General features: G+C 38.7%; 42 protein-coding genes and 4 pseudogenes (1 of these 46 running past the window's edge). 30 read left to right on the top strand and 16 right to left on the bottom strand.

Annotated features, from left to right (window positions below):
• The 16 genes from pstC to J7R13_RS05025 all read left to right on the top strand — a co-directional run.
• Positions 1-147: the 3' end of a phosphate ABC transporter permease subunit PstC gene (gene pstC, locus J7R13_RS05100; RefSeq protein ID WP_208437749.1), read on the top strand. It extends 1,314 nt beyond the left edge of the window; the window shows 147 of its 1,461 coding nt (coding positions 1,315-1,461); its start codon lies beyond the left edge, outside the window; the stop codon is at positions 145-147.
• Entirely contained in the window at positions 144-1,436 is a 1,293-nt protein-coding gene (pstA, locus tag J7R13_RS05095) for a phosphate ABC transporter permease PstA (protein WP_208437748.1), read from the top strand. Before pstC ends, pstA begins: the two co-directional genes overlap by 4 nt.
• Before the next feature lie 59 nt (positions 1,437-1,495).
• Positions 1,496-2,254, top strand: coding sequence for a phosphate ABC transporter ATP-binding protein PstB (pstB, locus tag J7R13_RS05090; RefSeq protein WP_004858702.1), 759 nt, complete (start codon positions 1,496-1,498; stop codon positions 2,252-2,254).
• Positions 2,255-2,275: 21 nt separating this feature from the next.
• The gene (gene phoU, locus J7R13_RS05085) at positions 2,276-2,998 is read left to right on the top strand and encodes a phosphate signaling complex protein PhoU (protein WP_004858704.1); all 723 of its coding nucleotides are present in this window, start codon (positions 2,276-2,278) and stop codon (positions 2,996-2,998) included.
• Between the two features lie 610 nt (positions 2,999-3,608).
• A complete protein-coding gene (locus J7R13_RS05080) occupies positions 3,609-4,463 on the top strand; it encodes a cell wall hydrolase (RefSeq protein ID WP_208437747.1) in 855 nt (284 codons plus the stop codon).
• Positions 4,464-4,492: 29 nt separating this feature from the next.
• A complete protein-coding gene (locus J7R13_RS05075) occupies positions 4,493-5,740 on the top strand; it encodes an aminopeptidase (protein WP_004858712.1) in 1,248 nt (415 codons plus the stop codon).
• 58 nt (positions 5,741-5,798) lie between these two features.
• On the top strand, positions 5,799-6,674 hold the full coding sequence (gene mutM, locus J7R13_RS05070) for a bifunctional DNA-formamidopyrimidine glycosylase/DNA-(apurinic or apyrimidinic site) lyase (RefSeq protein ID WP_208437746.1): 876 nt from the start codon (positions 5,799-5,801) through the stop codon (positions 6,672-6,674).
• A 77-nt stretch (positions 6,675-6,751) separates the two neighbouring features.
• Positions 6,752-8,146 carry a dipeptidase gene (locus J7R13_RS05065; protein WP_208437745.1) on the top strand — a complete coding sequence of 465 codons (1,395 nt, stop codon included), beginning with the start codon at positions 6,752-6,754 and terminating at the stop codon, positions 8,144-8,146.
• On the top strand, positions 8,139-8,759 hold the full coding sequence (locus tag J7R13_RS05060) for a ribonuclease D (protein WP_208437744.1): 621 nt from the start codon (positions 8,139-8,141) through the stop codon (positions 8,757-8,759). Before J7R13_RS05065 ends, J7R13_RS05060 begins: the two co-directional genes overlap by 8 nt.
• Before the next feature lie 493 nt (positions 8,760-9,252).
• The gene (locus tag J7R13_RS05055; protein WP_208437743.1) at positions 9,253-9,408 is read left to right on the top strand and encodes a hypothetical protein; all 156 of its coding nucleotides are present in this window, start codon (positions 9,253-9,255) and stop codon (positions 9,406-9,408) included.
• A gap of 488 nt (positions 9,409-9,896) precedes the next feature.
• Positions 9,897-10,730 carry an outer membrane protein gene (locus J7R13_RS05050; RefSeq protein ID WP_208437742.1) on the top strand — a complete coding sequence of 278 codons (834 nt, stop codon included), beginning with the start codon at positions 9,897-9,899 and terminating at the stop codon, positions 10,728-10,730.
• 336 nt (positions 10,731-11,066) lie between these two features.
• Complete coding sequence (locus J7R13_RS05045) at positions 11,067-11,954, top strand: outer membrane protein (RefSeq protein ID WP_208437741.1); 888 nt, start codon at positions 11,067-11,069, stop codon at positions 11,952-11,954.
• Positions 11,955-12,129: 175 nt separating this feature from the next.
• Positions 12,130-12,963 carry a porin gene (locus tag J7R13_RS05040; protein WP_208437740.1) on the top strand — a complete coding sequence of 278 codons (834 nt, stop codon included), beginning with the start codon at positions 12,130-12,132 and terminating at the stop codon, positions 12,961-12,963.
• A gap of 158 nt (positions 12,964-13,121) precedes the next feature.
• Positions 13,122-14,210 carry an outer membrane protein gene (locus tag J7R13_RS05035; protein WP_208437739.1) on the top strand — a complete coding sequence of 363 codons (1,089 nt, stop codon included), beginning with the start codon at positions 13,122-13,124 and terminating at the stop codon, positions 14,208-14,210.
• 250 nt (positions 14,211-14,460) lie between these two features.
• Positions 14,461-17,376, top strand: coding sequence for an isoleucine--tRNA ligase (gene ileS / locus J7R13_RS05030; RefSeq protein ID WP_208437738.1), 2,916 nt, complete (start codon positions 14,461-14,463; stop codon positions 17,374-17,376).
• A 200-nt stretch (positions 17,377-17,576) separates the two neighbouring features.
• Positions 17,577-18,101: a hypothetical protein gene (locus J7R13_RS05025; RefSeq protein ID WP_208437737.1), complete on the top strand. Its 525-nt coding sequence runs from the start codon at positions 17,577-17,579 to the stop codon at positions 18,099-18,101.
• Between the two features lie 143 nt (positions 18,102-18,244).
• On the opposite strand, the gene J7R13_RS05020 is transcribed toward J7R13_RS05025, so the two are convergent.
• Positions 18,245-18,691 (bottom strand): nucleoside deaminase, encoded by a 447-nt coding sequence (locus J7R13_RS05020; RefSeq protein ID WP_208437736.1) that lies wholly within the window; start codon positions 18,689-18,691, stop codon positions 18,245-18,247.
• Positions 18,692-18,955: 264 nt separating this feature from the next.
• Between J7R13_RS05020 and J7R13_RS05015 the strand changes: the two genes are divergently transcribed.
• The 4 genes from J7R13_RS05015 to J7R13_RS05000 all read left to right on the top strand — a co-directional run bounded on the left by J7R13_RS05015 (position 18,956) and on the right by J7R13_RS05000 (position 23,029).
• Positions 18,956-20,362, top strand: a complete 1,407-nt coding sequence (locus tag J7R13_RS05015; RefSeq protein ID WP_208437824.1) for a pseudouridine synthase — start codon at positions 18,956-18,958, stop codon at positions 20,360-20,362.
• Positions 20,343-20,900, top strand: coding sequence for a 16S rRNA (guanine(966)-N(2))-methyltransferase RsmD (gene rsmD / locus J7R13_RS05010; RefSeq protein WP_004858734.1), 558 nt, complete (start codon positions 20,343-20,345; stop codon positions 20,898-20,900). Before J7R13_RS05015 ends, rsmD begins: the two co-directional genes overlap by 20 nt.
• Before the next feature lie 318 nt (positions 20,901-21,218).
• Positions 21,219-22,067, top strand: a complete 849-nt coding sequence (locus J7R13_RS05005) for a transketolase (RefSeq protein WP_208437735.1) — start codon at positions 21,219-21,221, stop codon at positions 22,065-22,067.
• 2 nt (positions 22,068-22,069) lie between these two features.
• Positions 22,070-23,029, top strand: a complete 960-nt coding sequence (locus J7R13_RS05000) for a transketolase family protein (RefSeq protein WP_208437734.1) — start codon at positions 22,070-22,072, stop codon at positions 23,027-23,029.
• A gap of 155 nt (positions 23,030-23,184) precedes the next feature.
• Here J7R13_RS05000 and lldD read toward each other — a convergent pair whose 3' ends face one another.
• A complete protein-coding gene (gene lldD, locus J7R13_RS04995) occupies positions 23,185-24,336 on the bottom strand; it encodes an FMN-dependent L-lactate dehydrogenase LldD (protein WP_208437733.1) in 1,152 nt (383 codons plus the stop codon).
• A 964-nt stretch (positions 24,337-25,300) separates the two neighbouring features.
• Positions 25,301-26,389 carry a 2'-deoxycytidine 5'-triphosphate deaminase gene (locus J7R13_RS04990; RefSeq protein ID WP_208437732.1) on the bottom strand — a complete coding sequence of 363 codons (1,089 nt, stop codon included), beginning with the start codon at positions 26,387-26,389 and terminating at the stop codon, positions 25,301-25,303.
• A 296-nt stretch (positions 26,390-26,685) separates the two neighbouring features.
• On the opposite strand from J7R13_RS04990, the gene mutL reads away from it, so the two are divergent.
• Positions 26,686-28,524 carry a DNA mismatch repair endonuclease MutL gene (mutL, locus tag J7R13_RS04985; RefSeq protein WP_208437823.1) on the top strand — a complete coding sequence of 613 codons (1,839 nt, stop codon included), beginning with the start codon at positions 26,686-26,688 and terminating at the stop codon, positions 28,522-28,524.
• Between the two features lie 120 nt (positions 28,525-28,644).
• Positions 28,645-28,881, top strand: coding sequence for a DUF2093 domain-containing protein (locus J7R13_RS04980; protein WP_004858748.1), 237 nt, complete (start codon positions 28,645-28,647; stop codon positions 28,879-28,881).
• Positions 28,882-28,927: 46 nt separating this feature from the next.
• On the opposite strand, the gene lpxK is transcribed toward J7R13_RS04980, so the two are convergent.
• The 10 genes and pseudogenes from lpxK to J7R13_RS09925 all read right to left on the bottom strand — a co-directional run bounded on the left by lpxK (position 28,928) and on the right by J7R13_RS09925 (position 39,496).
• On the bottom strand, positions 28,928-29,947 hold the full coding sequence (gene lpxK, locus J7R13_RS04975) for a tetraacyldisaccharide 4'-kinase (protein ID WP_208437731.1): 1,020 nt from the start codon (positions 29,945-29,947) through the stop codon (positions 28,928-28,930).
• Positions 29,944-31,260: a lipid IV(A) 3-deoxy-D-manno-octulosonic acid transferase gene (waaA, locus tag J7R13_RS04970; protein WP_208437730.1), complete on the bottom strand. Its 1,317-nt coding sequence runs from the start codon at positions 31,258-31,260 to the stop codon at positions 29,944-29,946. Before waaA ends, lpxK begins: the two co-directional genes overlap by 4 nt.
• An 814-nt stretch (positions 31,261-32,074) precedes the next feature.
• Complete coding sequence (locus tag J7R13_RS04965) at positions 32,075-32,320, bottom strand: DUF4170 domain-containing protein (RefSeq protein ID WP_004858754.1); 246 nt, start codon at positions 32,318-32,320, stop codon at positions 32,075-32,077.
• 46 nt (positions 32,321-32,366) lie between these two features.
• Positions 32,367-33,170 carry a 3'(2'),5'-bisphosphate nucleotidase CysQ gene (locus tag J7R13_RS04960; RefSeq protein WP_208437729.1) on the bottom strand — a complete coding sequence of 268 codons (804 nt, stop codon included), beginning with the start codon at positions 33,168-33,170 and terminating at the stop codon, positions 32,367-32,369.
• Positions 33,157-34,488 (bottom strand): TldD/PmbA family protein, encoded by a 1,332-nt coding sequence (locus tag J7R13_RS04955; protein WP_208437728.1) that lies wholly within the window; start codon positions 34,486-34,488, stop codon positions 33,157-33,159. Before J7R13_RS04955 ends, J7R13_RS04960 begins: the two co-directional genes overlap by 14 nt.
• Before the next feature lie 569 nt (positions 34,489-35,057).
• A complete protein-coding gene (locus tag J7R13_RS04950; RefSeq protein ID WP_208437727.1) occupies positions 35,058-35,507 on the bottom strand; it encodes an SRPBCC family protein in 450 nt (149 codons plus the stop codon).
• Positions 35,508-35,806: 299 nt separating this feature from the next.
• Positions 35,807-36,157, bottom strand: a complete 351-nt coding sequence (locus J7R13_RS04945; RefSeq protein ID WP_246786285.1) for an EVE domain-containing protein — start codon at positions 36,155-36,157, stop codon at positions 35,807-35,809.
• A 1,407-nt stretch (positions 36,158-37,564) separates the two neighbouring features.
• Positions 37,565-37,701: pseudogene (locus J7R13_RS09605) on the bottom strand (XRE family transcriptional regulator); the annotation flags it as partial.
• Positions 37,702-38,293: 592 nt separating this feature from the next.
• The gene (locus tag J7R13_RS04940; RefSeq protein WP_208437726.1) at positions 38,294-38,551 is read right to left on the bottom strand and encodes a hypothetical protein; all 258 of its coding nucleotides are present in this window, start codon (positions 38,549-38,551) and stop codon (positions 38,294-38,296) included.
• Positions 38,552-38,971: 420 nt separating this feature from the next.
• A pseudogene (locus J7R13_RS09925) lies at positions 38,972-39,496 on the bottom strand (hypothetical protein).
• Between the two features lie 325 nt (positions 39,497-39,821).
• Between J7R13_RS09925 and J7R13_RS04930 the strand changes: the two are divergent.
• The 5 genes and pseudogenes from J7R13_RS04930 (at position 39,822) to J7R13_RS04915 (ending at position 44,210) form a co-directional block, all read left to right on the top strand.
• Positions 39,822-40,127 (top strand): BrnA antitoxin family protein, encoded by a 306-nt coding sequence (locus J7R13_RS04930; protein ID WP_208437724.1) that lies wholly within the window; start codon positions 39,822-39,824, stop codon positions 40,125-40,127.
• Positions 40,128-40,254: 127 nt separating this feature from the next.
• Positions 40,255-40,521: a type II toxin-antitoxin system antitoxin, RelB/DinJ family gene (locus J7R13_RS04925; RefSeq protein WP_246786284.1), complete on the top strand. Its 267-nt coding sequence runs from the start codon at positions 40,255-40,257 to the stop codon at positions 40,519-40,521.
• A 1,796-nt stretch (positions 40,522-42,317) separates the two neighbouring features.
• On the top strand, positions 42,318-42,491 hold the full coding sequence (locus J7R13_RS09880) for a hypothetical protein (RefSeq protein WP_343212172.1): 174 nt from the start codon (positions 42,318-42,320) through the stop codon (positions 42,489-42,491).
• Between the two features lie 465 nt (positions 42,492-42,956).
• A complete protein-coding gene (locus tag J7R13_RS09840; protein WP_281432492.1) occupies positions 42,957-43,082 on the top strand; it encodes a hypothetical protein in 126 nt (41 codons plus the stop codon).
• Positions 43,083-44,210, top strand: a pseudogene (locus tag J7R13_RS04915) (tyrosine-type recombinase/integrase).
• A gap of 199 nt (positions 44,211-44,409) precedes the next feature.
• On the opposite strand, the gene J7R13_RS04910 reads toward J7R13_RS04915, so the two are convergent.
• The 3 genes from J7R13_RS04910 to J7R13_RS04905 form a co-directional block, all read right to left on the bottom strand.
• Positions 44,410-45,867, bottom strand: a complete 1,458-nt coding sequence (locus J7R13_RS04910; RefSeq protein WP_246786283.1) for an ATP-binding protein — start codon at positions 45,865-45,867, stop codon at positions 44,410-44,412.
• Positions 45,812-46,450: an ATP-binding protein gene (locus J7R13_RS09600; RefSeq protein WP_246786282.1), complete on the bottom strand. Its 639-nt coding sequence runs from the start codon at positions 46,448-46,450 to the stop codon at positions 45,812-45,814. Before J7R13_RS09600 ends, J7R13_RS04910 begins: the two co-directional genes overlap by 56 nt.
• Positions 46,451-46,657: 207 nt before the next feature.
• Entirely contained in the window at positions 46,658-46,870 is a 213-nt protein-coding gene (locus J7R13_RS04905) for a hypothetical protein (protein WP_208437822.1), read from the bottom strand.
• A 374-nt stretch (positions 46,871-47,244) separates the two neighbouring features.
• Between J7R13_RS04905 and J7R13_RS04900 the strand changes: the two are divergent.
• The 3 genes and pseudogenes from J7R13_RS04900 (at position 47,245) to J7R13_RS04890 (ending at position 57,474) form a co-directional block, all read left to right on the top strand.
• Positions 47,245-48,863 (top strand): annotated as a pseudogene (locus J7R13_RS04900) (ShlB/FhaC/HecB family hemolysin secretion/activation protein).
• A gap of 23 nt (positions 48,864-48,886) precedes the next feature.
• Positions 48,887-57,073 (top strand): hemagglutinin repeat-containing protein, encoded by an 8,187-nt coding sequence (locus J7R13_RS04895; protein WP_208437723.1) that lies wholly within the window; start codon positions 48,887-48,889, stop codon positions 57,071-57,073.
• Positions 57,070-57,474 carry a hypothetical protein gene (locus tag J7R13_RS04890; protein WP_208437722.1) on the top strand — a complete coding sequence of 135 codons (405 nt, stop codon included), beginning with the start codon at positions 57,070-57,072 and terminating at the stop codon, positions 57,472-57,474. The genes J7R13_RS04895 and J7R13_RS04890 overlap by 4 nt, the downstream gene beginning before the upstream one ends.
• Positions 57,475-57,671: the final 197 nt, after the last annotated feature.

Raw genomic sequence — 57,671 nt, 5'->3', positions numbered from 1 at the left:
GTTAATCAATTGACAGGTGATTTTGAGTTTAATTCTCCACAAACTCTTGTTGCGTTTGCTTTAGGGATGACACTCTTTGTTATGACTCTTTTGATGAATATTCTTGCTCTTTATATCGTGCGTAAATATCGGGAACAATATGAATGAATGAAAATTTTCTTTTCCCTCGTCGCAATATTGTTCTCAAACGCCGATATTGGGCTGAGCGTCGTTTCCGCGCGTATGGCCTAATTGCCATTTTTATTGGTTTATTTTTTTTATTTGCACTTTTATGGACTGTCATTAGCCAAGGTTATACAGCTTTTTTTCAAAGTGAAATGATGTTATCAATTTATTTGGATGAAAAGCTTATTGATCCAAATGGGCAGCGTGAAATAAATCCACAAATACTCATAACTGCTAATTATCCACTTCTTGTACGGAATGCTTTAGCAAAAAAGCTTGATATAGATCAAAATGATAGGGCATCTCTGCGGGATGTTAACCGTATGTTTTCAAATAGTGTACGTGTTCAACTACGTGAGATGGTAACAAAGAATCCAAAACTCATTGGAACAACGCAAAAAATCAAAGTCTTGGCGGCAGCGGATATTGATTCTGCTTATAAAGGGCAGATTGATTTGCATGTAGCAGAAAAAAACCGCAAAGTTTCTAATCGTCAAGTGGAATGGATAAGACGCTTGGCGTATGATGGTACGCTTTACAAAACATTTAATTTTGGTTTTTTTACATTTGGTGCTTCAAGTCGTGCTGAGACTGCGGGGTTAGGTGTTGCGATAATCGGCTCTCTTTACATGATAGTTATAGTTTTAGTGATTTCGCTCCCGATAGGGATAGCAACGGCTCTTTATTTGGAAGAATATGCACGCAAAAATAAGTTTACAGATTTTATTGAGGTTAATATCAATAATCTTGCAGCTGTACCTTCGATTGTTTTTGGTCTTTTAGGACTTTCTGTTTTTGTTAATTTTTTTGGATTACCACGTTCTGCTTCTTTCGTTGGTGGGCTTGTTTTGGCTCTTATGACGCTTCCTACAATCATTATTGCGACACGCTCTGCTTTGCGTGCAGTTCCTCTTTCTATTCGCGCAGCAGCTTTAGGATTGGGAGCATCAAAAACACAAATGGTTTTTCATCATGTTGTTCCTTTAGCAGCGCCTGGTATTTTAACTGGCACGATTATTGGTGTAGCTCAGGCTCTGGGTGAAACGGCACCTTTGCTTTTGATTGGAATGGTTGCTTTTGTTGTGAATATTCCTGCTACACCAATGGATCCAGCAACAGCTTTGCCTGTTCAAATTTTCATGTGGGCAGGTGAAGCAGAGCGCGCTTTTGTTGAGAAGACATCAGGTGCTATTATCGTGTTAATGATTTTTCTTGCGATCATGAATATTTCTGCAGTTTTTTTACGTCGACGATTTGAGCGGCGTCAGTAACTTCGATAAAGCAGTAATTTTGATAAGGTTTGTGTTTTAAAATAAAGTGAGTTTTTGTAATGAAAATTAAAATGCGTGGTCAAGATGTAAAGGTTTCTTATGGAAGCAAGGAAGCACTTCATGGTATTACGCTTGATATTCCTGAACATCAGGTCACGGCTTTGATAGGCCCTTCCGGTTGCGGAAAATCGACTTTTTTGCGTTGTTTTAATCGTATGAATGATACGATTGAAGGCGCTAAAATAACGGGTCTTATTACCTTAGATGGGGAGAATATTTATGACCAGAGGATTGATGTTGTAGAGTTGCGCGCCCGTGTAGGGATGGTTTTTCAAAAGCCCAGTCCTTTTCCAAAATCTATTTTTGAGAATGTTGCCTATGGACCACGTATTCACGGTTTAGTCAAATCGCGTGCTGAATTGCATGATGTGGTTGAAAAAAGTTTGAGGCAGGCAGGTTTATTTGAAGAAGTAAAAGATCGTCTTCATGAGGCAGGAACAAGTTTATCAGGAGGGCAGCAACAGCGCTTGTGTATTGCGCGTGCCATTGCAGTTAGTCCTGAAGTTATTTTGATGGATGAACCCTGTTCAGCTCTTGATCCAATTGCTACAGCACGTATTGAAGAGCTTATCGATGCATTACGACAAAATTATACAATTGTTATTGTAACACACTCCATGCAACAGGCGGCGCGTGTTTCTCAATATACGGCCATGTTTCATTTGGGGCATTTGGTAGAAGTTGGTGCGACTGAAATGATCTTCACCTCGCCAAAAGAACAACGCACGCAAGATTATATTACGGGGCGTTTTGGATAGGTGAATTGAGGAGTATAAGCTATGTCTATGAACCATACTGTTCGTTCTTATGATGCAGAACTAAAATATTTGAAAGCAAGGATTACAGAAATGGGGAGTCATGCGGAAAGGATGATTGAACGTTCTGTTGCATCGATTGTGTGTAATGATCTTCAACTTGCGACGACAGTGATTGCTGATGATTTGTTTTTAGATAAAGCAGAACGTGATATTGATGAAAAAGCGATTACCATCATTTGCAAACGCCAACCGATGGCTGTTGATCTGCGTGAAATTATTGGTGCTATTCGTATCTCTTCTGATCTTGAGCGGATTGGGGATATGGCCAAAAACATTGCAAAGCGGACGGTAGCACTTTCAGAAACACGTCAACCCACTGCTTTTTACTATGGGCTTGAAACGATTACAGCTTTAGCGCTCAATCAATTAAAGGAAGTATTGAGTGCTTACACGAGCCGTTTATTGGAGCGTGTTGATGCAGTACGCGAACGCGATGGTAAAATTGATGCTCTATATACTTCTCTTTTTCGTGAGCTTTTGACGTACATGATGGAAGATATGCGCAATATTACGGTTTGTACGCACTTACTGTTTTGTTTAAAAAATATTGAACGCATTGGTGATCATGTCACCAATATTGCGGAAATGCTGCATTATATCATAACAGGCCATCATATGTCTTCTGACCGTCCTCGCGATGATCTTACTTATAAAGTTGGGGTAGGTGAGAAGAAAACAGATTAATTTTTTCTCATATTATAAAATAAGATTGTTTTCAAAATAAAAAGCATTGGACATTTTCTTTCCGTATGGTTGTAGGAAGAATATGAAAAATATTATAGGCAAGTGTTAAAGAAGTAACGAAGAGGCTTTTTAAGGTAATATTGTAGATTTTTAATTCTTAATTTGACACATTTGGATATTGGATGATATCATCACTTATGTTTTGGTCGGAGGGAGAGCTTCTTTCTGGTTATTTTATTCAAATTTGTATCGAAGCGTATTCGTGTTGGTTGCCATCAATATTGATGGAGACAGTCTCAGTGCTCCAATCTTTATTCGTATATAGAGTGGTTGGAGAGTTTTCGTACAGGCATATTATTTTTTTGGCGATTGAAGCATAAGGGTTGAATAGAGATTGATATTGTTTGGCTACATTTCTCCATTAAGGAAAACGATATTGATCTATAAATTAGGAATTTTTTATTTTTTATTTCGTATAAATGCCTCTTAATTACAACTTGTATTAAAACTTTACTAAGTAGTAACAATTAATCATATACTTTCTTTGAATATACATTTAAAACTCATTCGAATTTTGAATACTTCAAAGATATGAGAATGTGTTGTAAAGATGAAAAAAAATTATTGGACTGTTTTTGTTACTTGTTTTCTAGCGCCGTTAGTTATTGTGGGATGTGCTTCAGATCATTTTGGTGTTGGAAAAGTAAATGATAATAAGAAGACAAAAACAGTGATGTATCCATTGACTGAGCGTCAATGCCTTATGCGTGCAATGTATTTTGAATCAAATCGTACAAGTCGTGAGGGAATGATAGCTGTTGGAACCGTTGTTATGAATCGTGTTAATTCAACCGCCTATCCAAAGACAATTTGTGGTGTTGTTGGTCAGTACAAACAGTTTGCTCCCGGTGTTTTAACGCGTCCTATGACGGAGCCTGCATCCGTTGCTCGTGTTAGAGAGGCAGCTGATGCTGTTTTGCGCGGCGAACGGGATCAGAAACTTAAAAACGCTAAGTTTTTTCATACCGCAGGTTTATCTTTTCCTTATAAAAACATGCATTATGTTCGTGTTGCAGGGGGAAATGCCTTTTATGAAAAGCGTTCACGTGATGGATCGCTTCAAGTTCCTACGAATGATCGTCCTTATGATGTTGCTTATGCTTTTGCCCAAGAACGTTCTGGCAATGCACCGAGTTTCATGGACGCAAGTATAGAAAGTAAAGAGATAAAAGCAGAGGAAAAGAAAAACGCCTCCCTTCCGATAAAAATAACGCAGGCAAATAAGGTGCGTACCACGTCTTTTGTTGCAGTACAGCTTGATAAGGTTCCTATTCCTACATCTGCACCTCATCGTATAGATAAGGGAGGGGAAAGCAAATCAATTGTGGCCGCCTATGTTATGCCTTCATCAGATCAGTTAAATGCAATTGTTGCAGTATTAGAGAAACGGTACAGAAGCCGGTAACTTTTTCACAACAAAAGAAGGAATTGGTAATGTACTTTGATACTCATGAAACCATTTCACCTGAAATGCTTAATCGTCTTGCAGAAATTACAGTAAAAGTCGGGTTGAATTTACAAGAGGGGCAAGATCTTGTTTTGACGGCTCCAGTTTCAGCATTACCTTTTGTTAGGCGTATTGCATATCACGCCTATAAGGTTGGTGCCGGTGTGATTACGCCACTTTTTAGTGATGATATGTTATCACTAACACGTTTTGAAAACGCACATACTGCTAGTTTCGATTGTGCGCCTTCTTGGCTATATGAGGGAATGGCGAAGGCTTTTGAAAATGGGGCTGCGCGTTTAGCTATTGTTGGTGATAATCCTTTGCTACTTTTCAATCAAGATTTTGATAAGGTTGCACGTTTAAATAAAGCTACTTCAATTGCTTACCAGCCGGCTCTCAAAAAAATATCGAATTTTGCCATGAATTGGTCGATTGTTGCTTATCCAACAGCAGGGTGGGCTGAGACAATGTTCCCTTCTTTGCCGCTTGATGAGGCGATCAAGAAGTTAGCTACTGCAATTTTTTCTGCTTCACGTGTTACAGAAGAGGATCCAGTGCACGCATGGGTTGTTCATAACGCAAGTTTGAAACAACGGTCATCTTGGCTTAATGAGCAGCGTTTTTCAGCTTTGCACTTTAAAGGACCAGGGACTGATTTAACAGTTGGTTTGGCAGATGATCATGAATGGCATGGTGGTGCAGCGGCTGCTCAAAACGGTGTGGTATGCAATCCTAATATTCCGACAGAAGAAGTATTCACCACGCCTCATGCATATAAGGTGGAGGGTTTTGTGCGTTCGACGAAGCCTCTTTCCTATCAAGGAGCACTTATTGATAATATTGAGGTGCGGTTTGAGGCGGGGCGTATTGTTGATGCGCGTGCTTCGACCGGGCAGGAAGTTTTGCAACAGGTTTTGCAAAGTGATGAGGGAGCAAGTCGATTGGGTGAAGTTGCTCTTGTTCCACATTCTTCACCAATTTCTAAGAGTAACCTTCTTTTTTATAACACATTATTTGATGAAAATGCTGCATGTCATATTGCTTTAGGGCAGTGTTATTCCAAATGCTTTTTAGATGGAGCGTCGTTGACAGTAGAAGAAATTGCAGCGCGTGGTGGTAATAAAAGTGTGATTCATATTGACTGGATGATTGGCTCAGGTGAAATTGATATAGATGGCATTACGCAAGATGATAGGAGAGTTCCTGTATTTCGTAAGGGTGAATGGGCTTAATATTATTATTTTTTTCCAATGGTATTGTTGGAATGCGTGTAATTATTGAAGATAATAGATGCCTGAGCTTCCTGAAGTAGAAACAGTTCGTCGTGGACTTGAGCCGTTTGTGACTGGTGCAAAGATTATTTCTGTTACACTTAATCGCAGGGATTTGCGGTTTCCTTTCCCTGAGGCATTTTCTGAGAGGCTTATAGGCAGGAAGATCATAGAACTTGGTCGGAGAGCGAAATATTTGTTGTTTCATCTTTCACGCGATGAAACGATTTTGAGCCATTTAGGAATGTCAGGATCATGGCGCGTAGAAGATGATCTTTTAAAAAAAAATTCTTCTGTTACCGAGAAATTTGTTAGGCATGACCATTTTGTCATGGATATTCAGGCGCAGGATGGCAAAGTTTATCATCTTACTTATAATGATGTTCGTCGTTTTGGGTTTATGCTTTTAGTAGATACAAACAGGCTTTATGAACATCCGCTTTTAAAGAAGCTAGGGCTCGAGCCTATGGGTAATGCGTTTTCTGGTAATTATTTACAAGAGGTTTTTGTTAATAAAAAAATATCTCTTAAGGGAGTTTTGCTTGATCAGACTATTGTTGCGGGTCTTGGGAATATTTATGTGTGCGAAGCGCTTTGGCGTAGTCGTTTGTCACCACAGCGTAGAGCATTTACGTTGGCATTGAAAACTGTACGTGCACGTGAAATTGCGGATTCCTTAGCACAGAATATACGCAATGTGATTGCTGAAGCAATTTTGTCTGGTGGATCTTCTTTACGTGATTATATGCATGTAGATGGCTCTCTCGGTTATTTTCAACATGCTTTTTCAGTGTATGGACGAGAAGGCAAAGAATGTTTGCAATGTGGAACGCCTATTGTTCGTATTCTACAGTATGGGCGTTCAAGTTTTTACTGTTCACAATGTCAAAAATGAATAAGATCTCTTGCAAAATTCTACAAGAGGCTTAAAGTCATATTGACAATTACATAAGGCTTGGGAGGCTTTTTTTTATGTTAAATAAAGTACTAACACATCTTGATGAAAATATAGAAAAGAGCCTTGAACGCCTTTTTTCTCTTTTACGTTTTCGATCGATTTCAACAGACTCGGCTTATAAGGATGAATGTCGCAAAGCAGCTGATTGGTTAGTAGAGGATTTGAAGACTATAGGTTTTGAGGCTTCACGGCGTGATACGCCAGGTCATCCAATGGTTGTTGGGCATCATCCAGGTCCTTCGGATGATTGTCTACATGTGTTGTTTTATGGACATTATGATGTTCAACCTGTTGATCCGCTGAGTTTATGGGAAGATGATCCGTTTACACCTTCTTTAAAAGAGAGAGATGGAGAGAAAGTTATTTGTGCTCGTGGAGCTTCCGATGACAAAGGTCAGCTTATGACCTTTATTGAGGCATGCCGTGCATTTAAGAAAGAAACAGGGCGGCTTCCTGTTAAGGTTACTGTTTTATGTGAAGGTGAAGAAGAATGTGCTTCTCCTTCACTTATACCTTTTTTGAAAGCAAATAAGGAGGAACTTAAAGCAGATTGTGCACTGGTTTGTGACACATCTATGTGGGATGCTGATACACCATCCGTTTCTGTTGCTCTTCGGGGGATTATGGCGGAAGAGATTATTATTACAGCGGCTAATCGTGATTTACATTCTGGCTATTTTGGGGGAGCTGCAGCCAATCCCATTCGTATTTTAGCTAAAGTTTTAGCAGGACTTCACGACGAAAATAATAGAGTGACACTTCCTGGTTTTTATGATGGAGTAGAAGAAACACCTCCGCATATTTTGCAGTCATGGAATGAACTTAATTGTACTGCTGAAAATTTACTTGGCCCTATAGGCCTTTCTGTTCCATCTGGTGAAAAAGGGCGGAGCATTTTAGAGCTCGTATGGGCACGTCCTACCATGGAAATTAATGGTATTAGTGGAGGCTATGAAGGAGAAGGAATTAAAACGGTTATTACTTCTCAAGCAAGCGCAAAAATATCGTGTCGTTTAGTCCATAAGCAAGATCCAGAGAAAATACGTCAAGCTTTTCGTGATTATGTACGTAGCTCTATTCCTGCTGACTGTACAGTGACCTTTAAGAATCACGGTTCTTCTCCGGCAATGCAGCTTTCCTATGATTCATCTTTTATCAAAGCGGCAAAGGATGCTTTATCACAAGAGTGGGAGGTTCCTGCTGTGTTGACATGTATGGGTGGTTCGATTCCAATTGTAGCAGATTTTCAGTCAATTCTTGGTATGGAAACTGTTTTGGTTGGTTTTGCGCTAGCGGATGACCGTATTCATTCACCTAATGAAAAGTATAATTTAAAATCATTTCATAAGGGGCAGCGGTCTTGGGCACGTATTCTTACCGCTTTAGCAAATAGGAGGGTAAATGGCTGAGATTCGCGTTCATCAAGGTGATTTACCAAACTTAGACAATTATCAAATTGATGCTGTTGCGATTGATACCGAGACTTTAGGATTACAACCACACCGTGATCGTTTATGTGTTGTTCAACTTTCTTCTGGAGATGGTACTGCTGACATTATACAGATTGCTAAAGGGCAAAAAAGTGCTCCCAATTTAGTCAGGTTGCTTGAAGATAAGGCAATCACCAAAATATTTCATTTTGGGCGTTTTGATCTTTCTATTTTAGCGCATACATTTGGCGTTATGCCAGATGTGGTTTTTTGTACAAAAATTGCTTCAAAGCTCACACGTACCTACACGGATCGTCATGGATTAAAAGAAATTTGTAGTGAATTGCTGAGTGTGAGTATTTCTAAACAGCAGCAATCTTCAGATTGGGCTGCAGAAACTTTATCACGCGCGCAAATTGAGTACGCTGCATCGGATGTTTTATATCTGCATCGTTTAAAAGATATATTTGAAGAGCGCTTAAGACGTGAAGAGCGAGAAAGTGTTGCAAAGGCATGTTTTCAATTTTTACCTATGAGGGCAAGACTCGATCTTTTGGGATGGTCAGAGGTTGATATTTTTGCACATAGCTGAATTAAAAATGAACCTTTAAAACCGGAGCTGGAAGAATGATAATGTAATAGAACAAGATGCCTATAATATATGGGCATCTTGTCCTTTCATCTCTTTTGGTGAGAGTGTTTTATAATATAATTCTTAGTTTAGTGGGTGTTGTTAAATTGAAAGATCGCACAATAAAAATAAATTTATGAAGATGTGCTTTTTTGTGTTCATAACAACCGTTATTTTAAAAAGGCGACAGTTTGATGGGGAACTGCTGGTAAAATATGGGCAATACGTTGATTGAAAACTTGACACGTGAACACTACCACGATTGCATTTAGCAATATAGGGTGAGAAAAATCTCTGCTAAAGAAGTGCGTTAATGATGATCCGTGTAGTTGGTATCTGACGTTACGTTATGTCCTTATTTATTTTAAACCGAGAGAGATTTATGAATCTGGGATGTTTCATCGCAGCTGTTGCTGTTTTCACTTAAGTTTCTGTCGCTCATGGGGCTAATTCTATGGTTGCTCCGAAGAAGGTACAAGGAGTGACTTCTGCTATTTCTTCTGAAAATTCTCTGTTGAATGAACGGGTTAACGGTGCCTTATCTAAAGTTTTTCAAAAGGAGTTTTTTGTATTGATAACAGCAAATGCGAAGCAGCTGTTAATTTGGTAGCTGTATCATACTCGCTTAAAAAAGAGGTTCAGGATCCAGGAAAAACCAAAGAGGCCAAAACGATCATGGGAGCCGGTGAGTCTCGATAAGCAAAACAGTGATGTTAAGAGATGTTATTTTATGTAACCAGTAGATTTTGGAGAAGCGAGGTGTTTTCGCTGGCTTAAAAGTGAGGGATTTACGTTTCTTGTTAGAGTTTTGGGGTGTATTGCGTTTTGCAAGGACCGGTCGTGTATGTTTTTCATGGAGACGTTGTTGTTCAGAATTTGGAGAGAACGCATAAGGCAATATTAAATTTCATTGAGAAAATAATAAGTTCTACATAGGCATAGTTTACAAATTCACGTTATTACAGATCAAACAACTAAAAGGGAGATCTGTTGTAAGTTTTTCGTTTTTTCATAAGTGTATCATTTTTACTACAGATATCTGTAAGGTGGGCTCTATATGGAATTACGTGTTCAAATATTCAGCTATGGAGAGAAATTATGAATATGAAATGGTTAATAACGGCTTCTGCTTTTGCGTTTGTTTCAGCTTCAACAGCGCATGCGGCAGATGTTATTGTTCCCCCGCAGCCTACACCAGTTTCACCGGTTATTGTTGCTCCCACTTTTTCTTGGACAGGTTTTTATCTTGGTGGCCAGGTTGGTAGTTTTTCAAGTAAAACGAAGATGGATATTCTCAGTAATGGAAAAACCATTCCGGTGAATAATGAATTTTTGCCTAAATTATCAGGTTTTATGGGGGGGCTTTATGCAGGTTCCAATGTTGATCTTGGGAATGGCCTGATTTTAGGTGTTGATACAGATTTCATGTGGTCTGATAAAGATGACACGAAAACGGGTCCAGTATATGTAATTGCTAAAAATCATATAGCATATATTGACAAGATGCTGAAAGATGCTGGAATTAAGATTGGTAACAATGTACTCCAAGAGGGTGATAAACGGACGCACAGTTTTACTTTTAAAGAAAAGTGGGCTGGCGCGACGCGGGTACGGATTGGTTTTGCTGCTGAGCGTATTATGCCTTATGTTGCTGGTGGTATTGCCTATACACAACTTCAAGATATTGCGTCTGTATCAATAACAGAAAAAGATAAAGGTAGAGTAATCGCTTCTGGTAATCTGTCTGATGAAACAAAGACATTTGTTGGTTACACTCTCGGTGCTGGTGTTGATTTAGCAATGACCAATAATATTATTGTTCGTGCAGAATATCGTTACTCGGATTTTGGTAAAAAGAAATTCTCAAACGATAAATATGAAACTTCTCACAAAACCAATGATTTTCGCGTTGGTGTAGCGTACAAATTTTAACGTATGGTAAGCTAAATTACCATAAGGTTGGTTTTTGACGACGTTTTTGGTATTTTTTTGTGACTATATTGTTACAAAACACAGATTATTACATATGCGGAAAGTTGCTATGCATTGATTTTGATAAAAAGAAATGCGCAAAGGATAAACAGTAATTTATCTTTTATTTCAACAAGTTATGCATGTGTATAACTGATAGGCTTTCGTATAGAAAAAATTATTAAGAGGTCCCATCTCTGAATGGGACCTCTATTTTATATAGCTGTGTTATTTTTACTACAGATTTTTTTTCATAGATGTATAGTATTGCACCATAATGAATTAGGAGCAAAATTTATGAATATAAAATCTTTAATAACAACTTCTGTTGTCGCTTTAGTTTCAGCTTCTGCAGTACAAGCTGCTGATGTTGTCATTCCACATGAAGTAGCACCAGTTATCACTGCCCCTGCTTTTTCTTGGACAGGTTTTTATCTTGGTGGTCAGATTGGTGGTTTTTCAAGTAAAATTGCCTTGAAAGATAAAGATAAAGATACTTCAATTTTTAAAGACTTATCGCCTAAACTTTCAGGTTTGATTGGTGGTTTTTATGCAGGGTCTAACTTTGATCTTGGAAGTGGCATTATTTTGGGTGTTGAAACAGATATGATCTGGTCTGGCAAAAAAGACTTAAAAGTAGCCACTGGAAAAGAACCTGGAAAAGAACCTGGAAAAGAACCTGGAAAAGAACCTGGAAAAGAACCTGGAAAAGAACCTGGAACAGAAACTGGAACTCCTGGAACTTCTGGAACTCCTGGAACTTCTGGAACTGCAACTCTTGGAGCTGGAACGAGAGTGGTAGATGCAGGTGCTGTGGATGTATCAGAAGCTATTGCTTTTAAACAGAAATGGGCTGGCGCTACGCGAGTACGTATTGGTTTTTCTGCTGCTGACCACATTATGCCTTATGTCGCTGGGGGTGTTGCCTATACACAGCTGGAGGCAGCTTATGGAAAAGCGAAGATAAATGGTGCATCTTTTGCTACAACTTCATCTGATGAAACGGCAACAATGGTTGGTTTCACGATTGGTGGTGGTATTGATTTCGCAATGACTGATAATGTTCTGTTGCGTGCAGAATACCGCTATTCAGATTATGGTAAAAAGAAATTTTTTGGGACAGCACAAAAAGAGTATAATTTCAAAACCAATGATTTCCGTGTTGGTGTAGCTTACAAATTCTAATTTTATAAAAACGAAATTGTTCGTATAAAATTAAGTTACATTGCTAGGAGGCCCCGTTTTAACGGGGCCTCTATTTTTATCGCTCCCTAATTTTTGTAAATGTATCATTTTTGCTACAGATTTTCTTTGCATAAGTGCCTAGCATTGCGTTATGAATAAATGAGGAGCAGAATTTATGAATATAAAATCTTTAATAACGGCATCTGTTTTTGCTTTTATTTCAGCTTCGGCGGTACAGGCTGCGGATGTTGTCATTCATCAGGAAACCGCACCAGTTATTACAGCCTCTGCTTTTTCTTGGACAGGTTTCTATATTGGTGGCCAGATTGGTGGTTTTTCGAGTAATGTTGAGATAATTAATTCGGATACAAAAGATACAATTAGCGAAGATATGACACCTAAGCCTTCAGGTTTCGTGGCTGGCATCTATGCAGGTTCTAATATAGATCTTGGCCATGGTCTTATTCTAGGCGTTGAGACTGATGCAGTTTGGGCTGGACGAGAAGACAAAAAAAGCTCTACTTCAGAGATTCTTGGTAATTTTGGCGCTGTGGAACTTAATCAGGATTTTAAAGATGCCGGCATTCAGTTAGAGGAAGCGGAAAAATTTGTAGCGGGTGATACGGGAGTGTATAGAACTATTTTAAAAGAAAAATGGTCCGGGGCTACACGAGTGCGTATTGGTTTTGCAACCGCTGACCGCATTATGCCGTATATTTCTGGTGGTGTTTCTTATGCACAGATGCAGGGTATTGATTGGGTTTCTGCAACAAAAAAATCAGTAAATAATAAACCAGGTAAAACAATCTCTGGTAATACGATTGATAAAACAAAGATGTTTATTGGTTTTACTCTTGGTGGTGGTATTGACTTTGCGATGACTGATAATGTTCTGTTGCGTGCAGAATATCGTTACTCTGATTTTGGTAAAAAGAAATTCGTGAAGGATGGGAACGAATTTAGCTATAAAACTAATGATTTCCGTGTTGGTGTAGCATATAAATTCTAATTTTATAAAAAACAAAATTATTTAGGCCGAAAATAAATTGCTAAGAGGTTCCGTCTTTAACGGCGCCTCTATTTTTTTGTGGATGTGATATTTTTGCTACAGATATTTCAAAATAGATACACTATATACAATACGTTTTGGATATTTGGAGATATTTTATGAATACGAAACGTTTAATAACGGCATCTATTTTTGCTTTAATTTCAGCTTCTACAGTACAAGCAGCGGATGTGATGATTCCTCATCAACAGGCACCGGTTGTTTCGTCAGGTTCTTCATCAGCTTTTGTCGCTCCTGCTTTTACTTGGGCCGGTTTTTACTTGGGTGGCCAAATTGGTGGGTTTTCAAGTAAAACTGATATGAATATTATTGATACTGATACAGATATTGTTGATAAAGATAGAAGTGCGCCACTTCCTAAAAATTTATCACCTAAGCTTTCAGGTTTTGAAGGTGTTGGCGTTTACATCGGTTCTAATATTGAACTTGGCGATAACTTCATTTTTGGTGTTGATACGGATTTAATGTGGTCTGGAAATAAACAGACAAAGACTATTACCGTAGATTTTTCTGATGGTTCTACAGTAGACAGTGTAGTAGCAAGGTCTGGCAGACCAGTACATTCAGCATCAATCCAACAGGCTTCAGAGAGCTCAGTTCCAGCACAACCAGCAGCAGTGGGAGGAGATGCTGGCAATAGAGGGGGTGCGGGTCACAGTCATTATGGTGCTAATCCCCATGGGTCTGCTGCTCACGGTGCACAGATGATGGCTGGACACGGTGTGCAAGCTGCAGGTCAGAATAGTGCAAATCTATATAATTTAGCGCAGATAAAGAGGGAAATCGCTGAATTTAGTCGTGAGCAAGGCGGGGAAATTGAAGCTTTAAATCATACTTTAAAGCAAAATTGGACTGGTGCTACGCGGTTGCGTATTGGTTTTGCTGCTGATCGTTTTATGCCTTATGTTTCTGGTGGTGTTGCTTATGCGCAGCTTCACGACATTGTGTCCATATCTTTTAAGAAAGAGAGTGGAAAAGTTTTAAAATCTCAGAACTTAACCGATGAAACAAAGATGATGGTTGGTTATACTCTTGGTGGTGGTTTTGATTTTGCAGTGCTGGACAATGTTATTTTGCGTGCAGAATATCGTTACTCCGATTTTGGCAAGAAAAAATTTGCGAAGGAAAAATTTGAAATTAACTATAAAACCAATGATTTCCGTGTTGGTGTAGCTTATAAATTCTAGTTTTTAAGAGTAAGTTGCTAAGAGGCTCCGCTTATAGTGGAGCCTTTATTTTTTTGAGGAGATTATTTTTGTGTTTCCTTTCTTGATAGTTTCATGATAAAGCCCATGAAACGTGATGATATATCTTCTTGATCGCTGCTTAATACGAATGATAAGCTCGGCTTTCCCTATAGATTAAAAAACCAGAGTTGCAGGGTTCAGGGAAGTTATGCAAAAATGAAATCGTAAAAGTGGACAGGAATATTTCACAATGACTGTGAAAAATGAAACAATAGATTACTCGAAAACTCTTTATCTACCACAAACAAATTTTCCTATGCGTGCGGGGTTACCGCAAAAAGAGCTTGAATTGATGGCACGGTGGGAAGATATGGGGCTTTATACGCAATTACGCCAACAAGCAAAAGATCGCCCACTTTACATTCTTCATGATGGACCACCTTACGCAAATGGACATATCCATATTGGGCATGCTTTAAACAAAGTTTTAAAGGATGTGATTGTTCGTTCATTCCAAATGCGTGGTTTTAACGCAAACTATGTACCTGGTTGGGATTGCCATGGGCTTCCAATTGAATGGAAGATTGAAGAAAAATATCGTGCGCAAGGGAAAAATAAAGATGATGTACCCCTTAACGAATTTCGTCAAGAATGCCGTGAATTTGCACAACATTGGATAACTGTTCAAAGTGAAGAATTTAAACGCCTTGGCGTTGTTGGAGATTTTAACACGCCCTATACCACAATGGCTTTTCATGCAGAAGCACGCATTGCTAGTGAATTGATGAAATTTGCTATGTCAGATCAGATTTATCGTGGTTCAAAGCCTGTGATGTGGTCTGTTGTGGAGCGTACGGCTTTGGCAGAGGCGGAGATTGAATATCATGATCATGAATCAGAGGTCATATGGGTTAAGTTTCCTGTTTTTGAAACAGATTCTAGCGATTTGTATGGCGCTTATGTTGTGATTTGGACAACGACTCCGTGGACAATTCCTGGTAACCGTGCGGTTAGTTATTCTTCACAGATTTCTTACGGTGTTTACGAAGTTGAAAGCGCAGAAAATGATTTTGGTCCTCAAGCTGGAGAAAAACTTCTCTTTGCTGATGCATTGGCCATGAGTTGTGCAGAAAAAGCAAAACTTGTTTTGAAGCGTTTACGTGTTGTTTCTAATGATGAACTTAAAAGGCTTTTTCTTTCTCATCCACTCAAAGGTTTGGCTGGAGGTTACAATTATAAGATTGCACTACTTGATGGTTCGCACGTAACAGAGAGTGCTGGTACCGGTTTTGTTCATACAGCACCTAGCCATGGTCGTGAGGATTTTGAAATTTGGAATGCTTATAAGCCTCTATTGGAGCAGGCTGGTATTGATTCGTCTATACCTTTTCCTGTTGATGATGCTGGTTTTTATACGAAGGATGTCCCTGGTTTTGGACCGGACCGTAAAGAGGGGCCCGTACGTGTTATTGATGATCATGGAAAAATGGGTGATGCCAATAAAGAAGTGATTAACGCTTTAATTAAAGCGGATCGATTGTTTGCACGCGGTCGTTTAAAACATTCCTATCCTCACAGTTGGCGTTCAAAAAAGCCAGTTATTTTCCGTAATACGCCGCAATGGTTTATTTCAATGGATAAAGATCTTGGAGATGGTTCAACTTTACGTAGTCGTGCTTTGGAGGCTATTTCGATGACGCGTTTTGTTCCTTCTTCTGGCCAAAACCGTTTGGCTTCTATGGTAGCAGATCGTCCTGATTGGGTTCTTTCTCGTCAGCGCGCTTGGGGTGTTCCAATTTGTATTTTTGCCAATGAGGATGGTGTTATTCTGAAAGATGAGCGAGTGAATGAGCGTATTTTGCAAGCTTTTGAAAAAGAAGGGGCAGATGCGTGGTTTACTGAGGGAGCACGTGAACGTTTTTTAGGTGAGCGTGCACATGAGTCTTGGAAACAGGTCCATGATATTCTTGATGTTTGGTTTGATTCTGGAGCGAGCCATAGTTTTGTACTAGAGGATCGAGCTGATTTGAAGTGGCCTGCCGATGTTTATTTTGAAGGATCTGATCAACATCGTGGGTGGTTCCAGTCTTCTCTTTTGGAAAGTTGTGGTACGCGCGCTTGTTCTCCTTATAAAGCGGTGATCACGCACGGTTTTACTTTGGATGAGAATGGCAAGAAAATGTCTAAGTCCTTAGGAAACACGGTTGTTCCGCAAGAAATTATTAAAACATCTGGTGCTGATATTTTTCGTCTCTGGGTGATGACAACGGATTATTGGGAAGATCAGCGTCTAGGTAAAAAAATTCTTCAAACAAATGTGGATTCATATCGTAAATTGCGTAATGCAATTCGTTGGATGCTTGGAACTTTAGCGCATGATGAAGGAGAAGAAATCTCTTATTGTGCATTGCCAGATCTTGAAAAATTTATATTACATAGGCTTTTTGAACTCGATCATTTGGTTAATCGCGCCTATGACGAGTTTGATTTTAAAAAGATTATGCGTGCATTATTGGATTTTTCGATTATTGAGTTATCAGCATTTTATTTTGATATCCGCAAAGATTCTCTTTATTGCGATGCACCTTCATCAAAAAAACGTAAAGCTTCTTTGCAGGTTGTCCGTGAGGTTTTTGAGCACATGGTGACATGGCTTGCTCCAATGTTGCCTTTTACGATGGAAGAAGCTTGGTTAGAGCGTTATCCAAAAAGTCAATCGGTGCATTTGGAACAGTTTCGCTCTACGCGAGAAGAGTGGCAGAACGAATCTTTGGCTGAACGTTGGAAAAAAGTTCGTCAGGTCCGCAAAGTTGTGACGGGTGCTTTAGAGCTTGAACGAGCGGACAAGCGTATTGGATCATCTTTAGAAGCAGCACCCATTGTTTTTATTTCTAATCCAACTTTACTGGAAGTATTAGAGAATCTAGATATGGCGGAAATTTGTATCACCAGTGCTCTAACAATTAAACAAGATACACCGCCTAAGGATGCTTTTACTCTGAGTGATGTTGAAGGCGTTGGTGTGTATCCGGGGAAGGCGTTAGGGAAAAAATGTGCGAGGTCATGGCGTTATACACAAGATGTTGGCAGTGATCCAGCTTATCCTGATGTATCTGCTCGCGATGCAGCTGCTTTGCGTGAATTACAGACGCTCGGCAGGATTTAAAGTTTAGATCAAGAGGAAAGGGTGAAATGCTGGGTTGTAAAGAGCATTTTACGGTTTGAATTCTGTCATTGATGCGTGTAACCTTTTATGGTAATGATAGTTCCGTTGTTTTTCCGTAGGGGGAGTTTGTGTGTGGATCAGATCTCCAGTAAATCGCGGGAGAATCAATTAACCATATACTTAGGAAAATGGGATAAGCAGTGAAAAGACGTGAAGTAAGAATATTGCCAACAAGCATTTTGGGTATGTGCTTTGTTTTAACAGGGTGCGGTTTATCCGCTCCTACTTATGGTACAGATAAGGCGGTTTCGTTACAGTTTTTTGAAGATGTTGCTAACCTTGCTTCGCTAACATCGACAAATGACAATAGTCAGCTTGTTATGGAAAACCATCCAAAACTTGTGATACCAAAGTCAAGCTCGCGCACAGTGTTACCACTACCGCAGCAAGATGTAGCACAGGGTGGTTCATTTGGTAGAACAGGAAGACTAAAGCAACACCCTAGTGGTAACAAAGTTTCTGTTTTTCCCAAAAAAGGATCATCAGTTAATGAGCATGCTAGTACCGCTGGTTCAGAAAGTATCTCACGGTTGAGTGCGAAGCAACGACAGGAATATTTACGTCGTCAGAGAGCGCAAGTTGGAAGCCCGAAGTATCGTCGGTATCTCACGGAGCCACCTTTAAGTTATCGTCAACCGGCAAAAACTGCACCTGTTGGTAAATAAGAATAAGGACGAAGCGTTAAACAGAGTGTGAGAGAGAAAAAGTGCTCTAGAAATGGTTTCTTGTAGAAAAGAAGAGCTATGAACCTTCTTTAATAATTTTTGGTTGTTCAAAGATAGGTATTGTAGGTAAGAAGAAGATTTTTTTAATACCGCTTTTGTGCAAAAAAATCTTTAAGCAGTTGAGCTGCTTCTTTTTCCTTAAAACCAGAATAGATCTCAGGTCGGTGATGGCAAGTTGGCTGCTGGTAAAAGCGTGGACCGTGTTCAATAGCGCCTCCTTTTGGGTCGCTGGTTGCATAGTAGAGACGCCGTATGCGTGCAAATGAAATTGCTGCTGCACACATAGCACAAGGTTCAAGGGTTACATATAGGTCACAATCAAGAAGTCTTTCGCTTTGGAATATTTCGCAGGCCATACGGATTACGCGCATTTCTGCATGTCCTGTAGGATCATATCCGGCTTTTGTGTAGTTACCAGCGCGTGCAACGATTGTTTTTCCGTGTGTGATAACGGCCCCTACGGGGATTTCATCTTTTTTTCTTGCCCATTGCGCTTCTAAAAGGGCTATTTCCATGGGAGTCAAAGTCATAGTGTTCTTTCTATTGAAGTGTAGGGGGATGAAAAATTCTCCATCGGGAGGATTACTGTAAAATGGGTGAGTTATGACTCTCTTATAACGAAGGGACATTATTTTTAAATGTTTAAAACTAACTTACAAGTAATCTAATACATTATTGCTGCTAAAGGATAGAAAATGACAAATGATTATGTTACTTCCTCTTTTCAAGGTAAGCAGTATGATGCAGGATGGCGATTTGCTGAATGTACAGGAAGAGATTGGTGTAAAGAGCAAATGAATGAAAACAATGAAAGTGAGCGGATTGCTAAAAGGTTAGCACGTGCTGGTGTTGCTTCGCGTCGTGATGCAGAAATGATGATTTTTGCAGGTCGTATTGTTGTTAATGGTGAAGTTGTGACGACGCCTGCTTTTAATGTTACCCGCTCTGATGTTATTAAAGTTGATGGCAAGCCTTTGTCTCCTACGGAACGAACGCGATTATGGCTTTACCATAAGCCAGCGGGACTTGTCACCACTAACCGTGATCCTGAAGGTAGACCAACAGTGTTTAGCAATTTGCCGAAAGAAATGCCTCGTGTTCTTTCTGTGGGCAGGCTTGATATTAACACGGAAGGGCTTTTGCTGTTAACCAATGACGGTGGTTTAGCCCGTGTCTTAGAACTTCCTGTAACAGGATGGGTGCGAAAATATCGGGTTCGTGCTCATGGAAGAGTCAAACAGAGTGCACTTGATAGTCTTAAAAATGGCATCGCGATTGATGGTATTTTCTATGGTTCAATTGAAGCATCGATTGAACGTGAACAGGGGTCAAATGTATGGCTTTCTGTAGCTTTGCGTGAAGGAAAAAATCGTGAAATAAAGAAGGTTCTTGGTGCATTAGGATTATCGGTGAATCGTTTAATTCGTGTATCTTATGGTCCATTTCAGCTTTCTGATTTAGAAGAAGGAGCCGTTCGTGAGATAAAAGGTCGGACGTTACGTGAGCAATTGGGTGAGCGTTTAATTATGCAAGCGAATGCAGATTTTGATGCTCCTATTCTTAAGTCATTTCCAAATTCTGCGGTTGTTGTAGTAAAACCAAGAGATAAAGATCTTGCTACTACCAATGATGGTTGGGTTTTTTCGAGTGGGAAAAATGTACAGCGCAGGAGCAGCAACTCTGTTAAGCACTCTCAATCACGATTGGGCACAAAATCTGATGAGAAATTTATGCCTAAGGATGAGAGCAATGAAGGAAAAGCAGAGCAGCGTTTTTTGCCTCGTTCGCGTCGCTCTAATGTTTGGATGGCTCCTGGTGCACGTCCACAGAGTGCACGTAAGAAGTCTTTCTATAGTGAGGAATCCTCTCATAATCATAAAAGCAATTTAGTCGGCAAGGAATTTTTTCATAAAGGTAAGGAAAAGCTACCAGAAGTTCAGTTGCACAAAGAGAAGGATATTCGTTTTGATCAAAAACGTGGTAAAAAATCTTATGGTGAAGCGCGTGTTGTTGGCAAAAAAGAGCATCTATTAAAGAAAGAAGAAAAGGTTGTAAAAGGCAATTACGATGAGCGTTCTTTTGAGAGTAAGCGAAAAGCTAAATCATTTGATGGTGCTGCTATAAAAAAATCTAAAGCGTATAGCGGTGATGCAAAAACAACGAAGCGATTTAGAGGACCACGTGCGGATCGTTGGCGGTAAATTTGCTGGGCGTGTTTTGTTTGCACCTGTGGGGCAGTCGATTCGTCCAACCAGTGATCGTACGCGCGAAAGCCTTTTCAATATTCTTGCGAGCCGAGAAGAACAATTTTGGACCAACAAACGTATTCTTGATCTTTTTGCAGGTACTGGTGCTTTAGGCATAGAGGCTTTATCGCGTGGTGCAAAAGCGGCTGTTTTTGTTGAAAATTCAGTTGAGGGGCGTGGACTGCTTCAAAAAAATATTGAAGCTTTTGAATTGCAGTCAATTGGGCGGATCTTGCGTCGTGATGCGACAAAACTAGGCAATATTGGGACAATGCTTCCATTTGATATTATTTGCGCAGATCCTCCTTATGGCTATTGTTTAGGTGAGCGTGCTTTTGTTGCGGCTGTGAGAGGAGGGTGGGCAAAAGCTGATACACTCTTTGTACTTGAAGAAAAGAAGGAAGCAATGATTCATTTACCTGATATATTTTATCTAGATGATGAGCGTTTTTATGGTGAGACAGCAATACGTTTTTATAAACTGCGATCATAGTTTTAAACTTCTGAAAATTTTCGTTTTTATCCGATAGGATGAGAAAAATTATTCTGTACATCTTTTTACATTGCACTTTTCTTATGGGGCGGTTGTTTGGCATGAAGAAGCGGTTGTTTTTTAACCAATGAAAGATGTGGAAAGCTTTTATACTACTATTTTTGCATAACTACTGTACAATTACTTGCTGGTATGCATGCTTTTTTCTGTACACAATACATCTAAAGATATATGGAATGGTTTAAATGATCTTCTAGTCAGTAGCCATAAAATTGCGATTTAAAGGGATTATTTTATAAATTTTCTGAGGGGGAGAGTATGGCTTATGCAAGTAATAAAGCAGATATTTACGATGCGATTTGTTCTCTCCGTTTACGACTTAAAATACTTGATCTCATTAAAAGAGCGAAATCTGGTCACACAGCTAGTAGTCTTTCCTGCATTGATTTCATTTATATCTTATACAAATATATTCTTCAAATAAATCCAACGCGTATCCATGATATTAATCGCGATCGTTATGTTCAAAGTAAAGGACATGCGGTTGAAGCATTGTATATTGTATTATCAGAAATGGGATATTTTGATCCTAAACTTCTCGATACTTATTTAAAATTTGGTTCAAATTTTATAGGCCATGTAACCAAAAAAGTCTCTGGCATCGAGCAAAGCACAGGCTCTCTTGGTCATGGCTTATCTCTTGGTGCAGGAATGGCTCTTTCTGGACAGCTTAATTCTCAATCTTACCGTGTTTTTGTGCTTCTTGGCGATGGTGAAATGACAGAGGGATCCGTCTGGGAGGCTGTACTATTTTCAGCGCATTATAAACTCAGTAATCTTATCGCAATTGTCGATAGAAATCGGCTACAAATTACTGATACGACTGATATCTTAATGAAAACAGAGCCCTTAGCAGATAAATTTACAAGTTTTGGCTGGCATGTTGTAGAAATTGATGGTCACGATATAACACAACTGAAGACATCGTTAGGATTACCTCCATTTCATAAGAACAAACCAACAGCAATAATTATGAACACGATAAAGGGCTCTGGAATTTCCTACATGGAAAATGACATAACTTGGCACCATAAAGTTCCAACAGATGAAGAATATAATCTTGCTGTCAATGAAATTAAGACAAAAATTCAATTAATGGGAGCATGAACATGGATAATTATCATCAAGAAACACAAACTGCCGTGAAGTTTTCAAACCTCGAAATTTTGAATAAAACTCTTATAGAAATAGCGCAATTTGATAAAGATATTGTTGTTTTAACAGCCGATTCACGAATATCTGGGAAGATTGACCAATTCGCAAAGCACTATCCAAAGCGTATTGTAGAAGTTGGAATTGCCGAACAAAATTTGGTAGGCGTTGCGGCTGGTCTTGCTTCGTGTGGAAAAAAGCCATTTGTGGTTTCTCAGGCTTGTTTTTTGACAACGCGTGCACTTGAACAAATAAAGGTAGATGTAGCTTATTGTGAAAATCCTGTTAGACTGATTGGCATTAGTGCTGGTATTAGCTATGGAGCGCTGGGGGCAACACATCATGCCATTTCCGATTTTGCTTCGCTTCGTGCTATTCCTAACATGCGCATCATTGCTCCTGCCGATAATAAAGAAACGGAGGCTGCAATTCTTTCGACGCTAAGCAATTCTACGCCTGTTTATATACGTTTAGGTAAGCATGCAGTTAAAAATATTCATAGAGATTCTTCAAAAATAGATATCAATAAAGCTTCTGTTATACAAAAGGGAAAAGATATTCTCTTACTTGCCACTGGTGAGACCGTTCAGATTTGTCTCGATGCTGCTGAAGAACTCCAAAAATATGAAGCTATACCAACAGTTCTAAGTATACCAACAATTCGACCTTTAGATGATGTATCTGTGCTAGAATTATGCAAATCCCACAAATCTGTTGTTGTCTGTGAAGAACATAGCATAAACGGAGGGCTTGGGGATACAATTGCCAGATTACTTATAGAACATAGCATTGTATGTAAATTTACATCGCTAGGAATACCGGATGAGCCGATTTGTAATGGAAGCCAATTAGACATTTTAGCAAATTATGGAATCAGCCGGTATGGTATAGCGAAAACTGCGTTAGCAATGAAATAATATATAAAAATGTTAAATATACTCGCCAGTTAAAAAATAATATCAATCACTGAGGATGTGAAAAGAAAACAAGACAGATAGGTATACGAAACTGCGCTTTTCCTATTTTTAATGAAAAAACTCTCTTTTTCCAAAGATAGTACAGTGCACTTTCCTCATGATTGCAAAGCATCTGTATTCACTAAACTCTCACGCGTAATCTCTTTAACTGTTTGTACACCGGTCAACGTCATAGCTACGCGCATTTCATTCGCAAAAAGATCAAGGAGATGAGCAACACCTTTCTCACCCGCTGCTGCAAGCGCGTAAACAAAAGCACGACCGATCATAACGGCATCCGCACCTTGAGCTATCATGCGCACAACATCAAGGCCAGAACGAACACCAGAATCCACTAAAATAGCCAAATCACCCTTTACCATCTTGGCAATTGCGGGCAATGCTTGTGCAGTTGATAATACACCATCAAGTTGACGTCCACCATGATTAGAAACAACGAGACCATCCGCACCAAACCGCACTGCTTCACGTGCATCTTCTGGATCAAGTATACCTTTCAAAATCATTTTTCCTTTCCAAAAATCCCGAATCCATTGCAGGTCAGACCAACCAATTGATGGATCAAAATTTGCACCAAGCCAACCAACATAATCGTCCAATGCAATTTTCTTTTTGAGATAAGTGGAAACATTGCCAAGATCATGCGGCCGCCCCATAATACCAACATTCCAAGCCCAATATGGATGGGTAAAAGCTTGTAAAATCCGGCGTAATCCCGCATAAGGTCCTGACATTCCTGAATGCGCATCACGATAACGCGCACCAGGAACCGGCATATCAACTGTAAAAACTAATGCGCGCACACCAGATGCCCAAGCTCGCTCTAATGCATCACGCATAAATCCACGATCTTTGAGCACATAAAGTTGAAACCAAAATGCACTTCCAACTGCCTTCTGGACTTCTGCAATGGGGCAAACTGAAACTGAGGATAAGGTAAAAGGAATACCTTTTGCAACGGCTGCACGTGCAGCTTGTACCTCACCACGGCGTGCATACATGCCTGTTAACCCAACGGGTGCAAGTATAATCGGTAAATTCAGTGTTTGATCAAAAAGCTTGGTTGAAAGATCAACTTCACCAACCTCTCTCAAAATTCTTTGACGCAGTGCAAGTGCTTGAAGATCTGTACAATTACGTCGCAACGTTTCTTCAGCATAAGCTCCACCATCGATATAGTGAAAAAGAAAAGGGGGAAGACGACGTTTTGCTGCTTTGCGATAATCAAACGTTGAGGAAATAATCATGAGTAGCACCAATATTCCTGAATGAAAAGTAAATACATTCTAAAATTAATAAGGATTAATCCGCACGCCTTCTATTAGGCGTCCTCCCAAAACACTCCATTCAGTAGATGCAGGCAATTAAGATTGCAACTCAAAAATTACATAAGTGAAAACAAAATCTTTATTGTTCTCCTTGAGATTAAGAATCTGTAGGTGCTAAATCATTAATCAATGACTTACAAACGCAAACGTTATTAACATGTACCCAAAAATCAAGAATTAAGACGTGATAATCGTCTTCTTATCAATGTCCTCCAAGAGACATTGTTTAAGTTATTGATTCTAATTTTAAAGCAAATTCTTTTTATAAACTATAATGATATTTCACATTACAGTAAAAAAAAACTATAGAGCCAACTATTGAGCGTAGACTACGAAATCTTCCTGTAAAGATGAAAAAGATTGTTAATAGAACAAATTCAACTTTTCCCATGTACTCAGCTGTTTTTTTTGTAGACTTCCTGCTAATCAGAATTTATCAAAATACGCATTTCTTGACGTACTTGGAGTGTTTAAAGAATTTTAAAGATGTATAAACAGAAAAATCTCTTTTTTCAGACATTTATTGTTCATAATAGATTGATTATACACAGAGAGTATGCTTTCTATAAAATTATAAAAAATATTATTTAAATTAGAGACAAGATACATTAAAAAATTATGTACAATGCAACGTTAGAATTTTTTAACTTTTCTATCACGGAAAACTTACTTTTTTATCATTTAAAGATATTTGATATGAAACAAAATACAGGATATCTTTATTTCGATTTTTTAAAATAGAGCGAGTACTAACAACTGATTTCGTATATTAAGTTTGAGAAATGAACAAACTGGTAGTGTATCATATTCATGAAAATAAAGTTCTCCTTTATTCAAATACGCGCTTCTTGCAAATATCTTATCGAAATCCATATTTTCAAACTCATTTAAAATGCTTAGATAACTTTAATCCCTGCGCTTGGTAATGTGATCCAGAATCATGTCCATAAAGTGCTAACGGTCGGTTAAGCATGTGTTCATAGATTAAACGGCCAATAATTTGGCCATGCTCCAAAATAAATGGGACTTCATGGCTACGCACTTCCAAAACCGCTTTTGCCCCTTTCCCACCTGCTTCCATATGCCCAAATCCTGGGTCAAAAAAACCTGCATAATGCACTCTAAACTCACCAACCAAGGGATCAAAGGGGGTCATTTCAGCGGCATAAAGCGGAGGAACATGGACAGCTTCTCGCGAGACTAAAATATAAAACTCATTAGGATCAAGAATCAGTTCCCTTTGACCACGGTCAAAAAGAGGTTCCCAAAAATCTAGAACTTGAGCAACAGCGCGTTTATCAATATCAATAACACTTGTATGGTGTTTAGCACGATAGCCCACCAGCCCGTTTTCGTCTCCCTTCAAATTAATGGAAAGTCCAATACCATCCTCGTTAATATTAGGCATATCATCCGATAACAGTGTTTCATCTCTATGCAAAGCATGCAGCTCAATTGCATTTAAATAACTGTATCCCTTGCGAAACCGGAGCTGAGATAAACGTGAACCAGTACGTACCAAAATTGGAAATGTTCGTGGACTAATTTCAAGATAAAGTGGACCATGATAACCCGCACAAATTTTATCAAATTCCTGAGCATTATCTGTAATTACACGCGTAAAAATATCTAATCGCCCCGTAGAACTTTTAGGATTGGCAACTGCTGATAAGATTTCTGGTAAAGCTAAATTTTCTAAAAGAGGAACAATATAAACACAACCTGTTTCCAAGACGGCTCCGTGTCGCAAATCAAATTCGTGCAACTTTAACCGTTCGAGCTTATCTAAAACTTTTACATCAAGCCCGGGCATAAAGGAAGCCCGTATACGATAAGCTTTTTCCCCTAAACGAAGATCAAGGCTTGCGGGTTGTATTTGGGTTGCATCAAATGGCCAAAGAGCTTTGAGAATGTCATTATCAATCAAAGCTTGTATATCATTATCTGCAAGGATACCGCTTACACGCGCCATATGTTTTGCTTTCCATTTTTACTTCATTTCTTTTTGGCTCAGATGATTGATTGGCGCAAGCTGTTTTAAGGTGATAAAACTATTCCTCTCTGATTTTGCCAATCAATTTTCTACTATAGTTAATCATAATGTCACAAACAATGAAACAGCACTTGGTACAACATTTTTTGAAAGTAAATAAGAGTTATTTTAAGGATAATATCTTACACACACTCCCATTCTTGAATGTTACACAAATAATGTTATCATAATTTAAAACTCCTATAGAATTTGCAGGAATCTTGTTATAATTTATGATGATCATACGCCATCTTAGCGAAAATATTATTAATCAAATTGCCGCCGGCGAAGTTATTGAACGGCCAGCAAATGTTGTCAAAGAACTTGTTGAAAATGCCATTGACGCTGGAGCAACTCGAATTGAAATTGTCACAGCAAACGGCGGAAAAAATTTTATAAAGGTGAGTGATAATGGCTGTGGTATTCCAGCAGATCAGTTAACTTTAGCAGTTTCTCGCCATTGTACCTCAAAAATTACCGATGACGTGCACAATATCTGCTTCTTAGGATTTAGAGGAGAAGCCTTACCCTCTATTGGTTCTGTTGCTAAACTTAAATTAACTTCACGAACGCAAGATGCTGATAATGCTGCTGAAATTATTGTCACAGCAGGAAAAATTGTTGGACCGAAACCGGCGGCCGCAAATCTTGGAACGATCGTTGAAGTTCGTGACCTCTTCTTTGTTACTCCAGCACGGCTAAAATTTATGAAAACTGATCGGGCTGAAACGAATGCCATTACCGATATGATTAAACGAATTGCTATTGCATTTCCGCATATCCGCTTTTCTCTTTCAGGATCAGACAGAACTTCTATGGAATTACCTGCTACGCAAAATAATACCCAAGGACAATTACAACGTATTACACAAATTATGGGTAAAGAATTTGCTCCAAACAGTATCACACTTAATGCTGAACGCGAATCAGTCCGTTTGACAGGGTTTGCTTGTTTGCCATCCTTCAACCGTAGTAATAGCCTTCATCAATTTGCTTATGTTAATGGGCGTCCAGTGCGCGATAAATTCCTCTGGGGGGCTATTCGAGGAGCTTATGCTGATGTCATGACCCGGGATCGCTATCCTGTCTCCATTCTTTTTATTGATCTACCACCCGCCGATGTAGATGTTAACGTGCATCCAACCAAAGCTGATGTACGATTCCGTGATTCAGGGCTCATTCGCGGTTTAATCGTTGGAGCAATTCGTGAAGCGTTACATAAAACGGGCGTTCGTCCTACTTCAACGCGTTCTGAAGCAATGTTGGCTGCATTTCAAATACAACAGCCATTGGCAAATTCAAAGAGCACTCAGCCGGCTTCTTCTTACAGCTCACAGCCCTATCATTTTGCATCCGCATCAATGATTCATCAACCATTGGATACTAATAGCTCTTTTGGTTTAAAGGAAGATGCGACTCCTATTATGGAGGGCTTAGATACGCCAAGTGGTGATGCCTACATTCCAAACACTATAGCTTCACAAGAAGAATTATCTTATCCACTAGGAGCTGCCAGAGCACAAATCCATAGAAACTATATTATTGCTCAAACCCAAGATAGTTTGGTTATTGTCGATCAGCATGCTGCTCACGAACGATTAGTTTATGAAGAGCTCAAGAATGCACTTTATTCCAAACCGCTTCCTTCACAATTGCTACTTATTCCTGAAATTGTAGAACTCTCTGAAGAAGACGCAACATGCCTTTTAACGCATAAAGATGCTTTGCAGAAATTTGGTTTAGGCATAGAACCATTTGGACCTGGTGCAATCGTTGTGCGTGAAACACCCTCCATGTTAGGAGAAATCAACGTACAAGCCCTCATTAAGGATCTCGCAGACGAGGCCGCGGAATATGATACGACAGATAATTTAAAAGCAATGCTTGATTATGTTGCAGCAACAATGGCTTGTCATGGTTCAATACGGTCAGGGCGCCTTTTACGTCCCGAAGAAATGAATGCACTGTTACGACAAATAGAAGCAACACCAAATACAGGTACGTGTAATCACGGTCGTCCTACTTATATTGAACTCAAATTGGCTGATATAGAGAGACTTTTTGGTAGAAAATAGTTACCACGCATTGTTTTGGCAAGAAAGAAATATTTTTTTAATTCACTCTCGACTTTATAAGGCATTTTATGACACTTTACTTGGATTATCTCTCATACAAACAAGAAAGGATTATGAAGAATGTTTTCTAGTAATGAACGCGAAGCAAAAATTCATTATTCTAATAATGGATATAAAATTATAGAATATGGAACTTATACCCTCTGTGCTGTTAGCGGGCAAAAAATCCCGATAGACGATTTAAAATATTGGAACCATCACCGCCAAGAAGCATATGCTAGTTGTGAGATTTCTTATCATCGCGAACTTGAATGCAATCCATATCTCAATCAATTGTTAAAAGCACAAAAAAAATAATTGGTTAGAAACAATAAAGCCCAAGGGTTGTTTTCAAAACTGCCTCTTAAAGGAAATGTTTTCGTTCTTTAAAACGTGCTATGACTTTTTCAAGTAGCATACGGCAGAAATCTTCTTGAGAAAAATTAACTGTAACATCAAAAACAACAAGATTTTTTAAATCTTTTTGTGCACTCCTTGACTGTATGCGTGCATAATCCTTAGCCGTTGTAGCTAGCCATAAATTATGCATTTTAGCCTTTTGTGCGAGATTTTTTAAATCTGTATCGGTAAAAAAATAGTGGTCCGGATAAGAGTAAGCTTGCACAACATGACCGCATAGCTCTTTAATTGATTGGAAAAATTTATCTGGATTGCCAATACCTGCAAATGCCAAAAATGATTTTCCTGCAACTTTATCAGATGCTAATGATTTAAGATGAGCGTAATGTACAGGTTTTCCAGTAGAGGTGACAAGAGAAGAAATTTTATCACGTGCATCTAAATGACCAATCAATAAAACACTGTCCATCAAAGAAAACTGTGTTTTTAATGGTACACGCAAAGGTCCTGCTGGGAAAACAGCTCCATTCCCAAAACCACGCATCGTATCTACAACAAGCAATGAATAATCCATATAAAGACGGCGGCTTTGAAACCCGTCATCCATTAAAATAAAATCACATCCTTCTTGCTTGAGTCGTTGTGCTGCCGCATAACGATCGGGTGATATAGCAACAAAAGTATGCCGTGCAAGTAAAAGTGCTTCATCTCCAACATCATGTGCATTGTCATGCTTCTCATTGACAAGATGCACCCCCTTAACTGTCCCACCATAACCACGTGAGACAATACCAGGTACGAAACCAAGCTCTTTAGCCACTTGGGTAAAAGCAATGACAACAGGCGTTTTACCTGCACCACCACATGTAAAGTTGCCAATACACAAAACTGGAAGATTGATAATAGGAGACTGTCTTGTCATACGACAGCGTGAAAAATAACCATATCCCCAAGAAATTGGTGCTAATAAAAAGCGCAAAAAGCTTTTATCTTTCCACCAAAAATGAGGTGCGTTAAACCTCATGTTCCCCTCTGACGCTGACTTAAACCTGTTTGTATTACAAGAGGTTGCAAAAATGGATCAAGGACCTTTAATGTGCGCTCGAGTGCACCCGCCATCCCCGTTGCTACTTCATAGGCTTTATCAACCATTTCTTGTCGCAATGCCTCATTTGTTAAAAGCTTATACACCTGAATAGCAAGCTGTTTTGTATCTTGAATCATATATGCTGCATCACGTGTTAAAAATTGTTCAAACATCTCTTGAAAATTTGAGACATGAGGTCCTGTCAAAATAGCTGAACCAAGCAAAGCCAATTCCAATGGATTGTGTCCACCGTCACCGCATAATGACTTTCCAATAAAAGAAACTTTCGATAAGCGAAGAAAAAGTCCCATTTCTCCAATCGTATCGCCCCACAAAATGTCCGTATTTGCATCTGGAACAGCATTGTTGCTTCTACGGATAAAACGCAAACTCTTATTGTCACATTTTTTGATAAGGTCTCCTAAACGTTCAGGATGACGGGGTACAATGATTGTCAATAAATCTGGCAAATAATTTTTAAGAATCCTATGTACCTCAAAAGCAATTTCCTCTTCCCCTTCATGGGTTGAAACAGCTGCCCAAACTGGGCGATTGCCAATAGCACTCCGATAATGCTCAAGTAATGCTCGGTCTTCAACTGGCAAAACATCAGCCTTGAGATTACCAGAAAGCGCAACAGATTTTACTCCAAGTGCATGGTAATAAGCTACATCTCGTTCGTTTTGACCAATAGCTAAGTCAATATGCTTAAAAATATGTCTGGCAAGAGCATGCCGTTTTTGCCAAGCTTTAAAAGAACGTTCAGACATATGGGCATTAATCAAAATTTGTGGAATGCGCATTTTGGCAAGTTCTTTAATACGTAGAGGCCAAATCTCCGATTCACAAATCAATGCTAAATCAGGCTTCCAATGACTGATAAAACGATGCACTGCCAAATCTAAATCCAACGGAGCATATTGGTGGATTAACCGATTACCAAACTGCTTTTTTACAAGAGAAGAAGATGTTACAGTGCAGGTTGTCAATAATATATTTATTTTCCATGATAAAATATAATTAATAAGCGGGACAAGAGCAAGTGTTTCTCCAACACTAGCAGCATGCAACCAAATTAATGGGCTTTGAGGACGTATTTCATAGCTTTTACCCAAACGCTCTTTTTGGCGGTTCCACTCTTCTTTTCCACGTACAGCACGAAGAAACAAATAAAAAGGTACAACAGGACGTAAGCAAAAGCCAACCACCCGATAAATTAAAAGAGCTGCACGTGCCTTTAGTTCCATCATTAAAACCACCTCATTCACTTATTTTGAGACGTCTGCGAGCTTTTTTATTAAACGATTTATCACTCCTGTTCATGAGATCCGATTTTTCTTTTAGCGAATAGCGAAACACCCCTCGTATTTTAGGCAACAAAACGCACTTTATTCATGAGAATGATTTAAAAAGCAGAATCGTAATTTTATGTCATGTTTTTTCAAGAATCTTTTCTCATGAAAACGCATGTATACAAAGTAAATAGAACAGGTAAATAATTTGGCTAATAAAATAATCTCTTTTCTAATTTTAGGTGTTTTATATTCACAATTATAGTATCTTTTATTAAGTTTAAGAACATTTTTGGCGTTAAGAGTTCTCGTATCCAGACTTGTAAATATAAGGCGTTTTATTTTGTCTTCTCAAGTCATAAACAAATTTAAGCCTTCATTTTTGCAAATGGTGCATTTATTTCTGAATGAACAAAGCCAAAAAATATAGCAAAAACTTTTTTACTTTAAGCATAAAGAAAGGATTCCATAATATACCGTGCATGCAAAAAAGTGATTAAGAAATAAATTATAAACGCTTTGTATTTTCACAATATTATCTAAGCTTTTCAATTGCAGATTTGTCCAATAAACAAAATGCACACGGTCCCTTCTATATAAAAAATTATACAAGCTATGTCTTTATCAGTGAATATTGGTTTTTTTTGCCAAAAGTATTTTAAAATACACTGCTCCTTTTTCTGCTTTTTTCACTCATCTTAAGTATAATCTAAAAAATTCAATCTTTTTTCGTTCGCATCATTCAAGAAAATAATGATCAGATATTTAAATTTTATTGTGTATCGCTCGTTTCAGTTTCAAGAAGGCGATGCAAGTCTACGATGTAATAACGTTGTAATGCATTATCTACACTTTTTTGTGCTTTCGCTTGCCATGCTTCTTGAGCTGATTGATAATCTGGAAAAATACCAACCACATCTAAATCATTAATATTCTTAAATTGATTGCTATCAAGATTTTTTAATTCCCCACCGAATACAAGATGCAAATACTGCTTTTTTTCGTTTGCTTCAGTCATATGTGCCTCCATATCATTAAGAAATTTTAGCCTGTTCTTTATGTGATTAAACTAACTTTGCTTTACGAACAACATCTATCATATCTTGACAGCAATTATTTTTACCAGCAATTAAAAGCCCATATTGATAAGGTTCAATTCCGTAAGATATAACAGGTGCATCAAACGATAGAAAACGCCCTCCGCATTCTTGTAAAATAAGATCAGCAGCGGCAATATCCCATGCATGGCAATCGGGGCGAACCAACACAATATCAATTTCGTCTTGAGCAACAAGAACAATACGATATGCAAGAGAGGGAATGTAGTGATAAAAACTGATTTGATTACGAAAATCCTCCGGCAATTTTTGAACTAGCGATTTATCAAGTGAAACTCTATATTTTCTATTGATCTGAGAGACCAAAAGAGGAAGCGCTATACTATTTAATGTCGCTCCTCGACCGGTAACAGCTGCATAAACGTCTCCTTGAGCTGGACATTGCACGACACCTACGATAGGACGCCCATTTTCAATAATCGCAACTGAAACACACCAATAGGTGCTGCCAGAAAGAAAACCACGCGTTCCATCAATAGGATCAACCACAAAGTAACGCTCATAAACTCTTTGTTCTCGATCATCTTTTGTTTCTTCTGAAATCCATCCATAATTCGGGCGCTCTCTAAGAAGCTTTTCCTTTAAAAAATGATCAACCGCAAAATCTGCTTCACTGACTGGTGAACTGCCTTCTTTAATCCAAACGTCCAACGCACACCCAAAATATTTCATTGCTAAATCTCCTGCTTCTCGACAAACATCAAGCAAAAGATTTAAATCAGAAGAATGATGCATTTTATTTTCCTGCAAGTGTCATCCCTTCAATTAATAAAGTTGGAGCTGCTGTACTATAACGCCGATCAATATCGTTCGCAGGTATTAAATGCGCCAACATATGGAGCAGATCAGAACCTAGCGTTACTTCGCTTACAGGGTAAGAGATTTCACCATTTTTAATCCAAAAACCAGAAGCACCGCGGCTGTACTGTCCCGTCACAAAATCAATGCCATGTCCGAATAATTCTGTCACATAAAACCCACTTTGCAAATCTTTTATCATATCGTGAGGTGATACTAAACCTGGTTCAATAGCAAAATTGGTACTCGCTGGCTGGACCAATGATGCCGAACGTACGCCATGACCATTGGTTTCAAGCCCTAATTCACGCGCTGAAGACGATGAAAGAAGCCAGTTTTTTAAAATACCATTTTCAATAATATTCAATGTTTTCCCCTCTACTCCCTCACCATCGAAGGGACGAGAAGCATTCCCACGCAATCGTAAAGGCTGGTCTGTCACATTAACATCTGGTTTCATCACTGCTTTTCCCAAGAGATTTTGTAAAAGACTTGTTTTGCGAGCCACAGATGCTCCATTCACCATAGATGCGATATGCCCAGCAATTCCACGAGCTGTACGCGGATTAAAAATAACATCTACAACCCCCGTAGCAGCCCGAACTGCTCCCAAACGTCGAACTGCTCCAACCCCTGCATTTCTTCCTACAGTTTCTGCTGCTTCCAAATCAGAAAAATGTAAGGCAGTTGTATAATCATAATCACGTTCCATTTCTGTCCCTTTACCAGCAAGTGCACTGCAAGAACGTGAAAAACCACTGGAATGATAAGCTCCACAAAAACCATCACTGGTCACCAGAACAAATCCGCTATGGCCATAAGATGTAGCGGCTCCACCAGAATTGCTCACTCCTTTAATATCAAGAGCTGCGGCTTCCATTTTCAAAGCATCTTCTGTTAGAAAATGACTGTTTGGAACAAAATCATCAAAAAGGTCAAGATCTCTAGGATGTTTAACCAGATACTCTTTATCTGCCAAACCTTCGAATAAATTATCAGGAGAAGCTTTTGCCATAGCAACAACACGTTCTGCTAGTTCGTGCGGACAAGCTGCTAAATTAGCAGAAACACTTGCTACTTTTTTTCCAACAAAAACTCTTAATGTAAAATCATTGCTCTCTGAAGCTTCTGTTGCTTCGACTTTTCCAAAACGAACCGATACACTGGTAGAATGTGCACGAACGACAACAGCATCAGCAGCATCTGCCCCAGAACGCTTTGCCGCTTCAACTAACGAAGTGGCTTTATCAATCTGGTTTTTGTCAGTCATCATAGGCTCCCTTAAATATTCATTATTTACATGGATAAGCAATTTGGCAAATTTATAAAAAATATAACTCTTATATACTTATATCTAAAAATTACGCATCATCCATGCACTTTTTTCTTTCAGCAAATCAAATAGTTTTTTTCGAAAAGACACAATATGTTGTAAATTTTCTTTAATTTCAACTTTCCAAATTTGCTTCTTTCATTTTGTAAAGCAAACACAATTTACAATCGCACCAATAACAGATTAGGAATATACTTAACTTTAACCTTAAATCCTCGAGTGTTCAAATAATCGTAACATAACTTAAACCACACGTTTTTTATTCATGAGGATGCAAAAATTTTTTATGGCTTCTTCTATAGCATTCTTTAATCCCGTTTTATGAAATCAGTGCAGTATTGATTCCGTACGATGATTTCATCAGATTTAAACGAATAACTGAAAAATGTTCCGTGGATAATTGAATTGTCAAATACCAACTGCTCAACTACCTCATTCTAATGTAAGCGATAACTCCTACATTATCTCTTCTGAAAAAACATCAAATTTTTTTTGAATGAGTATAGCTAGGGGATAGTTTTATTTTCAGTAAGAGCACGACGGCTCATTTCAATCATCGCATCACGAAGATGTAGCCTTATTTTTGATCCAATAATCATTCTAAATAAAGGAGAAAGTATGCCAGACATAGTTACTGTATGACGAATTTTATTGTTTGAAGAACCAGATTTTGTTGAACTAATATATTCATGATCAAAAGTCATTCGCGTAAAAGGAAGTTTAGCATAATTAGAAAAACAAACGTCTTTTATAACTTTATCAAGTGTAAAGATTACTTTTGGTCCTTTTTTAGGTTTCATTTGTCCTACAGTTCCTGTTTTGAAAGCACCAAGAAGTTCTACCCACTCAAGTTTGTGATCCCAACAAGGCCAAGTTGCCGCGTCTTCCCACATAGCCCAAATTTGCTCAGCACTTGCCTCTGTATTAATTTCTTCACTATGTGTCCATTTAAACATGAGGACTCCCTTTTTTACAAATCATTATGTTTAAATGCACAAAAGGATAATGTCAAAACTGTCATTAAAGATACAGTAACGGTAAATAAAATAAAGTATATACATAAGTTATTTTTTCATTTATTTTAGACCGTTCTTTAATCAAAAAGGGATATTCAAGTTTCTTAAAGAAATCTTTTAGACATTTTATCAGAAATAAAAAATAACAAAAAAGTTGAATAATTAGCCATTATGAATTCCCATTGCTTCGCAAATTCGGGCTGCATCGTAAGCTGTAATTTCAAAAAAAACTCATCGTGCTAACATCCCCAATGGGGGTTAGTTAAAAAATCAAGACCTTGAATCTCTTTTAAAATAATAGATTGTGCTTGTTTATTAAAAATAACATCTTTTCGAAAAGGTACAAAATTAGGCGCTTGCTCCATTTGATAAATGTGATCATCTTTAAATATACACTGAAACTCTATTGTTTGAAGAACCTGCCCAGTGCCTATTTCGTTCCGTGGACAGTAAATGAAGGCTTCATCTCCCTTAGATGTTTTTCGAAGTGGACCAGCTTTACCATGACAGACTTGAAGGAGCCAAATTCTGCTGCAAAGCGTGCGTGGGCTCGAGAAATTACAGCTATCCAATGTTTCATTTTTATTCACTATTCACTAAGTAATATTTCTACACTAAGTGAAATACCTCTTTTAAAGTGATCCAACAATAAAGATGGGCTTTCTGCATTGCTGAAGCTACAGGAGAGAACTGGGTATTAAATCTGTTATAGCTGATAAGCTGTTAATAACACTGTATGGGGAAGAAAGAAACTGAACAACAAAAAATCATAACATTTTTACTAAAATATAATCTCTCAAGAAGGTTTCATGAAGAGTCATTGAATTGAAAAAGATTTTAGGATTAATAAAATCTCCCGTATACACTGCTCTCTAGTACATCCATTTTTAAAGGAGATATATTCTATTTCTGCTAACCCATCTAGCTCACATTATAATTGCCATATCTTTAAAGCATAAAACGTAGGAGGTTCGATGTAAAAATCAAAAATACACGAGAGTATAAATTCTATTTTGTATATTCTTGAGTATTTGATAAAAACAAAAAACTAATGATTTTTATAGTTTTTGTTAACAACAAATAAGTGTATATACACAGATAATCTGACGGCATCACGTGTTAAAAATCATATAATAGTGTTAATGATAGTTTTTAAATTCCTGTTAAAATAGTTTTGAGGAATTACATAACAGTCAAAATGAGATTTTTTGATTTTTCCATTTATAATAAAGTAAATTGGCTAAAAATTTTTATGGTATACAAAGAGATCTCGTTATGTATCAAAAGGTAGATGAGTAGATGGGTTAAAAATAACTAGAGGTGGCAACCTATTATTTGTGTTGATTTTTAAATACACAAAACGGTGTCGTGTGCCGGCAGAACAAAATTTAGCAACGAGATTCAAGTTATATAAAGATGCGCACGGATGTATTGGTGTCTATGGCTTTTGATAATTCAATAAAAAAATTAAGTATCAAAGAAAATCTCAAATCAAAAATTAAAGGATGATCTGTCTTCAAATTTAGCACTGAAGTTACTGATTTCGACTGAAGCACGGTTGTATCCATTGCGCTATTTGCGTCTTGAACAAATTGACAAAAATATATGGATGACACCAAAAGAAAATATGAAAGGGATTATAAGGAAAGTTTCAGACTTTCGCATGCTACTAAATGGTGAAGCCTTAAAAGTTATTGAAAAATCTTTCTCTTTTAAGAAGGATGATTTTCTGTTGTCTGATCTTAAAAGCACACAATTTTTGATGCAAGTATGGAAAATATATGACAATTTGCGGCTTAATCTATCGTTCTCATGATTTGAAATCGCTAAAACTGTTCTTGCTCATTCAGAGTTCAGTGACAAAAGTTTACATGCGAACAGATTTTTTTAAAACAACGGCGTATTCCGTTAGAGCAATAGGCTGTCTTTCAGCTCAGAATAACGCAAGGAATAGGATTTATGTACTTTACAGAGTGCATTCTTTTTTGCTATTTTTCTGGAACAGACTTTTTGCCAATTTCTACAGAAGATAAAAACGCTACAGATACATCTAATTTTTTAGCCATATTAAAAAAAAACATTCAGAGTGATCAATGTGAAGTTTGCTTAAGATTTTACCAAAAGGTGTAAGTATCTAGAGACAGCGTGTTAGAGGGATAAATATTCCTTATGATTTTAGCACAAATTTTTAGTCTTTTATTTACCACTCATTTTAAATACGCAAAATATTGTTTAACACTTCTAAAAAATTAAACCTGTAATGTGGAAATAAATACTTTATTCCTTAATTTAGCATCCGCCAATAAATCATGCCACTCTATTATTTGAACAAGCTCCAGAAAATCACCTTGTAGATCTTGTATGCTTTCTTTTAAATTTCACCAACATCAATCTGCCAAGATCTGCAACAAGACGCTCTTCAAGCCTTAGAGCATAGAATTGATCATAACATACTAAATCAGGACGGTTTTCTTCTGTACTGTTCTCTATGATTTTTTTGATAGAAAAAAGACCTGAAGTAAAATATCTTGTAAATGTGAATTACTGATCAATAATTCATAAATCAAACGTTTTGAAGGATACTGATCATTCTCCTTAAGAAGCATAAGATAAATAAGTTCATGCAATTTTCTCTCTAGATGCGTTACTTCTTAACCATTATAACATTCTTTTTCAATTCTCTTATTTTGTTTTTCTCTCTCCTGAGCTTATGCATAGCCAATATCTTAACTATGAAGGCTATAAAAAGGATAAATTCTACAAAATTCTTTTAATTTATCTAAATGCGCTTTTTCAGATTCCGCATTTTGTGGAGTAGGAACGCGATTTACAAGACTTTCAACAACAGCACGTAAAGTATTTTTCAACGTGCTATTTTTAAAAGAAAAATGAATTCTTTCTTGATTAACTCTATCATCTAAATAATAACTACTTATACAACCATGATATACCAAACCTTCGGTCTGCAATTTTTTTAAAACCAATAAAATTATCTATGCTTTCGGTAATAACAATGAAATTATATGTAAAAAGTTGCAGATGATGGTTTTCTTTAAAGTTATGGTTGGCAATCACCATACGAATTTCCAATAAAGAAAACTCTACAACTTCAAGCGCAGTCTCTTCGCTTTTGCTATTAATGTTTTAATCTTCTTCGCTAAATCAATAGACATCTGATTATTATTTTCTCAACAAAACTTAAAGCTTCTCTGGTAAGTTAATCGTTTTCAAGAAATACACTGTTAACTCGTATTTTCTTAAAGAAATCCAACCACAGTAGCTGCCCCACTTTTCTCCTTTTTTAATTTAAAATCGTATCTATAATGTAAAAGGCTTGAAGGTACTCATCATCAACTTCTATATCATTAACTATAATTTCAAGCGATTTACGGTTATGCATATTTCTAATCGGGAGATTGAGGATCATGAAAAAGGATTGGAGTACGAGCTTCCTCAAGAAAGAGCTTTTCCTATGATATGATCAATGGTGCTCATAAGGCTAGTAATACCACTCCCAACTTGGGCAGTAATGTCCGCGCCAAAGCGATGGGAGAAATTAACATGGCATTACGGTATACTCTCCCAAATTCGCGCGGTGCTTTTTTATTTCTTCTCAATTAACAGCCGTTTCCCACAATCCTTCAAGTGCAACTTGTATTCTTTCCAATTTGATCTTGCATTCATTGGTTCCATCTGTGGAGTTTGTTTTATCTTCGTCTGTGGTTGTTCATCTAGTATTAAAAGTGCGTAGTGGTACTTCATTGGATTCTCATTCCAAATGGCTGTTGCAAGAGTTTCATTGATGGAACTATCTTCAAAAAGACCAGCAAATTTCCGATTTTAAATCGAAAAACAACAGCATTAGAAGAAAAACGCATCTTTTGCGCAAATCTATGAAGCGAGAGACTCTGCCGATCTTCCCTATTCATATCTTTCTATTCTGAATAGTTTATGAAAATTATCGCACACTTTATTTATTGATATTGTCATATTTAAAGTATGCATAAAATATATGAAGATAGTTTCGGATAAACTCAAAAGAGCTTTCAACATTCTTAAACATAAACTTTATTTTGCCGATATTATTTATTTTGATTGGAAGCATGATCTTATTGATTCAGCACATTCAAAATGCGCGAAAACTATCGGATATTTTATGATGGTACGACAGCTATTGTTTTTGTTAAGTGTGCTATTAAAGCGGTGTCCGTTATCAGTTTTCGTCAAGCTAATAAAAAGAAAGGGAGATTTGCAATGACTATAAAAAAAACTTTTGAAATAGGATGTGTCTATACAAAAGAAGATTCAAGCACCGTGGATTCTCCACCACTAACAGATGAAGAACTTGCGAGCCTAAAACCAGCTAAAGGCGTTTTATCTACCTCCCTTTTTAAGTATGTAACAGAAGAACGCCGTAAACGTGGGCGTCCACCGGTTGAATATCCTAAACAAGCGGTTACTCTACGTCTTGATCCGAATGTTATTGCTTCTTTTAAAAAACAAGGCAAAGATTGGCGAGCACGTATGGGTGAAGTCTTAAAAAAAGCAAGCGGTTGCTAAATCAAACTACTTCTCCATTCTAAAAAATGATGCTTTATGATATAAAGTCATAAGCTAGTCAGCTTATGGTTGAGATTAGAATCTACTTGTATGACTTTAAAATACAAGTAAGAGAGGGGGCGTCGTTATGGCTGTTAGTTGCAGGGTTGGGGCGCGTATACCGGAAGAATATAAAAAATGTTACAAGTCAGGTTGTAAAAGCCTCTGGCTTATAAGTAAGGGATGTTGTGAGAGAGTTGATGATATGCGTATTGTGCAAGATGAAGCTATTCCGTCTGTCTTGTTTCAACCCAATGCGAAAACTATAGCAGTTTTTGCACAACCAGATGAAGGCAATTTAAAGAAGCTTAATTTTATAAACAGACTATTTGATGATTTGTATGTGGATGATTAAACATACTATTCTCTTCAGGCGTGAAATAAAAGAACCTGTCGGTATCTTTTAGATACTGGTTCACACTAAATCATTGGAGTCTTAGTAGCATGATTAGCATGTAGAACCTCGGCATTGTGGTTATGCATTAACTGGAAATGTGAGTAATTATCGAGACTACCATATTTGTTCTGATTTATTATTTGATTGGTCAAGACTAATTAATTTTTCTGCGTCTTAGTTTTCATGTAAAGCTTGACTACACAGTATTAAACAACGGATTTCCGATTTCATATTCATTTTAAGCGGCATTCTAACAGCGCCTATAAGTTGAAATTGAGATTAATAACTAGTCCATAAGGAAGCAAAATGAAGCACTATACAACATTCACCATGTTAGCCTGTAGTGTTAAAAACTATATCGTACTTTATCAAATGCTTATATTCAACAATCCTTTTCATGTGTGCTGAAGCAAATGCAGGTCTGTTATCTGCTAAAACTAAAGTCTTCTTGAACTGTTTAAAAATACCATCGCCTTTTTGTTAACAGGTCCACATAAAATATTCAGATGTTTACGTACATTTTCTGCAACTTACGCAATCCGAGATAAAGTTTTTTGGCTAAGGCTAAACGAACATTCCAGTCTCAAAAGAGTTTTGTTGAATACTCATTTTTGCCATGGAAAATAACAATAAAGGAATTTACAATCTCAATAGCTGTTTTGTTTATTATCGTTAGTATTTTGCATTTTATGCAAGCTATAAATATAGAAGGTTGGATCCACCATCAATTGCTTTTTTACTGGTTCGACGAAGCTTTCAGAGATTATAGAGAGTTGAATATTTGCTTCTGGATATTTCTTATTTATCTGCTCAATTAGGGCAGGTCTTATTGTGAGATCTATATGCTCACGATCGACACTGGTAAAACCACCATTGTATTTTCATCTCTAGTCACTAATAATACTTTTTAATGATCTATTACTGAATAAGATAACTAGTCTTTGCTCGAGGGTGTTATCCTCTAAATGTGCAAGAAGATTTTCTAATGGTTCATCTTTTATATCCTCTTCTTTATAATAGGCCAATTGTTTGGTGAGTTTAATCTTTTGAGTTTGGTGTAATGAGACTCTATGTTAACAATTAGCATAAGATAATAATCCTTTATTTTTTACTGTAAAAAAATGTTTTGCATTAATTCTCCTTCTCACTTATGAAGGTGAGAAGGGGAGTTATATTTTTCAAATTTAAGCAACCATTTTTAATGAAACTATCTTAATCTGGATTGTAAACGTTCAACAAAATATTTTAAATATTGGAAAATTCTGAAGCTCCAAAATCTGTGAAAATTACCGATTTTTTTTTGTAATATTTGGCACTTCATTGTGAAGTTTTAATACTAAAGCTTCTACTCCCCATCTATGAGCAAAATGATAGCATTACAGTTATTTTTTCCAATATCTTTATGATGAGAAAATTTAAACAACGCTATCCACAAATAACATAAAAGACGACACTACTATTCATAACGCATCTCTATGGATTTGTTTTTTTAAACCAATGTTACCCTATCAGAATAAAAATCAAAAAAGGTTTCATGGATTATCCTGTTATTATCATCCCAAAACACGATGGAATAGAAAAGATTCTGCCTTTAACTTATCACATCTAGAGGATTGGATGTTTGAGAACGTGAATGCGTGGAGGTATATAATGAAGGTAGATACCAACTTTTGTACTATTTGTGGATAGCGTTGTTTCAGTTTGTCAATTGTGAATACCTAAATCACAAAGACTATAGTGTTCCGGTTGATATTATGAGCATAGTAGAAAAAGTTTTGATTTTAAAATTTCACAATGAAGTGCCAAATATTACAAAAATATCGGTAATTTTCACAGATTTTGGAGCTCCAGAACTGCCTCATGGTATGGACTCTTTATTACGAGTTTATGATATGGGTTTAGAAAAGTCTGTCATGAAAGCAGTTTAACTTTAAAAAGATTGTTTCCTCTCCTCGTTCTTTAGGACGGGGAAGGTGTTAAAGAACGCAAAAAGGAGAAGGGCAATGAGATAATATTTGATGATGGTGATAGGTATTGTAACAACACATGAATGCACAGCTTCTTAGCGTATGTAGTTTGACACTAATCTTTGTGCTAAGTAGAGCAGTTAGGAATACATCATAATTTATTACTCTCATGTGTAATTCTTACCATTAAGTGCGTTGTTTACCAAATTGGATTTTGACACCTAAAAAACGAAAAAAGTGAGAGAAGGATTTGAAAGGTCTTTAAGACCCTTAGAGAACCCCTTTAAGAGCTTTTGAAAAAATAATTTAGTATAAAACTTGATGGCAAGCTACACTTAAAAACAGAAAATGGTGCCGCATGCCGGCAAGCAAGCAGGAGCTTAGCAACAAGATTCAAATTATATAAGTATGCGCAAGGATGTATTGATGTCTATAGCTTTTTATGATTCAATAAAAAAATTAAGTATTAAAAAAAATCTCAAATCAGAAATTAAAGGTGGTCTAAAAGGTGGACGAGCAATGCCTGAAAAGGTAGACGAGAGGGGACGTTAAGTGAGGGCGATTCATCGGTTATCAGCATCATTCGTAAAGTCGTTTCCGCAGGGTAAATATTGTGACGGGGCAGGGCTATGGTTGAATGTTCGAAAAGACAATACACGCTCTTGGTTTTTTCGCTATACGCACCACAATAAGCGTCGTGAAATGGGACTTGGTCCTGTTACAAAACTCTCTTTAAAAGAGGCGCGCGAACTTGCTAGACATTATAGTGATATTCTCAAAGAAGGCAATGATCCTATTGTCTTTCGAGAACAGACTATTTTAAAACAGCAAAGCAATATCTTCCAAGAAATTGCAAAAGCGGCTTTTGAAAGCAAAAAAGCAGAGTTGAAAAATGAAGGCAAAAACGGCCGCTGGTTTTCTCCACTAGAGTTGCACGTTATTCCACACATAGGTAATTTACCTATAGAAAAATTAACAGCCAATATCATTCGCAATGTTCTCGCACTCCTTTGGCATGAAAAAGCAGATACAGCGCGAAAAGCACTTAACCGTATCAATATTTGCTTGAAATATGCTGCGGCTCTTGGTTTAGATGTTGATTTATAGGCTTGTATGAAAGCACGCGCTCTTTTAGGAAAACCACGTGCAACATCAACAAATATTCCTGCTATGCCATGGCAAGAAGTGCCGGTTTTTTATCAAAACTTAAAGGATGATATCCTTTCAAATTTAGCACTGAAGTTACTCATTTTGACGGGAGCACGGTCATATCCATTGCGCTATTTGCGCCTTGAACAAATTGACAAAAATATATGGACGATACCAAAAGAAAACATGAAAGGTATTGTAGGGAAAGTTTCAGACTTTCGCGTGCCACTAAGTGATGAATCTTTGAGAGTTATTGAAAAAACTCTCCCCTTTGAAAAGGATGGTTTTCTCTTTTCAGGTCTTAAAGGCAAACCGATTTCGGATGCTACCATGGCAAAATATATGACACTTTGCGGTTTGACTTATCGTCCACATGGTTTTCGTTCAAGCTTACGGGATTGGATAGCAGAGACAACGTCAACACCATTTGAGATTGCCGAAACTGTTCTTGCACATACAGTTGGTAGTTCAGTGACGAAAGCTTATATGCGAACGGATTTTTTAGAGCAACGCCGTATCCTCTTAGAATAATGGGCGTTTTTTATATCAGGAGAGGCTTGATAATATGTCTATTGTCGAGTCAGGTATCTAAGAAATACTTAAGCGATTAGCGGATAGATTACGATATAATCTCTCTTTCCCCGCTTTGAAAGCGGAGGGGATAAAGCTTTCAGTTTTTGGTTAGCCACTATTTTAAATGTACAAAGACATTGTCTATCGCATCAAAAAATTAAACCTTTAATCTAGAAATAAATGCTTCATTCCTTAATTTTGCATCCTCCAATAAATCACACCACTCTATTATTTCAACGTTTCCTCGAAAATCACCTTGTAGAGGATTAGTTCTCCCTCGCCCATTAGCTGTTTTTTGCCATGTAGACGTTTGCGTTTTAAGTTCACCTTCTATATCAGCAATAATATAACAATAAAAAACACACTGCTCTGAAATCTTTATTTTCTTATTATCAAATGTCTTTATACGCTGTCCTTTAAGTTTATTGAGGTATTTGTTTATTTGATTCATGGGGGAGTAACCCGTTTTATATTTTTTCTGACCTGGTCTTTTAAACTCCACTAACATTAGCCTGTCCAAATCTGTATCAAGACGACCTTCAAGTCCTAGGGCATATAATTGATCATAACATACTAAATCAGCACGATCTTCTTCTGTACTATTATTCACGATTTTTTTGATAGGCACGTCCGAAGCGAAGTATTTTGTAAATGTTAATCGCTCATCAATAATCCATAAATCATGCGTTAAATTTTCCTGAAATTCAGGATCATCTCCCCGAACACGCATTGGACAAATAAGCTTATGCAATGTTTTCTCTAGATGCGGTACTTCTTTACCATCAACATTTTTCTTAAATTCTATTATTAATTCTTCTAAAATATCAAGTATAACTTTACGACGTATAACATACTCTGCTAACTGTCTTGTTTCTTCATCTTTAACTTCTTTTGCAAGTTTAGAAACTTTTTGGGAAAAACTATTTGTATTGGCATTTCCCTCAGTAATTTCACGGTATATTTCTTCAATTCTCTTATTTTGCTTCTTTTCGTTCCTAAGCTTATGAATAGCCAGTGTCTTAACAAAGTCTTCTGTATCCTTTGCAGATTTAGGAAGTTTTTTTAATAAGCTTTCATAACTGTCAAAGTGATAGGAAGGATGGGTTTTACAAAACTTTTTTAATTCGTCTAAACGTGCTCTTTCATATTCCTCATTTTCTGGAGCAAGAACGTTACCTACAATACGGTCAACAACAAAACGTAAAATATTTTCCAATGTGCTATTTTTAAAAGAAAAATTCGTTCTTTCTTGATTAACTCTATCATCTAAGTACTGGCCACTTATGCAACCATGATATACTCGTCCTTGATCTCCAAATTTTCCAAAACCAATAAGGTTATCGATGCTTTTAGTAATAACAGTGCGACCATGCGCGAAAAGATGCAGTTGGTGGTTCCCTTTAAAGTTGCGGCTAGCATCTGCCTTACAAATAAAATTACGAATTTTTAATAAACCAAACTCTGTGGTTTCAAGCGTGATCTCTCCTCTATTGTCTACTAAATAATTTTTAATTTTCTGCGCTAAATCAACAGATATCTGATCATAACAAAAATTTATTTTAGGAATTTCTCCTAAAATTAAATCTGAAAAAAAAATGTGCTCCGAGATGATCAATCATTGTGTCAGTTTTGCGTGGAAAATATTTTTGGTACGCTACATCTCTTAAACCGGTAAAAATAATTTCTGTTCCGGTTACTTCTTGATTAATAAGAGGTATTTTTGAATGATCAAGAATCTGATTTTCCTCTTCCAAACAAAATGTAAAGCTTCTCTGGTAAAGCTGATCTTCTTCAAGGAATATACTTTTAACTCGTATTTTCTTAAAGGCATCCAACCATAGCAGCCGCCCAACTCCTTTTCCTCCTTTTTCTAATTTAAAATTAGTATCTACAGTGCGAAAAGCTTGAAAGTGCTCATCATCCAATCCTACACCATTGTCTTCAACTATAATTTCAAGTGATTCATTATCATCTATATCTTTGATTTTTATATCTATGTTTCCCGCGCTTTTGTAATCTTCTTGCTTAGAATCTTCAAGCGCGTGAATAGCGTTGCTTACTGCTTCAAAAACAGGCTGCAAAGCTTCCATTTCAGTGGACGGTTTAGGAAAACGACGAACTCTTCCAGCAAGATTCTCTTTCATAGAAAACTTTTCAGTTTTATTCTTTTCTTGTTTTTGAACTGCGACGTTTTCCATAATTATTCCCACCTTTTTAGCCGATAATATTACAAAATATACCTATTAAATACACGTATATTAACAATTTGTTATTATTATAGAACAAATTTTTAATTCTTTGAAATCCACTGTTTTAAATGTGTAAAGCTATTATTGATAGCCTCCATGAGACGAGCAAAATTAAGAAACCATTTTCTAAAGGATTTTGCTCGTCTCAGAGTATGTTTAGAGTCGGATATTTGGTTTTTGTATAAAAATACTTACAAACGCATCCATAATACGTGAAAAATCAAGCGCTAATAAGAGTATAATGAGTACAATCCATTTCGTATAACGTGACATCACTTTTACACTTTTATAGGTCATGATGATTTCTTGAAGGATTTCTTTTTCTGCTTCCGTAAGATCTATGTGTTTTTCCATTTTTCTTCTACCCATATTTCCTCCACACAAGTACTCACCTTGTTTGTTATGCTTTAAGATCTCTCTTGCTAAGTTTGAACTGATGGTGTTCAGATCTTGCTGTTTTAAATAAATGGGCAGCCAATCAACACAAGAAGAGCTATATTTATTTGTCGCGCAACCAGTCAGAGAGAGCAGCACGCACATCAGCATCACTTTTTTAATTTCATTTTCTACCTCAAACCCTTGAGTGAGAACAAGATGTTGTGCATTTTGCAACTGTGTTTTGATGTGAAATTATGCTTGTTTTTTAAAAGAGATCGATATAGAAGTGCCCATTCTTATTTTAGTGATCAGTTTATCACTATTCAAATGTTCATGAAGCGTTTTTAAATAATGCTTTTTGAATGATGCAAAGTGGGGGGCAATCTGTATTGTTTTCTGTATTTTTACGCCAAAGTTCTCTTTTAAGAATTTTTCTAGCCATTTTAGTGTTGTTTGGCATGTTTTCTGGCGTCACTGTTTATGCGCGCTCTTCGGCATTTTTATACCCACAAATACCAACAGATAATTTTGCCCGTGAGCACACTGAGCAGCAAAGATTAAAAAGGATTGAGCATTTACGCGCTTTAACGCCCAAAGGAATGTACACTTCTCCTGAAAGAGATCGAGGAGCGCATCTTGGTGGTGGACGTTGCTTCAACATTAACCATATCATTGTTGATGGGGTTTATCATATCAACAAGCGGACTATAGCAAAAGTTACGGATGCTTATGTTGGGAGATGTATAGGTCTTTCTGAGATACAAATATTGATCAAGCAGTTAACCAAAGTTTATCTGGATCAAGGCTATGTGACGGCGCGTTTTTATATTCCAGACCAAGATATCAAAAGCAATAAAGAGCTGAAGTTAGTTGTTGTTGAGGGGAAGCTTTCAGATATTTACTATAATGGTTCTCCAGCATCTCGTTATAATCAGATTGTGTGGAGTGCTTTTCCAGGGCTGAAAGGTCATGTTCTTAATATGCGCGTTATAGTGCGGGTTTAAAGGTAGAAAATATTTTAAGGCTCAATGATTTATGGGACTTTGGCTATCAACGCAGTGGACGAGATTATTGGGGTGGAAGTAAGCAAGAAGGGCATAGCAATAATATTTCAGCGAGTGTGAGTATTCCTTACGGTTATTGGACATTTTCGTTGAATGGCTATCTTTATGATTATCAGAGCATTATTAAGGGCAACTTTACAGATATAGAAACGACAGGCAATTCCAGTGAATTGCATGTCAGCACCAGCAGGGTTCTCCACCGCGATAGTGTTTCACTTACCACACTGAATTTAGGTCTTTCCTATAAAAAGACCAACAATTACCTTCTTGGCAATAAGATTGAAGTTGGCAGTCGTCAATATAGCGTTGCCAATTTTGGGATTTCGCATTCCCGCCAGATGCTGGGTGGAACATGGACATTTGATATCAGTTATTTGCAAGGTCTTCCCTTGTTTCATTCTGTCAGGAAGCACGATCCAGGAGCAGGGGATGCAGAGCCGCAATTTGCCAAATTTACCGGTACGATCAGTGCCATGACGCCTTTTAAGGTAGGGGGCTTGGACTTTATACTGAGCAATCTTTTGAGTGGGCAATATTCTCCGCATAATTTATTGGGTGCTGAGCAGATTTCGTTGGGCGGCGCTTCTAATGTGCGTGGAACGCGCGAGAGTTTGCTTTTTGGCAATAACGGTTTTTTTATTCGTAATGATTTGTCTTTGCGCACACTACCGTGGAGCAACAACGCTTCTCTGAAAAAAGTTTTGGGTGAATTGCGTCCCTTTATTGGTTTAGACTATGGGCGTGTTTTTTCGCAACCCCTGTACGGATTTACGCATGAACAGCTTGCCGGTTGGACAGCAGGGTTCAAGCTTGCGGGGGGGATGGTTTCCCTTGATGCAAGCTATTCCAGTGTTTTGTGGAGCACAGTTAAGCACAAGAAGCCTGGAACATTTTTTATGACATTAACAATGAATCTTTAAGCATATTATTGGGGAATACAAGCATGAGATATGAGAAGAGAGCAAAAAGAGCAACATGGTTTGAAGTTTTAGTCTCCAGTACGATGCTCAAAAAGGTTTTGCTAGGTGGGATTGGTTTACCTTTTCTTTTACAACCAGCAACGCTACAGGCGCAAATTGCTGTTGACCCTAACGCAGGTGCCGCTCATTGTCCTGATATTGTGGCAGCGCCCAATGGGGTTCCCTCGATTGATATTGTTACACCCAATGGCAAAGGCTTATCACACAATAAATATTACGATTTCAATATTGGCAATCCAGGTGTCATTCTCAACAATCATGCGCAAGAAGTAGGACAATCGCAGTTGGGTGGTATTATGCCGGGCAATCCGCATTTGCGCTACTCTGGTTCGGCAAAAGTGATTTTAAATGAAGTGACCAGTGGCAAGCGCAGTGCGCTTAATGGTCCAGCAGAGGTTTTTGGGAGCCCAGCCGATGTGATTATAGCCAATCCCAATGGGATAAGTTGTGATGGTTGTGGCTTTATCAATACGCCCCATGCGACCTTAACCACGGGTGTACCAGAAATTGATGGGAGTGGTTTTCTAAAAGGGTTTGAGGTGAGAGGTGGGGATATCACCTTTGGACCCCAGGGTGCGAATTTTTTCTCAAGCCAAGGGGCTGTTGATATTGTCGATATTGTCTCACGCACAGTGCATTTTGAAGGAGCTGTTGCGGGTAGGGAGATTGGGGTGACAGCAGGCACGGGTCACTTTGATTATACTTCTCGGCAGATGAAGGAGTTGACCGATATTACCGGCAAGCCGGAATATGCGATAGACGGTTCTGCGTTAGGTGCTCTACAAGCGGACAGAATAAAACTTGTGGCAACGGAAAAAGGTGTTGGGGTTCGTATGCGCCATGATATGGCAGCCAATGCGGGGCAGTTGCATCTTTCTGCTGATGGAAAAATCTCGTTGAAGGATGTCTTTGGTCATGATGGTGTTGTTCTTCAATCAAAAAGCGATACCCTTCATGCAAAGCACATTACGTCGAAAAAGCATGTTGAGATTGCAGCAAAAAAAGGTGTCACGTTAGAGACAGTTGGCGCGGATGGTCATTTGAGTGTAGATGCGCAGGATGGGCTTTTAACGATTACCGGAAAAGCCACCTCTGGGGGCAATCTGGAGCTTTCTTCGCGCCATGCTCTCCAAGTTTCAGGGCTAGGGTCAGGCGCTGATATGACCCTTGAATCTGGTGGCGCACTGAATATTGGTGATACTGTTTTAGCGGGGGGCAATTTAAGGGCGCATGCCGGTGGTGATATACAAGCCCATTTTTTAGCTGGTGGGGTTGATATGGCAGCAACACAAGCTGCTGGTAGCCTTGTTTTGGGCAGCCATGGGGATGTCGATCTCCAAAGTGTGGGTGGGATCATTAATGCCGCAAATATTTATGGAGCAGGGAATGTCACACTTGTTGCATATCATGGGCTTTCTGTTTCTCAAACGATCCTGTCGCATCACAATGTTGCCATTCATGTTGAACCTCATGCCGGCATTCATTTTGGGCAAGCTTTAGCCTATGGCAGAGCAGACATTCATGGTGGGGCGGTTGATTTTTCTACCATGATGACGGGTGATGATGCGGTTTTAAAGGTGGGAAGCCTTGATGCAGGCACATTGATGACAGGTTTAGATTTTGTTCACTCTCAGGTGAGCCCTTCGAACCCTACAGGTGATCTTGTTTTTCATGATAAAGGTTCCCTTTCTATTACAGCACAAAGGGGCGTAAAGGTTGGACATATTATCAGTGGTGGCAATATTGACCTTTTTGCTGGCAACGATATTTATTATGATCAGGTCATAGGCTATGGCACAGCCACATTGACATCGGTATCAGGAGGGATCAGTGTTGAGAATGTGCTGTCTGCTAAGGGGGATGTGAGATTGACAGCCAACACTCTCGATTTGAGCAATAATCGTTCTCATATTTATACGCCGCAAACGCTATATTTAACTGCGGATCATATTTATGTTTCGGGCAGCACGCTGATTTATGGCGGTTTAGATTTTCAAAGTACCAATGTTCTTGATATTCACCATGCACGGCTACAAGCCGTTACCGATGAAGGCGGGACTGGAGATATTCTCTTTGTTGCTCCAGGCGTTATGGTGGATGAGGCAACCTCTGTTTTAGCGGCACGAGATTTTGTCATCAAAACAGGGGAGCTTGAAAATAGCGGTCAATTGGCAGCAGGGCATGACTTAGCCTTTAGCGTGAGGGGTGATGTGACCAACAACAAAACCGGTTTAATTTATGTGAAGGGCAATGGTGCTTTACAAGTTGATGGGGCTTTGCGCAATGATTTTGGTGCCATTGTTGCAGAGGGTGATTTATCTTTCACCAATGTAGAAGGTACTGGAAAAAGCCTTTCCCTTGTCAATAAAGCGGGCTTTATTCAAGCTGGTGGAAACTTAAATATCCAAACCAACAGTCTCAAAAACGAAGCCGATAGCACACCTGTCATAACGGAAAAAACTGAATATAGCGATATTTCTTTCCAAAGACCAAAGGGTTCTGATCAACTCAGTGATGGGATGTTATATCAGGATGGTCCCAACCTTTGGGGAAAGGGGCACGAACATCAAAGTCATACCGGACCTTTTAAAGGGCACGTAAGAATTTTCTTGGATGTTCCTCTTTGGGTGAGCAAAGAAGAAACCTATGGCACCGCAATTTCAAGCGATGGAACAGTCTACAAGGCATTTACTTGGGAATTTAAGCCTGTCTATGATCAAAAGTCCGTAAAACGCTATCAATGGAATGGTGATAGGTGGGGAGGATGGTTTGGGAATAGTAACTGGTCACACATGACAGAAGAGACTGTCACGCAAGGGTTTTCACATAAACCAACTGTTTCGGGACTGATAGAATCTCACGGCAATCTCATCATTAACGCTGATAATATTGACAACCATTATAGCATTATAAAAGCAGGAGGGAATGCGGATATCCATGCCGATGTGCTGACCAATTTAGGGGCAACTGTTTATAAAAATACCTTTATGCATTGTAAAGCAAACACGGACAGTTGTTATGGCTATAAAGCTGATGGAAGCCGTGATGTTTCTTTAGATATAGCCAATGGTACGTTTCGCCAGATTGGCTCAGAAGTTCTTGATGCAGTTCCTGGTCTTGTTCAAGCGGGTGGTACTTTAAATCTGGTGGTCGATCAACTCCACAACGAGGCAGCGAAAGGTTCCATTACAGGAGATGCGCATTTTGAAGCAAAAGCGGTTGAGAAAAATCCACTGGATGCATTAAGCGGTTTAACCGGGGCTGGTGCTTTGTTTACACCGAAAATTGATATCAATAATGCAGGGGAATTGGCTGAAGGTCTTCCTTTGCCAAAGCCTCAATCGGGTGGTGTTGGTGGCACGCTGCCCAAGCAGAATTTCATTTATGAAACGCGGGCAGAATTCCTCGATGTTGGCAAGTTTTATGGTTCAGCCTATTTTTTGAATAGAATTGGTTACAATCCTGACAGAGAGATGCTTTTCTTAGGGGATGCTTATTTTGAAAAGCAACTGATTGAAAAACAAATGCGTGATCTTGTGGGGCAAGGGTTGGGCAAAGGCTCTTTCATTCCTGGAAGTGATGCCATTGAACAAGTCAAAAACTTGCTGGATGTGGGGGCAGATTATGCAAAAACACACAATTTGACTTTTGGTGAGCCTTTAAGTGAAGAACAATTGGCTTCTCTAGAAGCCCCGATGGTGATTTATGTGCGCCAACAGATCAAGGGCATGGATGTTTACGCACCGGTGCTTTACATTCCAGAAAAGGAGAGAGCCTCCTTTGTCTCTGCTGGGGCTTTGATCATGGGGGATGATGTCAATATCACCAGCCAAAATACCAGCAATTCCACAATAACCAATTCAGGGCGTATTGCGGCAAACCGCCAATTGCATGTGCATGGTGGGGATATTTTTGCTCAAGGAGGGCATTTTGCAGCTGGTGGTGATGCTGTTATCCTTGCGGAAAACAACATCCGCTTTGACGCAGGGCGCACAAGTGTGGAAGGTGTGGAGACTGTTTTAAATACCGATGCGCTTTCTGCTGGTGGTAATGCGAGCGTGATTGCCAAACAAGATCTCACAGCTTCAGGGGTGAAGATCACCACAGGGGGTGATCTTGCCATGGCCACAGAGCAGGGCAATTTGACAATAGGTTCAGCGCAAACACATTACCACAGCGAACAGGGTGATGCCACCATGCACCATAAATCGGAAGTCAATTCTGGGGGCTCAACGACACTTGCCTCTGGAAAGGATCTCAATGTTTTAGGCTCTGATGTTCAAACAAAGGATAATCTTCTCTTAAAAGCTGAGGGCAATGTTTCGATTGATGCCACCGGCAACAGCTTGGACAATCATACGCAGGATGGGCAAACCTCCCATGTCACCTTACACAATGGTTCTCATTTAAGTTCTGGAAAAGATACCACTGTGCTAGCCGGTCAAGATATCCATATTGCTGCTTCCGATATAGATGCCAAGGGCAATGTTGGCCTTGGCGCGAAAGGGGAGATAACGGTAGGGGTGAGAGACGATGAAGTGGAATATCATCTTCAGGGCAACAATACGAAAGTGGATATGCAAGCCTCTCATGCGGTTGGCTCTTCGATACAATCTGGGGGTGATACCACGGTTGTTGCGGGGCAGGATGGAAAGGCGCATGACCTTAGCATCACGGGCAGTTCCATTGCGGCTGAGGGCAAGGTGGGGTTGAAATCCAGCAATGATATCCTGATCACCAATGCAGAAAATAGCTTACACTACGAGATGTCGTATCATAAAGAGGGGGGAACATTTAGTAGCAGCAAATCCGAACATAACAAGATTGATGCAACAGAAGTTGTGAGTTCGCTCATCACTGGAGGAAAAGGTGTTGCCCTTGAATCGGAAAAAGATACAACAATCATTGGCTCGATGCTGCTTGCTGGCAAACAAGAGAAAACACTGGGAGAAAACGCACAGGGAGAGAAAACACCAGAAGAACAGGCAAAAGCGGATATTACCATTCATTCTGGTGGAAATATTCTCATAAAAGGCGCGCAAGAACACTACGACCAGCAAGAACAATCGTCTTCAAGTGGCTTTTTGCATGAGAAATCCTCCAATAGCTCTCAATCGCATACCACAACGGTTTCTTCTATCCTTGGGGCAACGGGCAATGTTGATTTGCAAGCAGAAAAAGAGACCACAATTACTGCTTCTCATCTGCTTTCAGGTCAAAACATCAATGTGACGGGAGAAAATGTGACGATTGATGGCATGACAGATCACCATAAGAGCCATTCACAGACAGATGAAACAGGTTTTGGTGTGGGTTCAGGCAAGGGTTTTGTATCGATATACGGCAGTGAGTCAAAGACAGAAAATGAAGAAAGTTTTGAACATCAAGGCTCTTCTCTGAATGCTGATGGCAATATCACCATCACCGCCACCAAAAAAGATGTGAACGTGGTGGGCTCTGATTTTGCAGGTGAGAATATTAACCTTTCGGCAGCCCATGATGTCAATGTGTCTGTTGCTCATGATCGTCATACTTCAAGCTCAAAAGAAGAGCGCTCAGGTTTTGGCATTCAGTTTGAAAAGAGCAGCAGCGGTGCTTCTGTGGGGGTTGGGATTGCAAGCGCCAAAGACACAGGGGACCAATGGGAAACCACTTCCGTACAATCACACTTCATGGCACGCCAAGATGTGCAGTTTAATGCGGGTCATGATGTGAATTTACAAGCGACAAATGTTTCGGCAAATCGTGATGTCAACATTGATGCTGGCAATACTATCACACTGTCAGAAAGCCACGATATCTCTAACGGCAAAGAGACCCATGAAAAGTCCTTTGCTGGTGTGACAGCTTCTGGCGATATTGGTGTCCTTGGCACGGTACAAGGACTAAAAGATGCCGCAGATCACATGAATAATAAGGATGGAAATAACACAGTTATTAATGGCATACTGACCGGCATGAAAATCAATCACCTCTTTAACAAAGGCAGAAATTTTGTTGATTGGCTGACTGGGAATACAGGGGAAAAGGGTAACATCACAAAAACACTGGGCAGCACATTAGGAGGGATGGGGGGCTCTACCAAGGATGCTCTTGCCAATATTGCTGGTGCATCTGGCAGTGTAACCGTGGGCTTTAAGACAGAGAAAGCGGAAGCGTCTGTTCAGACATCTACCGCTGTGACCAATAGCATAGAAGCAGGGCGCGCTGTCAATATGCATGCCCACAATGGAAGTATTCATGGTGTTGGAGCTGATATTATCGCTGGTACCAATCCAATCTATGTGCTGGACAATGATGCACAGAGCGGGAATATCACCATGGAAGCAGGGAAAGATATCACCTTTGAAAGTGCACAAAATGTGCAAAGCACACAAAACAGCAGTGAAAGTACTTCAATGAGTGTTGGCACCGGTTATGGCACGGGTGGCGCAGGGGCAACGGGCAGTGCTGCTTTTAGTCAAGGAGAAGGCTCGAGCGAGGCGGTTCAACAAAAGAACGCTCATATTATTGGTACCGGCACAGTTCATACCATAAGTGGAGGCAACACCACACTGGCGGGAGCAGTGGTTTCTGGAGAGCGTGTAGAAATGGAAGTAGGGGGTGCTTTCACCATTACCAGCCGCAGTGATACGGAACAAACTTCCAGCAAGCAAAACTCTGTTTCTGTTGGCTTTGGTGCTGGACAAACGGGTGGTGGAGGCTCTGTGAGCGCTTCTTTCCAAAAGGACAAATCCTCTAGCGATTATCACAGTGTTGTGGAACAATCAGGCATCAAAGCGGGTGATGGCGGCTTTAAGATCAACGTTAAAGATAAGACAACACTGACCGGAGGTATCATTGCCAGCACTGCGCCGGCAGACAAAAACAGCCTGACCACAGGAAGCATTACTACCAGTGATATTATCAACAGTGCCCATGCGCAAGCCAGTAGCCATGGGTTTAGCCTTTCTGGGAACGACACGATTAAAAACATTGCCAAAAATGTTTTAAATCACGGGAAGGCACATGATGGAGCGGAAGGATATACCAAATCCGCTATCAGTGATGGCACCATCATCCTCACCGGTGGATCTAACCAGAGGGCGATGGGACAAGATGCTGGAGAAATCATCGGCTCTCTCAACCGCAACACCGCGGCAGCCCACCAAGCCGTGGCACCGGTGGATGCCACATCGCTTGAGGGAGCAGTGCATAATCGCTTAGATATGATCAATAAATTATCGGATGAAGGATTTGATTATTGGGACAAAGTGCGTGAAGTCGCAAATGTTAAAGAGCATCCTGAGGGTGAGGTTGAGCACGATAAAAATGGCAATGTGCTCTATTTAACTGATGAAAATGGAGAGTATATAAAAGATAGCCATGGAAAATACATTATTCTGTATCACTATTTAACGCCTGAAGAAGAAAAGCATTTACAAGCAGGCTCGGATGGTAACAGGCGTATGTTCTACAATGGCATTTTTACTTCACCAGATGAAGCAGCCCGTTATGCGGTTCAGTTAGTTGATAATAAGTCTGAGCCATTTTATTTTACAGCTTTTCCAAAAGCTGATTCATGGGAAGTAGAGCTCGGGGTAGCTTTTTATCAGAAGTTTCTAGAAGGCAATTCTTGGGAGCTGAGTAATTCGACAAAGAAGTTTCAGGATTTTATGTATCTCTATGGCAATACAGGGGCGATTGTTAATGCGCATAGCCGTGGTAGTATGACAGTGGGTAATGGATTGCGTGACTTTGAAAAGCATGGCATCCACGGTATAGGGTACAAAACAGATATCCGTTTTTTTGGACCGGCTGATAACGGTGTATCGGTAGCGAATGCAATATATTTCGTAAGCGATGGCAAGAAAGATCATATTTACTTACAAAACCATCTACTTGACCCCATTGGTACAGGAATTGGTCACAATCCACCTACTTTTTATAAGGTACCATTGAAGTTCCCCTATGTATTATATCCACCAGCAATTCCAATGGTAGAGCAAGGGAAAGCGCTATTGGGTTATGACCAAAGTCCCCATAATTGCTATGGAGATGCGAGTTATGAGTGTAAACATGATTATGGAACACCTCATACTGCAACAATTACTTCACCTTATGCAATTTTAGATAATTTAGGTTTAGGTTATTTATGGAGAACAAAATGAACACATTGTTTAAATTATTAAGCGCACTCATTTTGTTAAGTGTCACTGGATGTGACATTGAAAACATCGATAAATCTCCTCGAGAAGAGGCGGATGCGTGGGAGAAGCCAGGAGCAGATTCTACTGAGGTAGGAAAAGCATTGTTAGAATGTGGAATGCCGCACCTTATTTATCTTGAGGATGAAGTTCAAAAACTAAACAACAATGCAATAGCAACAATTTATGCTTGCATGGTTCAAGCAGGGTTCCGTAAGAAATCAGGTGGTCCATATTGGTGTTATAACTATAAAGACCTTCCCATTTGCCAGCCTGGTGCTGTCATCCCAAAACGAAGTGTTGAGAAGCGTTTAAACAGCTCATTTTGTAAAAGAAGTCCAGTACAACCTGAATGCAAACCTTAAGTCTTTCTTGTGATGATCAACAATCCTCCATCTTTGCTTTTGCTTGAAATGAGGGGATTGTTTCCTCAATCTGCCATCTCAATATTGTTCACCACTGTTTTAAACAGTGGTGACAGAAAATATCACCAGGCTTACGAGCCTTCTTATTGTAAATAAATCCATTGAAAGAGGGGAAAAATGAAACAAACCTTAAAACT

Source organism: Bartonella taylorii 8TBB (assembly GCF_902825155.1).
GTDB classification, from domain to species: Bacteria; Pseudomonadota; Alphaproteobacteria; order Rhizobiales; family Rhizobiaceae; genus Bartonella; species Bartonella taylorii_A.
This window is presented reverse-complemented; position numbering and strand designations above follow the sequence as displayed.

Bases quoted from the DNA above. Each gene is read 5' to 3' on its own strand.
- pstA (WP_208437748.1), top strand. From the start codon at position 144: ATGAATGAAAATTTTCTTTTCCCTCGTCGCAATATTGTTCTCAAACGC.
- pstB (WP_004858702.1), top strand. From the start codon at position 1,496: ATGAAAATTAAAATGCGTGGTCAAGATGTAAAGGTTTCTTATGGAAGC.
- phoU (WP_004858704.1), top strand. From the start codon at position 2,276: ATGTCTATGAACCATACTGTTCGTTCTTATGATGCAGAACTAAAATAT.
- J7R13_RS05080 (WP_208437747.1), top strand. From the start codon at position 3,609: ATGAAAAAAAATTATTGGACTGTTTTTGTTACTTGTTTTCTAGCGCCG.
- J7R13_RS05075 (WP_004858712.1), top strand. From the start codon at position 4,493: ATGTACTTTGATACTCATGAAACCATTTCACCTGAAATGCTTAATCGT.
- mutM (WP_208437746.1), top strand. From the start codon at position 5,799: ATGCCTGAGCTTCCTGAAGTAGAAACAGTTCGTCGTGGACTTGAGCCG.
- J7R13_RS05065 (WP_208437745.1), top strand. From the start codon at position 6,752: ATGTTAAATAAAGTACTAACACATCTTGATGAAAATATAGAAAAGAGC.
- J7R13_RS05060 (WP_208437744.1), top strand. From the start codon at position 8,139: ATGGCTGAGATTCGCGTTCATCAAGGTGATTTACCAAACTTAGACAAT.
- J7R13_RS05055 (WP_208437743.1), top strand. From the start codon at position 9,253: ATGGTTGCTCCGAAGAAGGTACAAGGAGTGACTTCTGCTATTTCTTCT.
- J7R13_RS05050 (WP_208437742.1), top strand. From the start codon at position 9,897: ATGAATATGAAATGGTTAATAACGGCTTCTGCTTTTGCGTTTGTTTCA.
- J7R13_RS05045 (WP_208437741.1), top strand. From the start codon at position 11,067: ATGAATATAAAATCTTTAATAACAACTTCTGTTGTCGCTTTAGTTTCA.
- J7R13_RS05040 (WP_208437740.1), top strand. From the start codon at position 12,130: ATGAATATAAAATCTTTAATAACGGCATCTGTTTTTGCTTTTATTTCA.
- J7R13_RS05035 (WP_208437739.1), top strand. From the start codon at position 13,122: ATGAATACGAAACGTTTAATAACGGCATCTATTTTTGCTTTAATTTCA.
- ileS (WP_208437738.1), top strand. From the start codon at position 14,461: ATGACTGTGAAAAATGAAACAATAGATTACTCGAAAACTCTTTATCTA.
- J7R13_RS05020 (WP_208437736.1), bottom strand. From the start codon at position 18,691: ATGACTTTGACTCCCATGGAAATAGCCCTTTTAGAAGCGCAATGGGCA.
- J7R13_RS05015 (WP_208437824.1), top strand. From the start codon at position 18,956: ATGAATGAAAACAATGAAAGTGAGCGGATTGCTAAAAGGTTAGCACGT.
- J7R13_RS05005 (WP_208437735.1), top strand. From the start codon at position 21,219: ATGGCTTATGCAAGTAATAAAGCAGATATTTACGATGCGATTTGTTCT.
- J7R13_RS05000 (WP_208437734.1), top strand. From the start codon at position 22,070: ATGGATAATTATCATCAAGAAACACAAACTGCCGTGAAGTTTTCAAAC.
- lldD (WP_208437733.1), bottom strand. From the start codon at position 24,336: ATGATTATTTCCTCAACGTTTGATTATCGCAAAGCAGCAAAACGTCGT.
- J7R13_RS04990 (WP_208437732.1), bottom strand. From the start codon at position 26,389: ATGGCGCGTGTAAGCGGTATCCTTGCAGATAATGATATACAAGCTTTG.
- mutL (WP_208437823.1), top strand. From the start codon at position 26,686: ATGATCATACGCCATCTTAGCGAAAATATTATTAATCAAATTGCCGCC.
- J7R13_RS04980 (WP_004858748.1), top strand. From the start codon at position 28,645: ATGTTTTCTAGTAATGAACGCGAAGCAAAAATTCATTATTCTAATAAT.
- lpxK (WP_208437731.1), bottom strand. From the start codon at position 29,947: ATGAGGTTTAACGCACCTCATTTTTGGTGGAAAGATAAAAGCTTTTTG.
- waaA (WP_208437730.1), bottom strand. From the start codon at position 31,260: ATGATGGAACTAAAGGCACGTGCAGCTCTTTTAATTTATCGGGTGGTT.
- J7R13_RS04965 (WP_004858754.1), bottom strand. From the start codon at position 32,320: ATGACTGAAGCAAACGAAAAAAAGCAGTATTTGCATCTTGTATTCGGT.
- J7R13_RS04955 (WP_208437728.1), bottom strand. From the start codon at position 34,488: ATGACTGACAAAAACCAGATTGATAAAGCCACTTCGTTAGTTGAAGCG.
- J7R13_RS04950 (WP_208437727.1), bottom strand. From the start codon at position 35,507: ATGTTTAAATGGACACATAGTGAAGAAATTAATACAGAGGCAAGTGCT.
- J7R13_RS04930 (WP_208437724.1), top strand. From the start codon at position 39,822: ATGACTATAAAAAAAACTTTTGAAATAGGATGTGTCTATACAAAAGAA.
- J7R13_RS04925 (WP_246786284.1), top strand. From the start codon at position 40,255: ATGGCTGTTAGTTGCAGGGTTGGGGCGCGTATACCGGAAGAATATAAA.
- J7R13_RS09880 (WP_343212172.1), top strand. From the start codon at position 42,318: ATGAGCATAGTAGAAAAAGTTTTGATTTTAAAATTTCACAATGAAGTG.
- J7R13_RS09840 (WP_281432492.1), top strand. From the start codon at position 42,957: ATGTCTATAGCTTTTTATGATTCAATAAAAAAATTAAGTATTAAAAAA.
- J7R13_RS09600 (WP_246786282.1), bottom strand. From the start codon at position 46,450: ATGGAAAACGTCGCAGTTCAAAAACAAGAAAAGAATAAAACTGAAAAG.
- J7R13_RS04905 (WP_208437822.1), bottom strand. From the start codon at position 46,870: ATGGGTAGAAGAAAAATGGAAAAACACATAGATCTTACGGAAGCAGAA.
- J7R13_RS04895 (WP_208437723.1), top strand. From the start codon at position 48,887: ATGAGATATGAGAAGAGAGCAAAAAGAGCAACATGGTTTGAAGTTTTA.
- J7R13_RS04890 (WP_208437722.1), top strand. From the start codon at position 57,070: ATGAACACATTGTTTAAATTATTAAGCGCACTCATTTTGTTAAGTGTC.